At 45.2% G+C, this 52643-nt stretch carries 65 protein-coding genes, 1 tRNA gene and 1 pseudogene; 14 read left to right on the plus strand and 53 right to left on the minus strand.

Annotated features, from left to right (window positions below; translation table 11 throughout):
* A pseudogene (locus BLV90_RS16320) lies at positions 1-224 on the plus strand (hypothetical protein); the annotation flags it as partial.
* 114 nt (positions 225-338) lie between these two features.
* Here the strand turns inward: BLV90_RS16320 and BLV90_RS16890 are convergent.
* Positions 339-758: a tyrosine-type recombinase/integrase gene (locus tag BLV90_RS16890; protein WP_091742553.1), complete on the minus strand. Its 420-nt coding sequence runs from the start codon at positions 756-758 to the stop codon at positions 339-341.
* A gap of 479 nt (positions 759-1237) precedes the next feature.
* On the opposite strand from BLV90_RS16890, the gene BLV90_RS16325 reads away from it, so the two are divergent.
* Complete coding sequence (locus BLV90_RS16325) at positions 1238-1414, plus strand: hypothetical protein (RefSeq protein WP_177168089.1); 177 nt, start codon at positions 1238-1240, stop codon at positions 1412-1414.
* 86 nt (positions 1415-1500) lie between these two features.
* Here the strand turns inward: BLV90_RS16325 and BLV90_RS14260 are convergent, their stop codons facing one another.
* The 5 genes from BLV90_RS14260 to BLV90_RS14280 form a co-directional block, all read right to left on the minus strand.
* Positions 1501-2085, minus strand: a complete 585-nt coding sequence (locus tag BLV90_RS14260; RefSeq protein WP_091742556.1) for a replication-relaxation family protein — start codon at positions 2083-2085, stop codon at positions 1501-1503.
* Positions 2012-3208 (minus strand): FtsK/SpoIIIE domain-containing protein, encoded by a 1197-nt coding sequence (locus BLV90_RS14265; RefSeq protein WP_177168090.1) that lies wholly within the window; start codon positions 3206-3208, stop codon positions 2012-2014. Before BLV90_RS14265 ends, BLV90_RS14260 begins: the two co-directional genes overlap by 74 nt.
* A gap of 475 nt (positions 3209-3683) precedes the next feature.
* Positions 3684-3884, minus strand: coding sequence for a hypothetical protein (locus BLV90_RS14270; RefSeq protein WP_091742562.1), 201 nt, complete (start codon positions 3882-3884; stop codon positions 3684-3686).
* Between the two features lie 27 nt (positions 3885-3911).
* Positions 3912-4142 (minus strand): hypothetical protein, encoded by a 231-nt coding sequence (locus tag BLV90_RS14275; RefSeq protein WP_091742565.1) that lies wholly within the window; start codon positions 4140-4142, stop codon positions 3912-3914.
* Positions 4126-4959, minus strand: coding sequence for a ParM/StbA family protein (locus BLV90_RS14280; RefSeq protein WP_091742567.1), 834 nt, complete (start codon positions 4957-4959; stop codon positions 4126-4128). Before BLV90_RS14280 ends, BLV90_RS14275 begins: the two co-directional genes overlap by 17 nt.
* Before the next feature lie 202 nt (positions 4960-5161).
* On the opposite strand from BLV90_RS14280, the gene BLV90_RS14285 reads away from it, so the two are divergent.
* Positions 5162-5401, plus strand: coding sequence for a helix-turn-helix transcriptional regulator (locus BLV90_RS14285; protein ID WP_091742669.1), 240 nt, complete (start codon positions 5162-5164; stop codon positions 5399-5401).
* 51 nt (positions 5402-5452) lie between these two features.
* On the opposite strand, the gene BLV90_RS14290 is transcribed toward BLV90_RS14285, so the two are convergent.
* Complete coding sequence (locus tag BLV90_RS14290; RefSeq protein ID WP_091742570.1) at positions 5453-5644, minus strand: hypothetical protein; 192 nt, start codon at positions 5642-5644, stop codon at positions 5453-5455.
* Between the two features lie 192 nt (positions 5645-5836).
* On the opposite strand from BLV90_RS14290, the gene BLV90_RS14295 reads away from it, so the two are divergent.
* Positions 5837-6223: a hypothetical protein gene (locus BLV90_RS14295; protein ID WP_143035069.1), complete on the plus strand. Its 387-nt coding sequence runs from the start codon at positions 5837-5839 to the stop codon at positions 6221-6223.
* Between the two features lie 279 nt (positions 6224-6502).
* Here the strand turns inward: BLV90_RS14295 and BLV90_RS14300 are convergent, their stop codons facing one another.
* The 21 genes from BLV90_RS14300 to BLV90_RS14395 form a co-directional block, all read right to left on the minus strand.
* Positions 6503-7309 carry a peptidoglycan recognition protein family protein gene (locus BLV90_RS14300; RefSeq protein WP_091742573.1) on the minus strand — a complete coding sequence of 269 codons (807 nt, stop codon included), beginning with the start codon at positions 7307-7309 and terminating at the stop codon, positions 6503-6505.
* 2 nt (positions 7310-7311) lie between these two features.
* Positions 7312-7560: a transposase gene (locus BLV90_RS14305; protein WP_245726374.1), complete on the minus strand. Its 249-nt coding sequence runs from the start codon at positions 7558-7560 to the stop codon at positions 7312-7314.
* A gap of 3 nt (positions 7561-7563) precedes the next feature.
* Positions 7564-7890, minus strand: coding sequence for an alanine-zipper protein (locus BLV90_RS14310; RefSeq protein WP_091742575.1), 327 nt, complete (start codon positions 7888-7890; stop codon positions 7564-7566).
* A gap of 34 nt (positions 7891-7924) precedes the next feature.
* The gene (locus BLV90_RS14315) at positions 7925-8119 is read right to left on the minus strand and encodes a hypothetical protein (protein WP_091742577.1); all 195 of its coding nucleotides are present in this window, start codon (positions 8117-8119) and stop codon (positions 7925-7927) included.
* A gap of 115 nt (positions 8120-8234) precedes the next feature.
* Positions 8235-10376 carry a phage tail spike protein gene (locus BLV90_RS14320; RefSeq protein WP_091742579.1) on the minus strand — a complete coding sequence of 714 codons (2142 nt, stop codon included), beginning with the start codon at positions 10374-10376 and terminating at the stop codon, positions 8235-8237.
* On the minus strand, positions 10367-12862 hold the full coding sequence (locus BLV90_RS14325) for a distal tail protein Dit (protein WP_091742581.1): 2496 nt from the start codon (positions 12860-12862) through the stop codon (positions 10367-10369). Before BLV90_RS14325 ends, BLV90_RS14320 begins: the two co-directional genes overlap by 10 nt.
* Before the next feature lie 4 nt (positions 12863-12866).
* The gene (locus BLV90_RS14330; RefSeq protein ID WP_091742583.1) at positions 12867-14999 is read right to left on the minus strand and encodes a phage tail tape measure protein; all 2133 of its coding nucleotides are present in this window, start codon (positions 14997-14999) and stop codon (positions 12867-12869) included.
* Entirely contained in the window at positions 14983-15303 is a 321-nt protein-coding gene (locus BLV90_RS14335; protein WP_091742585.1) for a hypothetical protein, read from the minus strand. Before BLV90_RS14335 ends, BLV90_RS14330 begins: the two co-directional genes overlap by 17 nt.
* A gap of 23 nt (positions 15304-15326) precedes the next feature.
* Positions 15327-15662 (minus strand): hypothetical protein, encoded by a 336-nt coding sequence (locus BLV90_RS14340; protein WP_091742587.1) that lies wholly within the window; start codon positions 15660-15662, stop codon positions 15327-15329.
* Between the two features lie 69 nt (positions 15663-15731).
* Entirely contained in the window at positions 15732-16172 is a 441-nt protein-coding gene (locus BLV90_RS14345; protein ID WP_091742589.1) for a phage tail tube protein, read from the minus strand.
* A 2-nt stretch (positions 16173-16174) separates the two neighbouring features.
* Positions 16175-16570, minus strand: coding sequence for a DUF3168 domain-containing protein (locus BLV90_RS14350; RefSeq protein ID WP_091742591.1), 396 nt, complete (start codon positions 16568-16570; stop codon positions 16175-16177).
* Positions 16567-16938 carry an HK97-gp10 family putative phage morphogenesis protein gene (locus BLV90_RS14355; RefSeq protein WP_091742593.1) on the minus strand — a complete coding sequence of 124 codons (372 nt, stop codon included), beginning with the start codon at positions 16936-16938 and terminating at the stop codon, positions 16567-16569. Before BLV90_RS14355 ends, BLV90_RS14350 begins: the two co-directional genes overlap by 4 nt.
* Positions 16910-17263 carry a phage head closure protein gene (locus BLV90_RS14360; protein ID WP_091742600.1) on the minus strand — a complete coding sequence of 118 codons (354 nt, stop codon included), beginning with the start codon at positions 17261-17263 and terminating at the stop codon, positions 16910-16912. The genes BLV90_RS14355 and BLV90_RS14360 overlap by 29 nt, the downstream gene beginning before the upstream one ends.
* Positions 17263-17832 (minus strand): head-tail connector protein, encoded by a 570-nt coding sequence (locus tag BLV90_RS14365; protein ID WP_091742602.1) that lies wholly within the window; start codon positions 17830-17832, stop codon positions 17263-17265. The genes BLV90_RS14360 and BLV90_RS14365 overlap by 1 nt, the downstream gene beginning before the upstream one ends.
* The gene (locus BLV90_RS16330) at positions 17833-18009 is read right to left on the minus strand and encodes a hypothetical protein (RefSeq protein WP_177168091.1); all 177 of its coding nucleotides are present in this window, start codon (positions 18007-18009) and stop codon (positions 17833-17835) included. It abuts the gene before it with no gap.
* 76 nt (positions 18010-18085) lie between these two features.
* The gene (locus BLV90_RS14375; protein WP_091742606.1) at positions 18086-19309 is read right to left on the minus strand and encodes a phage major capsid protein; all 1224 of its coding nucleotides are present in this window, start codon (positions 19307-19309) and stop codon (positions 18086-18088) included.
* A gap of 13 nt (positions 19310-19322) precedes the next feature.
* The gene (locus BLV90_RS14380; RefSeq protein WP_091742608.1) at positions 19323-20048 is read right to left on the minus strand and encodes an HK97 family phage prohead protease; all 726 of its coding nucleotides are present in this window, start codon (positions 20046-20048) and stop codon (positions 19323-19325) included.
* A gap of 13 nt (positions 20049-20061) precedes the next feature.
* Entirely contained in the window at positions 20062-22095 is a 2034-nt protein-coding gene (locus BLV90_RS14385; protein ID WP_091742610.1) for a phage portal protein, read from the minus strand.
* A gap of 2 nt (positions 22096-22097) precedes the next feature.
* Positions 22098-22253, minus strand: a complete 156-nt coding sequence (locus BLV90_RS16335; protein ID WP_177168092.1) for a hypothetical protein — start codon at positions 22251-22253, stop codon at positions 22098-22100.
* On the minus strand, positions 22250-23923 hold the full coding sequence (locus tag BLV90_RS14390) for a terminase large subunit (protein ID WP_091742612.1): 1674 nt from the start codon (positions 23921-23923) through the stop codon (positions 22250-22252). Before BLV90_RS14390 ends, BLV90_RS16335 begins: the two co-directional genes overlap by 4 nt.
* Complete coding sequence (locus BLV90_RS14395; RefSeq protein WP_091742614.1) at positions 23923-24411, minus strand: phage terminase small subunit P27 family; 489 nt, start codon at positions 24409-24411, stop codon at positions 23923-23925. The genes BLV90_RS14390 and BLV90_RS14395 overlap by 1 nt, the downstream gene beginning before the upstream one ends.
* Before the next feature lie 328 nt (positions 24412-24739).
* Between BLV90_RS14395 and BLV90_RS14400 the strand changes: the two genes are divergently transcribed.
* Both BLV90_RS14400 and BLV90_RS14410 read left to right on the plus strand, forming a co-directional pair.
* Complete coding sequence (locus BLV90_RS14400) at positions 24740-25237, plus strand: hypothetical protein (protein WP_091742616.1); 498 nt, start codon at positions 24740-24742, stop codon at positions 25235-25237.
* Positions 25238-25787: 550 nt separating this feature from the next.
* Positions 25788-26816, plus strand: a complete 1029-nt coding sequence (locus tag BLV90_RS14410) for a hypothetical protein (RefSeq protein WP_091742620.1) — start codon at positions 25788-25790, stop codon at positions 26814-26816.
* Positions 26817-27131: 315 nt separating this feature from the next.
* Here the strand turns inward: BLV90_RS14410 and BLV90_RS14415 are convergent, their stop codons facing one another.
* The 8 genes from BLV90_RS14415 to BLV90_RS14445 all read right to left on the minus strand — a co-directional run bounded on the left by BLV90_RS14415 (position 27132) and on the right by BLV90_RS14445 (position 32492).
* Positions 27132-27494, minus strand: a complete 363-nt coding sequence (locus BLV90_RS14415) for an HNH endonuclease signature motif containing protein (protein ID WP_091742622.1) — start codon at positions 27492-27494, stop codon at positions 27132-27134.
* Positions 27495-27923 carry a hypothetical protein gene (locus BLV90_RS14420; RefSeq protein WP_091742624.1) on the minus strand — a complete coding sequence of 143 codons (429 nt, stop codon included), beginning with the start codon at positions 27921-27923 and terminating at the stop codon, positions 27495-27497.
* On the minus strand, positions 27911-28090 hold the full coding sequence (locus BLV90_RS16340; RefSeq protein WP_177168093.1) for a hypothetical protein: 180 nt from the start codon (positions 28088-28090) through the stop codon (positions 27911-27913). The genes BLV90_RS14420 and BLV90_RS16340 overlap by 13 nt, the downstream gene beginning before the upstream one ends.
* A 56-nt stretch (positions 28091-28146) precedes the next feature.
* Complete coding sequence (locus tag BLV90_RS16345) at positions 28147-28374, minus strand: ParB N-terminal domain-containing protein (protein WP_177168098.1); 228 nt, start codon at positions 28372-28374, stop codon at positions 28147-28149.
* A 60-nt stretch (positions 28375-28434) separates the two neighbouring features.
* Entirely contained in the window at positions 28435-28878 is a 444-nt protein-coding gene (locus tag BLV90_RS14430; RefSeq protein WP_091742626.1) for a hypothetical protein, read from the minus strand.
* 1 nt (position 28879) lies between these two features.
* A complete protein-coding gene (locus BLV90_RS14435) occupies positions 28880-31105 on the minus strand; it encodes a PrsW family intramembrane metalloprotease (protein WP_091742628.1) in 2226 nt (741 codons plus the stop codon).
* 379 nt (positions 31106-31484) lie between these two features.
* Complete coding sequence (locus tag BLV90_RS14440; protein ID WP_091742630.1) at positions 31485-31940, minus strand: SMI1/KNR4 family protein; 456 nt, start codon at positions 31938-31940, stop codon at positions 31485-31487.
* Between the two features lie 57 nt (positions 31941-31997).
* Complete coding sequence (locus tag BLV90_RS14445) at positions 31998-32492, minus strand: HNH/ENDO VII family nuclease (protein WP_245726375.1); 495 nt, start codon at positions 32490-32492, stop codon at positions 31998-32000.
* Positions 32493-32819: 327 nt separating this feature from the next.
* Here BLV90_RS14445 and BLV90_RS14450 point away from each other — a divergent pair, with 327 nt between their 5' ends.
* Positions 32820-33473: a hypothetical protein gene (locus BLV90_RS14450; protein ID WP_091742632.1), complete on the plus strand. Its 654-nt coding sequence runs from the start codon at positions 32820-32822 to the stop codon at positions 33471-33473.
* A 593-nt stretch (positions 33474-34066) separates the two neighbouring features.
* On the opposite strand, the gene BLV90_RS14455 is transcribed toward BLV90_RS14450, so the two are convergent.
* The 9 genes from BLV90_RS14455 to BLV90_RS14490 form a co-directional block, all read right to left on the minus strand.
* Positions 34067-34633, minus strand: coding sequence for a sigma factor-like helix-turn-helix DNA-binding protein (locus BLV90_RS14455; RefSeq protein WP_091742634.1), 567 nt, complete (start codon positions 34631-34633; stop codon positions 34067-34069).
* 175 nt (positions 34634-34808) lie between these two features.
* A complete protein-coding gene (locus BLV90_RS14460) occupies positions 34809-35162 on the minus strand; it encodes a RusA family crossover junction endodeoxyribonuclease (RefSeq protein WP_091742636.1) in 354 nt (117 codons plus the stop codon).
* Between the two features lie 34 nt (positions 35163-35196).
* The gene (gene dnaB, locus BLV90_RS14465; RefSeq protein ID WP_091742638.1) at positions 35197-36519 is read right to left on the minus strand and encodes a replicative DNA helicase; all 1323 of its coding nucleotides are present in this window, start codon (positions 36517-36519) and stop codon (positions 35197-35199) included.
* Positions 36509-37399 carry a hypothetical protein gene (locus tag BLV90_RS14470; RefSeq protein WP_091742640.1) on the minus strand — a complete coding sequence of 297 codons (891 nt, stop codon included), beginning with the start codon at positions 37397-37399 and terminating at the stop codon, positions 36509-36511. The genes dnaB and BLV90_RS14470 overlap by 11 nt, the downstream gene beginning before the upstream one ends.
* Positions 37392-37742, minus strand: coding sequence for a hypothetical protein (locus BLV90_RS14475; RefSeq protein ID WP_091742642.1), 351 nt, complete (start codon positions 37740-37742; stop codon positions 37392-37394). The genes BLV90_RS14470 and BLV90_RS14475 overlap by 8 nt, the downstream gene beginning before the upstream one ends.
* Positions 37743-37860: 118 nt before the next feature.
* Positions 37861-38055: a hypothetical protein gene (locus BLV90_RS14480; protein WP_143035070.1), complete on the minus strand. Its 195-nt coding sequence runs from the start codon at positions 38053-38055 to the stop codon at positions 37861-37863.
* A gap of 92 nt (positions 38056-38147) precedes the next feature.
* Positions 38148-38282, minus strand: coding sequence for a hypothetical protein (locus tag BLV90_RS16725; RefSeq protein WP_281242046.1), 135 nt, complete (start codon positions 38280-38282; stop codon positions 38148-38150).
* Positions 38283-39182 (minus strand): ATP-binding protein, encoded by a 900-nt coding sequence (locus BLV90_RS14485; RefSeq protein ID WP_177168094.1) that lies wholly within the window; start codon positions 39180-39182, stop codon positions 38283-38285.
* A 203-nt stretch (positions 39183-39385) separates the two neighbouring features.
* Positions 39386-39649, minus strand: coding sequence for a helix-turn-helix transcriptional regulator (locus BLV90_RS14490; protein ID WP_425433901.1), 264 nt, complete (start codon positions 39647-39649; stop codon positions 39386-39388).
* Between the two features lie 166 nt (positions 39650-39815).
* Here BLV90_RS14490 and BLV90_RS14495 point away from each other — a divergent pair, with 166 nt between their 5' ends.
* Positions 39816-40169, plus strand: coding sequence for a helix-turn-helix domain-containing protein (locus BLV90_RS14495; RefSeq protein WP_091742649.1), 354 nt, complete (start codon positions 39816-39818; stop codon positions 40167-40169).
* A gap of 1 nt (position 40170) precedes the next feature.
* Here BLV90_RS14495 and BLV90_RS14500 read toward each other — a convergent pair whose 3' ends face one another.
* On the minus strand, positions 40171-40362 hold the full coding sequence (locus BLV90_RS14500; RefSeq protein WP_091742651.1) for a hypothetical protein: 192 nt from the start codon (positions 40360-40362) through the stop codon (positions 40171-40173).
* Positions 40363-40576: 214 nt separating this feature from the next.
* Between BLV90_RS14500 and BLV90_RS14505 the strand changes: the two genes are divergently transcribed.
* Positions 40577-41887: a helix-turn-helix domain-containing protein gene (locus BLV90_RS14505; protein ID WP_143035071.1), complete on the plus strand. Its 1311-nt coding sequence runs from the start codon at positions 40577-40579 to the stop codon at positions 41885-41887.
* A complete protein-coding gene (locus tag BLV90_RS16730; protein ID WP_281242047.1) occupies positions 41884-42015 on the plus strand; it encodes a hypothetical protein in 132 nt (43 codons plus the stop codon). Before BLV90_RS14505 ends, BLV90_RS16730 begins: the two co-directional genes overlap by 4 nt.
* Before the next feature lie 104 nt (positions 42016-42119).
* Here the strand turns inward: BLV90_RS16730 and BLV90_RS14510 are convergent, their stop codons facing one another.
* On the minus strand, positions 42120-42320 hold the full coding sequence (locus BLV90_RS14510) for a MerR family transcriptional regulator (RefSeq protein ID WP_091742654.1): 201 nt from the start codon (positions 42318-42320) through the stop codon (positions 42120-42122).
* A gap of 230 nt (positions 42321-42550) precedes the next feature.
* Here BLV90_RS14510 and BLV90_RS14515 point away from each other — a divergent pair, with 230 nt between their 5' ends.
* Complete coding sequence (locus BLV90_RS14515; RefSeq protein WP_091742655.1) at positions 42551-43693, plus strand: site-specific integrase; 1143 nt, start codon at positions 42551-42553, stop codon at positions 43691-43693.
* A gap of 95 nt (positions 43694-43788) precedes the next feature.
* On the opposite strand, the gene BLV90_RS14520 is transcribed toward BLV90_RS14515, so the two are convergent.
* The 3 genes from BLV90_RS14520 to BLV90_RS14525 form a co-directional block, all read right to left on the minus strand.
* Positions 43789-43864: transfer RNA gene (locus BLV90_RS14520), tRNA-Ala, on the minus strand.
* A 138-nt stretch (positions 43865-44002) separates the two neighbouring features.
* A complete protein-coding gene (locus BLV90_RS16350) occupies positions 44003-44152 on the minus strand; it encodes a hypothetical protein (RefSeq protein WP_177168095.1) in 150 nt (49 codons plus the stop codon).
* Between the two features lie 284 nt (positions 44153-44436).
* Positions 44437-45420, minus strand: a complete 984-nt coding sequence (locus BLV90_RS14525) for a polysaccharide biosynthesis protein (RefSeq protein ID WP_091742657.1) — start codon at positions 45418-45420, stop codon at positions 44437-44439.
* Between the two features lie 473 nt (positions 45421-45893).
* Here BLV90_RS14525 and BLV90_RS14530 point away from each other — a divergent pair, with 473 nt between their 5' ends.
* A complete protein-coding gene (locus tag BLV90_RS14530) occupies positions 45894-47141 on the plus strand; it encodes an MFS transporter (RefSeq protein WP_177168096.1) in 1248 nt (415 codons plus the stop codon).
* A gap of 13 nt (positions 47142-47154) precedes the next feature.
* Here the strand turns inward: BLV90_RS14530 and BLV90_RS14535 are convergent, their stop codons facing one another.
* Positions 47155-47724 (minus strand): GNAT family N-acetyltransferase, encoded by a 570-nt coding sequence (locus BLV90_RS14535; RefSeq protein WP_091742661.1) that lies wholly within the window; start codon positions 47722-47724, stop codon positions 47155-47157.
* A gap of 177 nt (positions 47725-47901) precedes the next feature.
* Positions 47902-48288 (minus strand): DUF4288 domain-containing protein, encoded by a 387-nt coding sequence (locus BLV90_RS14540; RefSeq protein ID WP_245726376.1) that lies wholly within the window; start codon positions 48286-48288, stop codon positions 47902-47904.
* 364 nt (positions 48289-48652) lie between these two features.
* Between BLV90_RS14540 and BLV90_RS14545 the strand changes: the two genes are divergently transcribed.
* Together BLV90_RS14545 and BLV90_RS14550 are read left to right on the plus strand one after the other, a co-directional pair.
* Positions 48653-50161, plus strand: coding sequence for an FG-GAP-like repeat-containing protein (locus tag BLV90_RS14545; RefSeq protein ID WP_091742665.1), 1509 nt, complete (start codon positions 48653-48655; stop codon positions 50159-50161).
* Positions 50162-50486: 325 nt separating this feature from the next.
* The gene (locus tag BLV90_RS14550; RefSeq protein ID WP_177168097.1) at positions 50487-51995 is read left to right on the plus strand and encodes an FG-GAP-like repeat-containing protein; all 1509 of its coding nucleotides are present in this window, start codon (positions 50487-50489) and stop codon (positions 51993-51995) included.
* 454 nt (positions 51996-52449) lie between these two features.
* Here the strand turns inward: BLV90_RS14550 and BLV90_RS14555 are convergent.
* The coding region (locus BLV90_RS14555) for a zinc ribbon domain-containing protein (RefSeq protein WP_143035072.1) at positions 52450-52643 on the minus strand (194 nt) is incomplete at its 5' end.

Here is a 52643-nt window from a genome sequence, read left to right on the forward strand (position 1 = left end):
ATCAGACTAAAGTGCCAGCAGCTACTAATCCAGATTATAAAACTAAATATCCGGTCTATCGAGGAGCATTGTATCAATTATCATCCACGTATACCATTGAACCTGGAGATGGTTTGAATCAACTCATCAAAGATAATCCTTCTTGGGAAGGATTGGCTAATCCTTCATTTAAATATAGTGACAAAGAACTGTATTATCCCGTAACACCCGGTTCCCATCTTTAATAACAATAAATTAAAAAATAGAGCAGCGGGATCAATCCCGTTGCTCTATTTTTTTGACCATGACAATGTGCATAGGAACGTTTCTAAAAGATAACGAACCCTCTATCTGATCTTTCATCTAAGTCTGAGACCTTCTATAGTCCCCTGATGTCTATCGATTGTCGTATAGGTTCCTTTCCGCCTCAATTTAAGAGATCCCCGAGTAGCTCCAATACCTCCCCTAATTCTTATAAAACTGAGTCTTTCATCTCGTTGACAAAACACCTGGTATTCACTCAGCTCTTTTTTGAGCTTGTCCGTCATGGGAATACTCTGTTGCATACGGGCTTTTCCAAAAACAGATAGCGTTCCATTATAAATATCAACGTCAATCCATTTGAGATTCGATACTTCTCCAACCCTCATTCCCGTTCCTAATAAAAAAACAATTAACGTATGATCTCGATACGCAAAATAAGTTTTGTCCCGCCGGATTATCCTTAATTTCTTCAAAGAGTGACATTTTATATGCCTCAATGGTATTCTTCGATACATTATTAAACAACTTCTCGTCTAAATAATCTTGTACTGCGAACTTCATCAACATAAAAACCACTCCTCGCTAAAATGGGCGAGAAGTGGCCTTGCGCATGAAAATCGTATCTTATTTGTGACCACTACATTTCTTAAACGGGAGAAACTACGAAAAGCCCTTTTATAACGCTATATGGTGGAGCATAGCGGGATCGAACCGCTGACCTCTACACTGCCAGTTTAGGGACCCGAATTTACAGTATTGATTCAGAGTGCCACCTTAGCTATTCTAGTGCGGTTTCCTTGTGCTATTAAAGCAGAAGGTACCCATTTGATAACTGTATTTCACAATAGTGCGTGGTCAAATTGTGGGCAAATGTGGGCAATGACGATAGCGCAAAGCTCGTCCTACAAATTGGACGGGCTTTCTTTTTGCCAGTTCTAATCATATATCCAAATATTACTTCAACTAGTATAATAGTGAAAAGGGGGCGGTATCCATGAATAATTACGCTGTGCCAGGTGGACCCAAAAGAACATACCAAGACAGACCTGGTGGAGAAATCATAATGCAGGATAAGCCTGGTAGTAGTTTCGCTGATAAGCCTGGAAGTGGATATCAGGATAGCCCTAGTGGGCGAAGGAGAATGTTCCAAGATTGTCCTGGGGGCCAGTAAGGTAGCAGGATGATCCAGGCGGCCGCTGACATCAGTCCACCAAAAGACCACCCGATTATGGGTGGCCTTCTTCCTATTCAGAGCTGCTACCGCAAATCATCCGCAGTCATAACCACACCCTTCATTTTCCCTAGCATCTTTTCCCACTCATTCCTCCTGAACTCCGATGTGGTGACAATCATTATCTCAGGAAATTTGTCACCCATCTTTTGCTTGAGGGCTATATAGCCCCTCATTTTATTCCGGTTCTCGGCCATCGACTGGGTAATATCGATCTCAATTAGAAACTCTCTCCCACCCTTTGAAAAAGCGGCATCTGGGCGAATCATCTCCCCATCTGCTACAAGCTCAGGTTCGTTGCGCCATTTGTCGGGACAGTAACGAATGAAAATCTCATTTCGCAGTAGAAAGTGTCTAACGGCCAGCGTCTTTTTTCGGATGATAGTCACTCCAGTCTCTTCCCTTCCCTTCTTACCGAGGTATGTCACCTTTGACCTATCTGCGAAAAAAGTATTAATGTAACCCTCCGACTCCATCTGGCGGAGGGTTTTTTGAGCATTCCTTTTGCCTCCTATTGGATGGAGTCGACGGAGCTGATCAATCGTCAAATAGTCTAATGTCCCCAGACTCCGCAGAATCCCCGACCAGCGGATCGATGTCGCGGTATTCATTTGGCTGCCCTCTCCTCCCAACTTCGGCTAAGTATTCAGTCGCTTTTTCCTCTGACAAGTAAAAGGTCTGGATCTCTGTCAGCCCCGCCTTGCGGAAAAGTGCCCTCCCGGGGATGTCATCAGGGAGCCTAGCCAATTTAGGGCTATCCATAATGATCCCACTCTGAATCTCATCAGTGGTTCGAAACCCAATGCGACCAGCGACATTCGTCTTGATGATTCCGTCTATCACTTTAGCATCAGGGCGCTGAGTACAAAGGACGAAAAGAACCCCGGCTGCTCTCCCTTTGGCCGATATCTGGGCCAAAGCTGTTTTTGCGGCAATCCTGACCCCTTTCATCTCCTTGCTCTCGCCCGGGAACCCATGGAGATCGATCATCTCATCAAGAATGAAAATGATCCGTCGCCCTTTCCATTCCTGTTTCTTGTCATCTCTTAGTATCTCCAACCGGCGATTCATTTCCTTCTCTATTCGCATGAGCATCTTAACCATGCCGACCATCGATGAGGTAAACCCTGAACAGTTTTCCAAAGTCGAAAATGGCGCAAGCTCAACCCCGCCCTTTAGATCCGCGAGGTATAGTTCAGGTTTTAGGCCAAGGGAAAGGGAGGTAATGATGGAACGCAAAAGATATGACTTCCCCCCACCTGATGCACCGCCAATAAGCAAGTGAGGGAAGTTCCCTGCAAAATCATAATAAGCAGTAGCTCCTTGCCGATCTATGCCTACAGGTACTTTGTAATCCTTTCTTATATAGTTTGGGCTGTATTCCACCTTCTTCGGCAAACCAGTAGTGAAGACGTCAATATAGAACCCCTGATTGTGATCATACCTAACTTCGCAATCTTTTCTGATCGCCTGACTGATCGCATCCTGTAACTTTTCTGCATCTTTTGATGACTTCCCTGGTGGCAGGTTGACATGATACCTTCGTCCATAGTTGGTTCGGGAAGATCCGGTGCATTTCGGTGGGCGATCTTTATCCCCAATCTTCCGTTTAAACCCTGATGAAAAGAGGACTGACAAGAGTGCATGCCTATCTCGATCTTTTGTGAGACGGACCATTCCAATACCTGACATTACAGCCATTGTCGCACCCATCATCATTCCAGAGACCAGCATAGACATCTCCTTCTTAAGGATTTTATAGTTCTTAGGTACAATTCGTTCAGTGTTCGTTCAGTGTTCGTTCAGTGTTCGTTCAGTGTTCGTTCAGTGTTCGTTCAGTGTTCGTTTTGCATTCACTCGGCGAATTTTTTGTTGAGTGCTTGTTAGCTCTTGATTTTATTGCATTTTAACTAGTACTTATTTGTTCGTTTACAGTGCAAGCCTCCTTAGCGGAGGCTCCTCCTTTTGTCGTCGCCTGCGTCCGCTCAGTCGGGCCGCGCTTGACTTTCCCGCGTTCCTCGATTTTATGCATGCTTTTCCGATGTTCCGCTAGTGGATGTATTCCGACTAATATTGTCAATGTATTTGTTTACTCCCTGCCCTTCGTAGCTTCTCAACTGCCTCCATAAAACTCTAATAGTTACCCCGACAACTCCAATTGCGCCGACTGTACTCAGTATCATTCTTTTTCACCTCCACCAAAATGGCCCTAAAACATTCCACCGATCACTGTCACCTGACCCATATAGAACTTAAGAGTAATGTACCCCGCCGCCACCCAAGTGATGAGATTCACCATCGGGACTAAGTCTCCATAGCCAAATCGATTTAAACCTTTTTCAATGACAGCCGATGCAACTGCCATACCTACGACACTGACTACTGGAGTCATACTTAATGCTCCGATCATTCCAATCTCCCCCTATTATTTTAGAAATTATACGAACTGCTCAGCGATGCTTGTTGTTACTGTAGGAGCCTGCACTACATCTCTCAAACATGGATCCTCCTGATGCGTTTCATCACTCTCCATGTCTCTTTGGATCAATGATTTTAGGTAGCTTGAAGTGTTGGTATGTCTTCTAGCGTGATCGAAAAGCTTCTTTTGGAAAGGATCTTTAGAGTTAAGAGATGCCGCTAGAATCTTCATTTCAACTTGTTTGCCCATAGATAGCTCTCCCTATCTCATGGAGTGCGACTGCATTCGCAAATTCCGGCAATAGACCATACGGGCTCAGGATATATGCCTTTGGAAAATGCTCTCGAATTGCATCTGCCATTGGTACTGCCCCGCCTCCAACAAGACGAATTAGATCGTTCCGATACCAGCGTTTCCCGGAAGCTATTGCTTGGATGCGTCGAGCCACCATTTTCGGATCAACCGTCATCGCCGTAGCTAAACCCATGGGTTCAGTAAAGCTCTCTCTATCCCCGTATCTCATGTCTTTTATAGTGGCTCCATTGACTGTAGCCGACCCGATATCCAACACTCTGAGCAATCCTTGAACTGGCTGAAATAGTCCTACTGCTGCTCCTTCTGCTGCAACCCTCACCTCTTGGATTCGAAAGACTTTTCGAATACCATTAATCGTCAGATCATGAGAACCTATCAGCATATTGATTATCTTTTCTTTTTCAATGGAGGTATGTTGACATATAGGCTGACAAGTAACGATTCGAACTGTCAGGTTCCCGCCTTGGTACTCAGGAATGATCCGGTGAATGCCGAGCAGTACTCTCATCTTGCCATCATCATGAGCTTTGGTAGTGCCTTTCACTGTTCCGCCCCACTCAGACTCAGCCTGAGCAAGTGTTCCCGCAAATCCCCGCCTTCCCTCATACTCCCAAACCATGTCATTGGGAGTCAGTCTGTTTGTAAGTCTCAGTTCTCTCCACTCACCTAGATCTGACGGAAAGGACAAGTTCCCAAGTACTCCACCATAAACTTTTACCTTTTCGTTGCCTGGATCGATTCCGAGAATCATCTCTTTGCCCCCTTCACTTCACCTTCAAGGTGCATTTAAGGTAAACCCGAAGATAACCATTTACTTTTCAAGCACATTTAAGGTATACGAAAAAGGGCTTGGGTGTTTATCTAGTCCATTGAAAAATATCCAATTATTTTTGATCTTCCTCAAAAAGGTTCTGTCCATTTGGGCGCAGAAAGATAAACCAGAGGTGGTAAACGTGAAAAGGTCGAGGTACAAATGCAGAATTAAAATAATTCTTTTTGAACGAGATATACAACAAGGAGAATTTGCAGACTCAATTGGAATTAGTCAAGCAACCATAAGCGCACTTGCTAACAATAATTACGAACCCAGCTTCCATAACGCTCGACTGATAGCCAAAGCTTTAAACCTTTCTGTTGAGGAAATCTGGCCCGAAAGAAAAGATAATCCTCCCAATGATGATTCTGAATCTTAACACTATATAGAAGCAAAAAAAGCCCTTGGTTATATAACCCAAGGGCTTTCCTTATATCTTGCCAGTCTTTTTATATTCTTTCAATTTGTCACCCAAAGCAATCCGGAGGAAGCCTGAAAAGGAAAGATCAATGGCACCATAGCTATCCTTCTTCACTTCTTCCATTACCCTATGTACCTCATTCCATAGCTCTATGGGCATGGTGATTGTGGTGCGCTTCGTCTCTCCATCATCTTTAACCATACCTCCACCCCATCCATAAAAATCCCATACTCAATATGCAAATAATACTCCAATTGACCACTATCGGTCAAAGGACATGCCCAACACGAAAATAAATAAATATTACACACATACTTTATCCATATCGAATATGATATAGTGTGGATAGTTTCCACAGTTAACCACGGAAGAAGGTCGGGGAGTATGAAAAGGTTGGTTGCTCTAGTGGTTGTCATCGGGCTGTTCTTTGGAGTGTTTGGTTGTGTTAAGCAGATCGCCTCACCTGTAATGGAAAACCATAACAAGCTCATCTCCACAAAGCGCCAGCCATTTCAATTCTATGACGGGATGAAAATCACCCTAGAACACGTTGAAGTAAACCCCTCTAAAACTAAAGTGATCGTTAGATACCAAAATGATTCAGGTCAACCATTACAGTCTGATAGCTTCCTCAAAGTATGGTTTCGACACTACCCCCTCAACCCCCGCTTCCACCCACTTGATAACGCCAGGCGAATCACGGAAAGTAACCATGACTATAAAGACACCAACTACGATCCCTCTTTCAGAGATCCAACAAATAAAGGTACAGGTGGGTAATCGGGTTATGTACACCGTTAAATTTAACAATAAATGACACAATATTCAGATCGAATTGCGAATGATTAAGTAGGAGGAGTGACTACCCCTATGAATTGGAAAGAGCTAGGAAACAACTTAATCGGCTGTGGATGCGCTATTATGATGTTACCTTTCATAGCCATCATTTTGTTCCTTCTGTGGAGTCTGATAACGGACTAGCGAAAAATAAAATAGCTGGGCAGGAATATAAATCCTGCCCGGCTATTTTATCCTCTATCTATATAGAAGTCTTAGTCTCTATTTCAAGATACCGAATAATTTACCCCAAGTCCAATCCCCAACTTCCCCAGTGGGATTCTTTGCTCGGGCTTTCTTCTGGAAAGAGCGGACGGCTCTCTCTGTCTTCGGGCCATAAACGCCATAAGGTTTACCATGCTTAATAACCGGAGCTACCCCTAGCCTCCTCTGTACTGCCAGGACATCACTCCCGGTCATCTGGTTACCACGGACATATTGAAGTGTCCGGGTGAACTTTGCACCATTAGGGGCCTCTTTGAGCTGACCAGGTTGATATCTATCAAATGGGCCAGCACATCTACCATGCTTTAGCTGTTGTTCAAACCAACTTCGAGTGATCCCTGAACCAGGGCAAGATTTGCCGGCTTGCATCTCCCGGTGGAACCTAAAGCGGCCACCCGTGATGTGATTGACCAGATAAACTGCCGCGGCTAGCTGAGGGCCTTCCAATTTGTCGTGGCCCTTGTCAAAGTTGCCAATCATCTCAACCATAAAGGGATGCACTCCATCATTGTCTAGATCATTGTGATCATAGGCGGATGCTGGTGCGCGGTTGATATCGCGCCCAGTCATCACCTTCCCATCAGGAAAAATAGTCGCATGCTGGCCGATGTCCGACCAACCGCGACTATGGATGTGGAACCGCCTCATTCCATCTTGGAGAGAGCGATAGTTCTTGCCGTTGAAAGCTTTTTTGCTTGGCGACCAAGTCCCATGCACATGTGTTTCCGTGAGTCGGCTGCGACTATTCCCCTTAACATATTCCACGAACTCTTTCGCGGTCATTCGCTTCCCATATTGCCACATACTCACTTCTCTCCTTTAGGCTGGACCATATTTTTAGTACCACTATACAGTCCGGTGGCGCTTAAACCCATGATGATACCCTGTAAGATTCCTACACTTAACTCTCCCGGTGCCAAATAAAAAAACCCGGCGACGATGCCTAGGGTGAGGGATACAAGCGGGCTTAACCTTTTCGGTAATCCTACCTGCTTCAACATTTCAACCAATCCGATAATCACCGATACCAATACTGCCTCATCCATTCCAATCATTTCTCATCCTCCTAGTCCTATTTTCGCAAAGTAAAAAATAGCGACCACAATACCACCGATCACCCCGGTGACAATGGGTGCTACGATTAAAGTTTTCACTTGTGATTTGGTTTCTTCCGCGGCTTTAAGTGCTTCCTCTGCCATTTTCTGCGCTTTTTCCGCTTGCTTCTGCGCCTCGCGACTCCGATCCTCCGCCTCCTCTGCTAGGACGGCTTTGTCTTTTAAAGATCGGATATCCGATTTGATATCTTGCAAGTTTGTACTCACCTCTTGTAGAAGCTGGTACATCTCTTTGGGTGAGATGATCACCGCCCCTCCGCTTTCCCCCATCTAACCACCCCCCTTTCAGTGGGAACCACTGGTGTTAAGCTTCTTCAATTTGCTTCTTTGCGCTTTGTTCCTGCCAAGTAGCTACCCGCCGCCTCGCCTCCACTCGTAATGCTTGCACCACCTCCTCCATCATTAAAGCTAACGCACCCGCAGGTAGCCCACTTTCTTGCAAAATAGAAGAGACGGCGGCTACCGTCTCCTCGTGGATCACTTCAAATGGTTTTGTCATTTTCTATCTCCTCTTCTATGGGTGCACCCACAGAAACCGGACATTTGATTATTTCTGGTGGTTGGGGGGGAATCGCTGGTAATACTCCGTCCTCCGGCACTTACAACACCGTCCTCTATGCAGTTTGTACCTTTTTTAAACTCCCGCTATCGGGATCGCGGATATGCAGATTCGCCCCTTTTCCATAGGCCTCTAATTCAAATACCGTCTGGTATCCCGCTGTCGTGTACATGCGAACATGCATCCGGTTCCCTGTATCTTTTCCGCCTCCTCCTAGATAGAGATAACAACCATCGGAAACCTTTAAACGGACGGCACCATAAGGGTCCGAAGAATTGGGGGTTACATCAATACTGGGCCCCATATCACGAAAAAGACTCGGGTCGCCAAAGTACACAGTAGATAATCCCAACCGGGCATAGTCAAGCGCATATTGGAGCTTTAATCCTTGCTTTTTAACCTTGTTGGAGCTGTCAATTTTACAGAATAAGTGAAGATCTTTTACGGTCGAAATCCCCACTCCTCGATACCGATAAACTCCAAGATCATCGCTCGCATCACTATCGAATGAGTAGCCAATGGTACCGAGCCAATCATTGTTTGGATCTTCTAACCCCCACCCATTATCAAAAAATCGAATGCCGTATTTCCCTATTTTTAAGGTCTGGTAATCATTCTCATAGGTGCACAGGTATCCATCTTTTAAACGGACTAAACTGCTCCCAGCTTCGGAAACCGTCTCAATATTGACCCGTTCGGCATTTAAGGTACCCGCCGTTATCGCATCCGCGTTGATGCCGTCTCCCGATAGGCCGACTTGCCAATCGGGTTCCCCAGCCACCGGGTCCCACCGATTGGCAAAGGCAAGGATGCCGCTTTTCGCTTGCATATAGTGGGTTGTCTCCGGATCACCATAGGGTCCCGACGTCCAGATGTCGCCCAAGGTCGGTGAGAAGTCCTTGTAACCGACCCCTGAGCGAAGCCGGTCCGCCATTTGCTCGATGTTTTGGCGAAGCTGGGTAACTGGGGCTCCTTTGGTTACCTTGTTTCCAAGCTCTTCTCTGATGTCGCTAATGGAATCAAAGGGGGTCGGAACAAATGACCCCAGGGTCAATTGCAAGTTCCTCCGATTATTCAGATCGACTTCAGCGGCAACCACTCGAGCACGCACCTCGATTGGTGGATTGAAAGAGTCATCAACCACTAGGCCAGCGGTACCTAATTGGGTAGCCTCATGCTCCCTACCCACTTCCCTAGAGAGGTCGGTAATCTCCACCTCATAGCTGGCCCATTCTTGCGTTAGGGGTTTTAAGGCGTCCCATCCCTGTTGGATAAGAACCTTGGGGTCTTCCGTGTCATCAAAGGTTTGGGTCATGAATATATGTCGCCGACCTGAAGAACCTGGATATCCCCAAATAGATCGAGCAGCTTCATCACCTACCCACGTTTGACCCTTTGGTTTATCAGCGGGATCTCCCTTTGCTTTGGACCACTCGACATCTGCAATCGTCAGCTTTCTAGCCCCAGTCTCATCATCATCAGTCGTGCTGTTGTCTCCTCCCTTGCCATAGGGGTAAATGGCGGTAGCAACCTCTCGGGAAATGACAGTCTTTTTGAGGGACTTCAAGTTCATCCCCTTCATCCATCGAACCCCCGTGTAGTCCTCTAAGGTTGAAACCCAATCAATATAACGACCTGTGATCAATGAGCCAGAGACCGTGACTCGAAACCGGATAACTCCTCCCCATGTTTTCATTAACTCGCTAAGTCCCTCAGAGGCGCTGGTATGATAGACATTCGTTGAAGCGATTCCTGTATGGGAAACGCTCCCCACTTTCCACCGACTTTTCGCGGAACTGAGCAACCGGGTCAATGCATCATTTGGCGTGGTATCCCAAAGTCTAATATCATCTACCCAATCACCAGACAACTCTCTTAGAGCAGACTCTTCGCACTGGATTTCCTTCATCGGTCTACCCGAGCTATCGCTGACCTCATCGGTCTCCATAATCTCAAGAAGCCGCCACCCTCCAGGGTTCCATGGATCTTCAAGGAGGACATAGTTACGCTGGGTGAGGTACTTTCCTTCCTCGTCAACTGGCCGGACTCTAAAAGTCAATGTAGCCGATTCATTCTCTGCATCTCGGAAGATCGGCTCATAGACGGGAGATCCCTTATGACCGATAGTGGCGACCCGTTCTTCATTCCGATTCAATAGGATCAGCAAGGCACCCCGATCTTTCTCGCTCAAAGCCATCGCTCCCTCCAATCACAAAAAAAGACCCCCACGCCAGCAGGCTGGATCTCAAAGGAGTTATATCCGGGATGTAGCTCAATCATCCTTGAGTCAAAACTCATCGCCTTTTGACCTTCTCTCGCACTACCATTGATTTCGGGCCGGAACCTATCTCGGCAGTCGATAGCTACTTTATCCCCCGATTTGAAAGGGTAGTCGAGGTGGAGTTTTCTCCCTGATTGAATGTGGACGACTGCAAAGAATTTAGTGGACTGCCCGAATGTCCCATAAAAATAGGGCTGCGCATGGGCAGTCCCTTGGTTCATCAGATCGGTAGCGATTTCTTGAGAGAGTTTCCAAGCAATCCTATTTAGTCGAGGGGTGATTTTCGGATCCGCCGTTTTTAAAACTACCCGCACGTAGAGCGTTTTCCCCGTGATATCCGTCTTGGAGGTAGCCCCTGGTATTTCGTTGCCGTTCACACACGGTAACCAAGGTCCTGTTTCCGAAAATCCCACGAATACCTGGATGCTACACGCTGCTGAATCAGGGATTTCTTCCTCCCAGGATATTCTACTTTCCCCAACGACGCCAACAGCCCCAATAGGTACACCCGGGGCATCTCGTGAGCCCTCCGTGTTGGTCTTATAACCTGGCGTCGTCTCTACATAGAGGCGAGAGAGGATGGGGGATTTTGCGGGATCGGATGTAACTCCTTTTAGTTCGACGGTTAACGTAGCCGTAGACAGATCCATCTCCTTTGTAATATAAGGAAGCTTCTCACCGCTTGTCATCATCTGAGAGGGGCCATGGATCTCTCCATTGATTGTCCATGTGACCCAACATTCCACCGATGTGCCTGTAGGTGCTGAAACATCCCATTCTAAGGTGCTGTCAAGCACGTGGGATGGGAGTCCTGAAAAGGTTCGGCTCCAGGTACCACTAGCAACATAAGCAGATGAAACGGATAGAGACAGACTATTTAACGCGGGACTATATCCAAAGTCACTTGTCTGCAAGGTCACGAGTACGTCTAATTTGTCACCCGGTCCCCACGTGTTCTCGGCTATACCCGGGACCTGCGATCCAGAGGTCAGGGGATTAGACCACGCTCCTGGGCTCTGACCATTTTTCGTCACCCTCACTTGGAAGGTTACAGCGTGTCCGGCGAGTTCATTCACACCAGTTAAAGAGTCCCAATCAAATGAGATCGTTGAGATTCCAGGTACACCGACAGCATCCAATGGCAAGGTATAGATCGCGGTACCTACCATCGATGAAGTAGTGAGAGGGGGTATGTCCGTGGTGGCCCCATAATAAACCGCAGAAATATCGGCGGTCCCTGCATCGGAATCGCCAAATAAGAAACCGTATCGATCCGATGAGCTGGTTGGGGTCGATGTTTGTGTCGTATAGGGCGCTGCAGAACCTACAGGATAGCATTTGAGTGTCGTTGTATCCGCCCACTCGACCCGATACCACAACCAAGCGTTCGAGGTATTCGGCAGGTTGAAATCCCATTTACTCCCGTTAACGACCACCTGAAACCTTAATTTGGTGGTCGTTGTACGATAGCAGAGAAGGATGGTTCTACCCACCGTATAATCCGCGCTTCGGGTCACCATGACCGTCGAGTCCGTTCCTGTTCCAGTCTTGGCAATTCGCATATAACCGGACTGCTGAGAGACCGATCCTTTTCTGGTATCGGTAAAATAGGCGTCGCTCCACTTTTGACTCTTCCAAGCCGACAGGTCATCTCGATTCAGCCATTTAGGGATGGTAGATAGTTTCAAAGAGTTGCTGGATGCAACCACATTGGACAAGGTACCCGCACTAAACGTGGCATCCGAGTTTTTGGTCAGGGTGGCCCCTGCCCCCCTCTGTAGGGTTAGGAATCCCGATGCATCTTTCATCATTCCGGACATTGTCCCCGTCTCCCACTGGGTCTTGATCTGAGATGACCAGGAAGAATATTTTTGCAAAACGAGATCCGTCTGATCCCCCACTGTCTCGGTGACCAAGTTGGTCAGGGTTCCTGTTGCGAAGTCCGACGCTGTGGAAGCGACATTCCCCACTCCTAGCCCAGCAATTCGCTGGGTGGCGGTTTCTCCAATGGCATCCGGATCAGGAACATAAAAGGTAATCTCCCCTTGGCTCATTCCCCCAAGTTCCTCTAACCCCGTTGACCCTGCCCATCGAGCGAGGTAGGTTTTCCCGGGCTCATCCTCCAGTTCCAATTGCCCAAGTTGACCCGCATTCCGAAGCCACGCTCTCACCTGCCTCATCTTTGCTCTTAGATCGATGGCACCCAGTGCCGCCACATAAAAAGGAACCTTGATTTCCAAGGCTCCCTCTTCGATCCCTTGATCCGCCTCACCCCGCCGCCCTGGAATCTTCTCGGATACCACTGTGATCTCAGGCCCTAGAGATCGGACAATGTCCAGGGCGATCAGGCCAAAGTCATCCTCCATATGTTTTCCGGCAAACTTCAAAGAGTAGCCTTTCATTCAATCACCTCCCTATCTTCCTCGATTCCTTCCTTTGTTGCATGCGCCATAGGCTTTCAGCAATTTTGTTGATGTCGGCTTCCTCGCGAACCACCAATTGACCCACTTCAATATGGAACCTTCCACCGACTGCAGCTGTCCCCGCAGCACGCGATCCACCGACTCCTACTTGAACCGATCCGATTAATCTTCCCGTAGAACCCGTAGCCAGTTGAGCATTCGCCATTGCCATACCAGAAGCGATCCGCGCGGTCATGGGCCGGATCCCCTTCTCAGCTCCTTGCGCCCAAGTTGGGAAAAAGCTTTCCCCCGATTTATCAAGATCGCTTAGTGGCCCTTCTTTGGCGGGTGAAAAGGGGAGGTAGGATCGGATGGTGTTCATTCCTGACTTCACTGCCGATATAGCTGAAGAGATACCGGATCGAATCCCTCTTGTCAGGGCACTCAGTAATCCTCTCCCTGCTGAGAGAAACGAGCTCGCATAGTTCTTGACCGTACTCCAGGCCCCCCTAATACCGTTACTGATCACCGACTTAATGCCATTCCAGGCCCCCTTGGCGGCGGACTTTATGCTGTTCCATATGGAAGAGGCCGCGCTCTTCATCCCATTCCAAAGACCCTTTAGGATAGAGGAAGCCGTCTTGATAGCCGTCGTTACTGCTGACTTAACCCCGTTCCAGATGGGCACGGCTGCACTCTTGATCGCATTCCAGATGGCAACTCCTGCCGATTTAATCCCTTTCCAGATGCCTGACCAGATCGTTTTATAGGTGTTGAAAACAAATTTAAAATACGCCTTCATTCCGTCCCAAATAGCCACAAAAAAAGCTTTGATCCCCTTCCAAACAGCTACCGCCGCCGCTTTAATCGCATCCCAAGTGGCTACCAGGAATGTTTTGACCGTGTCCCAATTCTGGTACAAAAGGACTCCTATTGCGATCAAGGCGGCGATCCCCATGACCACCCATCCTATCGGTGAAGTGAGGAAAGCCATGGATAACAATCGGAACGCTTGGACTACCCGCAAGATAACGGGCCCGAGACGCCCTATAAAACCAATTACTTTTGTAAAACCAGAACGTAACACTTTCCCCACACTGGAGAACGCGTTACCTACTTTGGCACCAAAGGCTGAAAATCGAGCCCCTAATCCAGCTACCTTCGCCCCAACCCCATTCATCTTCCCAAAGAAGCTAACAACCTTGGATCCTGCACCAATGAGCGTGCCGCAAATATTGATCAGATTGCCAATCACCATGATCACCGGGCCCAAGGCAACCACAGCCAGGCCAACATAGACGATCATCTCTTGTTGACCTTTGGATAAATGGCTAAACCACTGAACCAGCTTTTCTATTTTGGCGACAACTCTTTGTAGAATCGGGATGAGGATCGTTCCTAACTTCTCAGAGAGATCCGTCCATTTTGCGGATAAATCCTTGAGCTTATTAGCGGCTGATCCCTGAGTCCTTGCCAAATCACCTTGCGCTTTTTTCGTCCCTTTCAACGTTAATCCATAGATGGCCTGGGCCTTCTGAGCCGAAGTGAGCTCCGCTCCTTTTTTCGCAATTCCATTCGCATAGGCGTATTCCTTGACGGTGGCATCAGAGACGGTTGGGACATACTTCTGGAGCATGTCGTATTCCCCGCGAAATGCCCCGGTCATCGCCTCAACCACTTCGGTGGTGGGGACATTGTTGAAGGACCCAAGATCCGCCGCCAATTGAACAAATCGCTTGGACATGCTGGCAGCTGTTTTGTCGGTAATACCCATGCCGTTGATCGTTCCATAGAGGTCCGCCGTATACCCTCGGATCTCCTGCCCGGACATATTGAGCGCATCGGATTGCTTATCGGCCCAACTATTCATGCTCTTGGACATGCTCCCAAAGATGTGGTCAAACTTCGACCGCATCTCCTCGCCATCGATGGCTGTCTTGGTCATCAACCCCATGACGATCCCGAGGGGTACTGAGACACTTTGCGTCATCGTTGACCCTGCGGCACTCATGGCCTGTCCAGTCGCTTGCCACTTGGCTCCGGCTGATCGGAGGCGAGATTCTACTTGGGCCATCGATCTTTCAAAACTAGCGATTCGAGCCCCAATATTGACGAAAATATTACTGATGGCAGCCATTTCCCCACCTCCCTTGGTAGATCATTTCTCGGCCCTCAAGGAAGGTAGGCTTCTGGGTAACCGTTGTAGCCTTTTCCTTTCCGATTAGCTTTTCGACGGTCAGCTTGGGTCTCTTCGTATCTTTGAAATTTACCACTATGCATGCATGAGTCAGCATCACATCTCTGAACGCTTCAAGCTCCTTTTGCTTCCACTCCATCACTGCATCCAATTGTTCCATGAGTTCAGCAGGAGTGACCCGCCAAAAGTGCTGGGGCATCTCCGATGGCCTTATCCCAAGTGGCCCCATGGCGATCTTCTTCATTTGAGACCACCACCCAGGGCCAGTCAGTTTTTTGCTTCTGCTACCTTAAGCTCATTAACTTCTTGAACTTGCTCTTCGCTAATTCCCAGCGCTTTTTGGAGTGAGCTCATTAACATACTAACCACTGGTTCCATTCCATCCCGTTCTACTGCGATGGATAGCCTCCGCCCTGCTTCCTGGATCGATAACTTTGGTTCAGCATGGATCATCCCCGCCCATGCGAGAGCAACCATGGTGCGAGCACCCGTTTTTGAGAAGGCCTCGAAGCAACTGTCCACCCCTAACTCCTTCTCTAATGCCGATAATGCATTAAAGTCGAACCGGATTTCGCGCTGTTTATCCATGTGAATGACCGTCATGATTGTCATCTCCTTCATTTAAATAAGGCCAGGTAGTTTATAACTTGGCTACCTGACCTTCAATTGCACTTATTTCTTGGGAATATCCTTGATGTCATAAGCTCCAGTCCCTTGAAGACTCATCGACATGGAATACCCATCATCCATCGGAGACTCTTCCGACAGCTCGGTAATGATTGCGGTCCCCTCTTTCATCTTTCCATCGGGTTGCCGCCACTGAATGATCACGGGCGTCCCGGTTCTCTTTGCCGTATTAAGCAAGGTGATCCCCTCATCGTCCTGGACCCAGAAGGCGTCATTATCCAGCTCCCACTCTTGCGCCCCAGGGAGAAATTCTTTCCAGACGGGGCCTCCTATTGGCTTTTTTCTTGTCACCTCGATGGTTTCCGTCGAGGTTTTAAACTTCGTCTCCGATTGTCCACCAACAAACACAGGCGATCCTGCCGGAGTGGCTGGATCGTTCACCCATAGGGTCACATCGTTCCCGCTAAATACATCACCCTTTGCCATCCCTATCCCTTCCTTTCATGAATCAAAAAGCGGAAACGCAACACCCCATGGCGATAGCCATCGGGATCTTTCAGCGTCTCCGCAAGTTCTAATCTGATTCCGGATACAAAGAAACCCTCTAGTTCCAATCGAGCACGCGAGGTTAACCCTTCACTAATCTGGCTCATCATCCCCTTGCACTGCTTATTTCCCCCTCGATCCGTCCAAACATGGATCGTGATCGTTTCCTGTGTTCCTGGAGATTGTTTCGTTCGCCAACTTGCTGAGGTGGTCTCCCCCAGCACCACATAGGGAAACTTCGTTAAACTTGGCGCTTCACCATCGAAAATCGGGACAGACAAAACCTCTTTCAGATGGTTAACCACCGCCTTCTGGATTTCCCAGCTTGCCAGCTTCATTGGAGTTTGGCCAACTCCTTCCGCATCTCATTAACATATCCAGTCCGCTCTTCTTCCGCAGCAGGGTGGAGAAAGGGGCTGGCCGCCATTTTCTTGGTGCCAAACTCAATGAAAGGGGCTTTCCACCCTCTTGGTTTGGTGGGCCCTACCTTTGCCGAAAGACCCCCTTGGGTGCTCTCTACCTGAATGCTGTCTCGGGTATCGCCCGTATCAACGAGAACCCGCTTCTTAGCCCCTTCCTTTACCGCTTCAGCCGTTTTTTTGACGACGCCCTTGACTCCTGCCTGCTTCGCCACTGCATAGGACCGGAATCGCGCCACCGCTTTCGCGGTATCGCAATCAATCTCCACTTTCATCCCCCGTGCCATCTAAATCACCTACCTTTTCCTCTGCCATCAGCTCTAGCTCCCTCCCCCGTTCCATGGGATCGATGACACGAGTTACCTCGAATATGCGATCACCAAAAAGCACTCGCATCGTCGGCTGAACCCCAGCTCGATAGCGCATACGAATCCGATGGGTTACGGTCGAGGCCACCTGTTGTGCTTCCAGGAGTTCCTTCCCTGAGAGCGGCTCGATACTCGCCCAACCCTTCACCCAATCCTCCCACCCCTCACTCCATCCGCCCCCTTCGCCTGAGAAAATGGTCGGTTTCTGAATGGTGACTCGATGACGGAGCTTGCCCACCTCCATTAGATATACCTCCAGATTCGATAGGGATTGAGAAGCGCATCTACCGCCAATGGCAGAGTAGTCATAGAGGTTTCGCTGACTGCTTCCCGATGCTCATACCAGTGACCGATCATGAGGAGCATCGCCTGTTTAATCGGTTGGGGAACATCGTTGGATTCGCCATATCCTGATACAAAGTCGATGACGACAGCGCCAGGACGACTAGCGGTAGCCGGCCAGCCAGCGATAGGGACGATTCGGCTCGGTTCCGTGGTAGAGTCGGTCCAAAAATCAGCTCCTTCTTTGAGAATCTGCGCCTTCCCCAAGGGATCTATATATTGAAGCTTTTGAACGAGTTGAATCGGAGGCTTAGGAAGTAAAAGAGCCTCGTCTGGGCATCCATTCAAGGATAGTTGGTGGGTTTGCGTGAGGAAAGCCCGCTGAGTAATCGACTCGGCATGTTCTCTGGCTGCTCCGATCAAGCCGGATATATGGCTATCTTCGTCATTCCCATCTATTCGAAGGTGAGCCTTGGCCTCCTCTAAAGTCAGGGGCTCCTCTTTCGGAGGGGTCAGCCTTCTCAGCCCCATCTATTTAGCCCCCTTTCGCCGCGGGGCCGGCTTTCTGGCGGCCGTTTCTGCCGGAGATAGCGAAGCTGTCTCACCCTCTGCCCAGTCAGCGAGCCGACTTCCCACCCAAGCCGATGCTTGTGATTCACTCAGTTCGACAATTTGACCGGGTGCATAACTCCACGACTCCGACGCCACGCCGACGATCATCTTTACCTTCATGGATCCGCTCATCGAATCCACCTCCTTTAAATCGAGCTATATCGCCCCCTCATTAGGTCGCGGAGTTCTGGAAGTAAACAACGGCATCGGGCAAGATCAATTTTCCATCGGTCCGCTGGTACATTCGAAAACCGACTTGACCATTGGCCGCGTAAAGCTCCGTCAGCCTTTGCATCACTCGACCTTGTCTATCGGCGATCCAGTAATAGGAGAAATCACCGAATAGCATGGATTTTGCATTGGCTGCCATCGCGGGCACAAAGTCCGAAATTGCCACGGGCCGGGCTAGGATGCGATCCGGCTGCCCTGCTTGCAGCCCGGGTGTCCATAGATATTGCCCCGTGTTATCCTTCAGCTTGCGAATGGCTTTGGCCGTCCCGTCCGAGAACAACCAAGTAGCGTTTGTTCTATAAGGGCGCCCTAAGGCGTGGAACGTATCGAATAAATCATCGGTCGTAATGGACGTCGTATTCCCTATAGCGGCTACTTTACCTGGGGTGGCGCCATTGATGATCCCCGTCGGTTTCCCCGTACCATCTCCATTCACAAAAGCTGCCTCCTCAGCCACCCCAAAACGACGGGCAAACGCATCGGCGACATATTCATCGATACTGAAAACCGAATCATTCAATAGTTCCTCCGAGACTTTGATGATCGTCCCTAATTTATAGGCACTCAGCGTGGTCTGTCCGAATTTCGCATCACTTTCAGTGAAGACCGCATTCTCCGCCAGCCAGGTCGCCGCACCGAAATCGGTCTCGACGGGGATCTGATTCGGTGCATTGGTAGTAATGACTTTACAAAGCGAGCGCATGACATTGAACGGGAGGAGCTTTTGGATCAATGTCTTTTCAAATTCCGTCGGAACGAGATAGCCCCCTGCCGTATTGGTTGCCGTTGCCAGCGCTCTTACTTCAGGGTCCTGCAATAGAGCCAACTGCTCCGCAGATAAAGCATTACGATCCTGACGTATAGCTTCCCAGAATGCTTTTCGATACGCCTCTCTCTCCTGCATTCGCTTTCTCTCTTCGGGAGGCTGTGGATCAGGGCGATTGGCTGGAGTCAACGTCTCCTTTAAATCCGCTTCAATTCCCGACATCCTCTCCTCGCGCTCGATTTCCTTGGCTCTTTTGTCTACCTCCGCCATGATCGTTTCATAGTGTTGCTCTTCTTCCGCCGTCATTTCGCGTTTCTCTTGTTCTACTTTGTCTAACACTTCTCGCGCCTGCTTGACTAAAGCCGCACGCTTTTGTCTCATTTCCAGCACATTTTTCATGGATACATTCCTCCTATAGTTTCGATACCAACTCAAGACGTTTCCGAAGCATCGCCACACTGCGCACCTGCGCGGGGGCATCTTCGGATTGTGCCAAGGAAGTCCCCTGACTCGCCTCGGCAGGGATGAGGTCTTTCAATGAAGCAATACCTTGTTCCAGAAAGGAGCGATCCTCCTTACTGAAAGGAAGACCGCTTCTGGCCCGCACCATGATTTGCGTCAAGTGGTCAAAATCAAGACCCGCCTCCTGGATGAGAGAGCGGGCCTTGATGGTGGTTTGTGGGTATGCCGGATAGGTAACGGGGCTGACATCGAATAGATCCACCTCCTCCAAGGTTCGAACATTTTCCTTCCCTCTTACCTCCCAATTGTCGGAAACTGTGCGGAACCCAAAGGACATCTGATTGATGTCGCCTCGCTTCATACTCGTGATTAAATCCCTTGCCCAGCTAGTATCGGGGGGATCTATTTCGATGGCCAGTCCTCGCTCATCCTCTTGCATGGTCAAAGTCCCAGATTTATTACGGCCCAGCACATAATCAGGGTTGTGATTCCAAAGGGCTCTGACATCTGCTGACTTCAATGTCTTATCGAAAGCTCCTGGTGCGATCTTCTCTCTAAATCCTCCTAGATTCTCGGAGAGCTTACCAAAGACCGCTGCGTACCCTCTGATCTTTGGCGACTCATCCCCTTCTGTCCGGAACTCCAGCAATGGGAACGCTCTTCGCTCTATTTTCATCTCATCATCCCTTTTAAAATGTTGAAGCTACGATCATGCAATCGCACCCTCTATGCAAGGGAGGGTGTCCAACATTAGTGGACGGAATCAGCGGCTTTTCTCCCTCTGGTTGCAGTTCTTCACCCTTCCCGACGAATGTGCTATTAATCCCAACCGTTTTCCCATCCATCTGAGCGCAGTATCTACAACTCCCTCCCGATGATCGCCACTGAACTCTCATAAAGCCCGCGCTTATATAAGTTGCCTTAGCGAAGGCGTTACCCCCTTGATTCGTTTCCCGATCCGCTACCTTTGCTGGCCTATTCTCCTCCCACTCGTTGAATCGTTCATTTAGAGATATTAAAGGATCAGCTCCTTGCTCCAAAGCCTCTCGTAAATTTTTTCTCAGTTGTCCGAGTGAGGAACCAATATAGCGAGCAACAAAAGTAGACAAGTAGGCTCCTGCAAACTCCCTTATTTCTGGTGTCATGCCGACTTGATGTCCTACCTCTTCTGCCGCCTCAGCCTGAATGGCCTCGGCAAAAGCGAACACTACCGGGGAGAAGTTACGCTCAACGAACCCCTGATGATCCCGATAGAATCTTTCCAACCAATCGGTAAATAGTCCCGCATCCCGTTTGCCTAGCATCTTCTCCGCCTGTCGCATGACATCTGCCTTTTCCCTGCGGATCACCCTGGAAGCGGCCTCGGAAAACATTCGCTTATAGGCATTACCTAATCGTCTCCTAGCGGTAGCTGAACGGATAGATCGCTGTTCAAGGTCTCTCTTTTCTCGAGATCGGCTATCAGACTCCATCTCTTTTTCATTTGAATCATCTTCTATAGGCTTTTTCTCTCCTTCTGGCACCTGTCCGACCTGATCCGCAGGCACCATATTGAGCGGAACCAGATACATATCCCCTTGATCCTCAGGGAGTGGGTTCATATTCTCCAGATCGCGAACATCATTCGCACTCAGCCAGCCATTCTGCCGTCCGATGGAATACGCTTCATACCGACTCTTGATATCCCCTCTCAGTAACCCATCCACCTTATGCTCGGTGAAGAGGGACTTTCTTTCCACCGGAGAAAGTAGTTTCATACTGATGGCTTGTTCCCATCTGACCAACCACGGTCGGATCGTGTGCGTAACGAACTCGATGGATTGATGCTCGATATTAGAAAAGGTCGCTTGGCTTAAATCCGCCAGCATATGAGGCGGCACCCGGAAAATCCGGGCAATTTCGGTTAACTGAAACTTTCTCGTCTCTAAAAACTGAGCATCCTCAGGCGGAATGCCGATGCGGGAATACTTCATCCCCTCTTCGAGGATCATCAGGCGGTGTGATCTCGATAAACCGGAGTGAGCTTCCTCGAATGAACCTCGGATATTCCTCTGTGCTTCTTCACCCAGCCTCCCTGGGTGTTCCAAAACCCCGGATACTTGCGCCCCATTCCCAAAGAATCGTGCACCAAATTCTTCAGTAGCAAGCGATAAACCAACCGCTTCCCTCGCCAATGCAATTGGAGAGTAGCCGATAAGCCCGTCATAAGAGAGACCGGGAATATGGAGGACCCGTTCGGCCGGTAGAATAACCCCCTGCCCATCCGGAAGAAGAAGACGATATTGAAGTTTTCCGCTAGGGAGCCTCTCCGGTGTTACTCGATCTGGGCGGAGCGGCCAGAGAGCCCGTATTCCCCCTGCTTTGTCGTACTCGATTTCGGCGTACCCGTTTCCCCTTAATGCAAGATGACCCTGGAGGGTTTCTCGCAGGGTCATCGCGGTCATCTCCTCGTTAGCGATGTCATGAAGGATCGTGTATAGAGGGTGATTGACGGCCTTATCTTTGCCCCCTCCTGGCATTCGCTGATAAACGGCTAAGGGAAGCGAGGCAATCGTTTCTGATAGCACTCGAACCGCCGCATAGACAGCCGTCGATCTTAATGCAGTATCCTCATTCACCCTAGCACCGGATGAAGTGGGTCGTCCTCCCATAGCCTCAGTTAACCATCGGTCGGGTCGACTCAACCCGGATCGTTTCTCCCATATCCCCGATACAAACCCCATCGTTATCGGCTCCTTAAGAGGCTGATCGTCCCCAGAGCCAGCCCCAGGAGGATCCATGCCGAGGGAGGATAGATCATCCATAAACCCACACCAAGAAACCCTAACCCAACCACCATCAGGCAATCATTGGCATCGATCTTGATTGGCTTTCCGTTCATAGGGTAAGTAGCCCCCTTCCTTCGTAAATGGATGGCCCTTCTGTTCGCAAACGCGCCCTGACGTGGGCATTCAAAAGTGCCGCTATCGGATCGATGCGGTTCGTCGATTTGTCTTTGTCCAGCATGATGTTTTCGTTATGGTCCTGCCTTGTCACTGCATTGGATATCGCCCAGGTTAGTACCGGATTATTATCGTGGATGATCTTCTTTGACAGCACCAGCTCTCGAAAGTCCTTTGTCGGTTCAGAAAGCGTTTGGTAACCTTGTCTAATTTCTAAGACAGTGTATCCCTCCGCTTCCATCTCTTGAGCAAAGTGTGTGGCATTATAAGGATCAAAACAAACTTCGAGCACCTTCCAACCGTGTGTAATCACCTGATCCTGGATGTATTTCATGATGTATCGGTAGTCAACCACGGATCCATCTGTCGCTGCAATCCACTGATCCCTCACCCACAAATCATAGGGTACTTTATCCGTGTGTCTTTTTTGCCGTAAGGTGTCTTCTGGGAGAAACGAGTGACTCCGAACAACAAACCTTCCATTTTCCAAGGGGAACACAAAGCCGATAGAGGTCAGGTCAATTTTTCGGGAAAGGTCAATCCCGATATAGCACTCCCTCCCCGTAAGATCGATAGGTTCCTCTTCGCTACAATCCTTCCATTTCGATAGGGACAGGTAGCCGTTTTCCTTCATATCGACCCATTTATTGATGTTTTTCGTGAGGAAGTTCCTCATTTTTTCGGGAACGTCCAAGGCCACCTGATATTCTGCTTTGAGATAAGCGATCCCTTCCTCTGATTGGGCGAGAAGCGGGTTCGCTTTTACCCAGGTTCTTTCATCACCGATGTCGTCATCTTCATCCATCTCAGCGATGTAGACGAAATACTGATCATTATCCAAGGTCGACTCCATAATCTTGGTGCAATACTCATATTCGGTATAGCAAGGACTGTGGATGTTAAAACCCGCCGTCGTAATGATGAAAAGGAGTGGCTGCGCTCGTTGACCCATGCCGGATACTAAGACATCGTACATTTCCGAAGTGGGATGAGCGTGATACTCATCAATGATCCCTAGGTAGGGATTCAGACCGTCTAAGGTCTTGGTGTCTTTGGATAAGGGGCGGAAAACACTATTGCTTCTCGGGTCTCTGATGACGCTTTCCTGGGCATTCAATCGCTTCGATAGATCCCTTGAACGGTTGACCATTACCTTTGAATCGCCATAAATGATCCTCGCCTGGTCACTTTTCGTTGCCGTGGCATAAATCTCCGCCCCAGCCTCCCCATCGGCCATCAGCATATACAAACCGACCCCGGAGAGAATCGTCGACTTGGCGTTTTTCCGTGCGAGCTGAATATAGGCTTTTCGGTAGCGACGAAGGCCCGATTCATGATGAACCCAGCCAAAAATGCTCCCTAGAATGAACTTTTGGAAGGGGTCAAGATCAATCGGTGAACCCGCCAACTTCCCTTTCGTGTGTTTACAGAAACGAAAGAATGAAAAAACCCGCTCCGCGCGGGACTCGTCGAATAGATAAGGGAAATCATCCTCCGTATCTTGCCGATCCAGATCCCTCAGGTGCCGCTCGCAGGCCAGTTGAACCCATTTCCCTGCTACCATCTCCTTCGCTACCACCTGGTTGGCATATTGCGTCACCGCATCCATTAGTCAAACAGCTCCCCAAACGGATCCACCTCTTTTTTCTTTTGCGGCATGGCAAGACGCGCTCGTGAGCTGGGAGTTAAGCCGAACTCCACCGCGAGCGACTTCATTTGCTCATGCAGTTGCTTTTTTTTGGTGAGGAGAGGGTGAGGGACTCGATTCGTTTCGGCTGAGTTGTTGGTGTACTCCACCATAAGCCCCTCTTCTTCAATCAATTTGGTGCAACCCATGTAATCGGCGTAAGCGTCACAATAAGCTGCGAGTGCATTGACGTCCACATTCGTCATAAGGTTGAGCTTTTTAAGCGCCTCAGCCAGTCGCTTAAACTCTTTCTTCGCCACCTTCCCAAGCCAAGGGGGTGGACGGGTATTGTCAGTGCCTGGCATCAAAGATGCTTCCGCATCCTGTCGGGCTTCGATCTCCTTTTTCGTCAGCCTAGACGAGTTCCCTTCAACGATATGGAGCCCGATAGGCTTAGCTTTCCTCCCCATGTTTGTCACCCCCCATACTGTATAAATGACAGGAGAGGATATGATGATAAACTCATTGGGTTCTTAGTCACGAAACCGCAATGAGCTATTCCTGATCATGGCTTTGATTGTATTGTGACATTCTTTATTCTCTCCGCCCGATTTTTAGGCTAACACTCAGTCAGCAGCCATCATTGATGGGAAAACTAGCTACCAAGGAGGGAGGTTGACTCCCTTCTGAGATCGACTGGCACTCAGAAACCTGGACAATTCGCTTTCTTCTGTCACTGTTTCTCAACCATTCGTTCTCTTACAATGAAGGCATAAAACAACTAAGGAGTGAATGTTCATGCAAAAATTACGCCGTGTTCTACCCTTTGCAGCTGCCTTTGCGCTCGTTGCCACTGTCTCCACCTCAGCAGCCTTTGCAAGTGATGGAAATGATGCTGTTAAAGCAGACAAAAGTCTCCCTACTAAACACGCTGTTAAAGCACCAAGCAACAGTACCCCTGCTAAACCCATTAGCAAAGCTGTAGCCATTGCTAAAGATAAAAATGGAAATGTAACCATTAAAAAAAGTGATAAAAACCCCACAGGAACCACTCTTAAACCTGCTAAACCCGGTAGCAAATGGACCGCTACTAAGAATTTTCAACTAGATGGTAAGAAATGGACCGCTACTAAGGATTTTCAACTAGATGGTAAGAAATGGACCGCTACTAAGGATTTTCAACTAGATGGCAAGAAATGGACCGCTACTAAGGATTTTCAACTAGATGGCAAGAAATGGACCGCTACTAAGGATTTTCAACTAGATGGCAAGAAATGGACCGCTGTCAAGAAATAAATTCATAGTAACGGTTTAGTAGCATCATCCACTCAGGCTGTCGAGTTTTCTCGACAGCCTGTTTTTTAACCCTTTCCATATTTAAAACGCCTGTCTTTAAAAGGTGGAAAGATCGAGCGCCCTTATTTAACGATTCAGCCTGTATAGATACTAAAAATTTCTTTCCCCATCTTATACTACTATCCTTATCTTGATGACTATGTTGTCACCCCCTTTTATGAAATAAAACGAATTTTATGAGCAGAAGATTGCCCACCGGTCTATGGGCCGTCCCTCCCAGAGATTCGATCCCCCCTCCCCCTTGACCAAGCTCATCCCCATCGTCCATCCTCTGTTGCAGTCTTTTTGTCGTAACATCTCTTACAGAGCGGTTGCCAATTACATCCGACTTCTTACCATTTATCAACTAATCTCCAATACAGTTTTTACTGATTTGTCCTTACAAGGATTATTAATAATTAATATGAAAAATAGTAGTAAATAATTGAAAAAATATTTTATAACCTATATCATAAAGAAAAGGAATTAATATCTAATGGAGGAAGATACTATGTCAGTACACGTAAACCTAGATTCTACAGGCGTATTTTACACAGTAGGAATTTCAGAGGAGTTTGACTATAAACATTATTCTTTAATTCTTGAAACAAATGTAGTTATTATGTTAAGGGATTTTTATTATAAGCCTCATAAAATGCCATCCAAAAAACGATCTGCCGTTATTGAACTTTTATTACGTAATATGGGTTCTGATTATGTTCCTGGCTTTGGTATATTCGAAGCAAGTTATCATCCTTTGCCTTATATTAGAACAGCAAGAGAAGAAGTCTATACTCAGGCACTTAAAAATTTGTTTGCGTGGGAGCCAGAAAAAATAATCAGACATGCCACTACAACTGGAGAAAAGCTTAAAAATCAACCTCCAAAGACTCCCTTGAATACAAAGAATACTTTTTTACCAATGATTAAACTTAATCCAATGATGGCTAGCAGCTATGTCTCTCTTCTTAAAATCCACTCTTTAAACAAAGGAAGCTCAAAAACAAAAAGGAAAGATAGAAGTAAACTTCATTTATATGAAGAGTTTATGAATTTCCAGAACGAAGAAATACATATTATAAATGGAATGGAATCCCAGCTCGCATTTTATTACTTCTTAGGGTCAGACTCGGAAAAAAATACAGTAAGTAAATTTCTTAAATTGGGTTCACCTAATATTAATAACATTAGTTCAGCATGCTGGGATCTTTTTTTTCTAAGGCTCATTCAACATAATATCCATAATGGTATGGAAGGAATTAAAGATCCTAAACTGGTGACATCAGATAAGCCTCTTGCTGAATTTTTTGCTTCAAACAGTAGTTTAAAAGCCATCATTGATTTTGGATCTTCAAAAGTACCCTTTGTTATCTACTCTCATGAGAAGAAGTTAGATCAAGAAACAAAAAACAAATTACAAGAAATACAAAATAAAATACTCCTTGATATTCCCAAGAGGTTTATTAAACATAAGGATGACGATACATATGACAATATTATTAATAAAATCAGCGAACTCGAGCACGAATTGACAAAATGATATTTTTATTTATTTGATATACATCAATATATATTAATATTTCATGCTATCAATATCAACATCATTAAAATTTTCAGCCAATAAAAAGCACCTTAAGGTGGCCCATCGATAATAATAAGGACCCAGGGAGAGATCGTACCCTAGGGTTGAGGGTAGTAGATTCACTCATTATTAGTTGGCATTCTGGAGACATAAAATGTTGGTTTGAGAGCGATGGGCTACTTTTGCATCGGCTCGGGTCAACATTTTATTGACCGTTCCTTTCTATATCCCAAAAAAGATGTCATTTATTCTCAAGTTGGACTTGTTCTTCCCTCAAGCTAAACCCCATCGTCCGTCCTCAGTCGCTGTTTTCCTATCGTGACACCTCTTACACAAACTCTGCCAGTTGCCTTTATCCCAAAACAGGCCAGTATCACCCTTGTGCGGTACCACATGATCCACCACAGTAGCTGGTGTCAATCGCCCAGCCTTCTCGCACCCCACACACAAAGGACTACGCTTGAGATACGTAGCCCTAGCCTTTCTCCAGCTCGATCCATAACCTCGTTGCGAAGCCGAGCCTCGACTCTGCTCATACCGTTGTGATTCCTGCTTAGTATGCTCCTCACAATAACGCCCCTGCGCTAACCCCGGACATCCAGGGTAATTGCAGGGGCGGAGTGGTTTGCTAGGCATTTACTCATCACTATCCTCAGTAATCTTGGTATCCAGCTCATTTACTACTATTCCTGATCTGAGATCCACATAGGTTCTCTTCGGCTTGAACTTATATCGTTTATGTGCTTCCGTCCATCCTTCTGTATGCAACAAAATAAGAGCCCTATCGGAATCAGTGGGCTCTGGTATCACTCTCGCACTTCCAACGATTGCTTGCTCTCTTTGACCAATCGGATATATCTCGACTGTCAATGGAACTCCCTCTGGGTTTTTCTTAGCTTCCTCTTCGTCGATCTTTATAAAAAAGTCATGCCAAATCGTTTGACCATCATAATTATATTTCTTTGCTTCCCTACGCCTATTCCACCAACTCACTATTATCTTGATTGCACCAGTAACCATACCAACGATCCATATGGTCAGAATAACATCGGCTAATCTCTCCATCTTTTAACTCCTCCAAAGGGTATTTTTAGATCGCCACATAGAAGTCGATGCTGACCGAGTAACCAAAGATCGTCTGGCTGGGTAATAGGCTCGTCGATCTCATCCAGGGCCTTGTCGATATCGAAGTTGTCATCATCTGGATTGCTGTTTAAGTATTCATCTGTCAAGCTATCGATCTCCAGTGGAATCGAAGCCCGTAAGATCCATATCTAAATCACCTAGATTAATCTCCATTTACCTTGATTAGCCCCTGTTCCAGAAAAATCTTAAGCCGCTGATGACCGCCTACCAGATTTCCGGTTCGGCTATTCCAAACCAATGGCTCAATATAGCCAAAGTGATTAATAGATCGCTTTAACTTCTCATACTCGTCATCGCCAGGCTTTAGGTTTTTTCGAGGATTGTATGATGCTGGATTTATCTTGCTTTTACTAATCTCTCTGATGTCGATATCTCATCACTCCGTATTTTAATCATAGAAAAAGCACTCCCTTTATGGAGTGCTAAGAACTTACTCTTCCATCATAAGTTTTGTATTTACAAAAAGTTCAAAAATGAAGTCTCCTCTTCTTCTATCAGTAGCCGCGATCACATCCGAGTGAGGAGAAACAGGGTCTGTTTTTTTAAAGAAATGCACCATTGGCCGACCATAGTAACCATAATCCTTATCGTCAAGGAAAATTGTCCACTTACCATTCAAATTTTTACGATATACCTCTCCTACATAACGAGCTGCCCCATCTAACCAAAACCGTTCACTTTCCTGCATCAAATCTTCAGGCTTAGAATACTTCATCAATAACCATTTTTCAAATTGTAGTAATGATTCCGGTGTATAATCAAGATTTATGCTCTTAGGAGCTTTTTTTTCAAGGAACTCTTCCAATACATCATCCATATAAAACAACCAATCATCAAATCTTTCTAGTTCATCTTGTTTCTCTTGGTCGGTCAAGTTAAACCCCTCCTTTTTCTACGATCTTATATTTTAACCCATTTTTCTTCAACTCCTGTAGCAACGGTTCACTAGCATCTGCATTTTCAAATACCCAAGTAATATCCCACTTTTTTCTCTTAACTAAGTACGCATCTCGCTCAATTTCTGACCTTATATTATCTCGAAGAGAAAAATAACCCCTTCCATTTTCTAACGTTGTAGTTTTGTGCTCAATACCTTTTTTTAGATCTAGATCTGCAATATCAAGCCTTCTAGATACTCCTCCAGCATCCACAGTTACTTCCCGTTTACCCCAACCAATTCGCTTCCAATATTCATTCATAATTTTATGAGCTTCTACAGGAGTCCTCATATTAGCTTCATACTTATTACTCCAAGATTCGTAACTCGAGTTTCCTCCTCTTTCCTGATATTCCTCCCATCTCTTAGCTTTGTGCTCTGGAGTACCTGCTTGAAAATGTTGATTCGTTTCGCTTTGAGCAGCTCGACTTTCCCTATAATCAGACTGATTCCAATCATGCCGATCCCAATCCGCCCTCATTCGCATTCCTGTGCCCGCATCTACTACGGATCTTCCTGGCATCCAGTTCCTCGCAGAACGTTGAACGCGGGATTTCATTAAATCCATCAGTTCATTGCCTGCACGGAGTGCGGGTACGCGGCGGAGCAGTTGATCAGCGGCTAAGGTAAAGACTGTGTTAACCGCCTCTTGGGGAGGCTTTTTCAGCAGTTCCCGTGTCCACTGCTTGGTTGCACCCATCGGATCGTTCATAAACGATTTTATTGGTATTGGGCTTTGCAGAACATCGTTTGCGGTCAATGCTGCACCGAGAGCCGTCATCCCTCCGGCAAGAAAACCTCCACCCGTTGCAACAGTAAGAACCCCACCAATCACTGCCATCCCTGCGATGATCCCGCCTTTTTCCCAACCATTCAACCCCTGCCACCAATCCGATAGCTGGTCAAAAAGCCCTGCAAAATAGGCATCGGTTATCGTGAAATGGCTCAGCAAACCACTAGAAAGCCCTAACACCAAAAGTGTGGCAAACACTCCACCTAAGAATAGGAATCGTTGTTGAAGGGACACACGTAAGTCACCTAGATCAGGGAATAGTTCGTCTTTTTCTTGTAGGAGCGTAAATCCGTAATGCCTTCGTTCCCGGGTGAACAGCATCATCTGTCCCCATGCCTGACGCCCTCGGAACAAAGATTGAATGATTGTTAAAAATTCAAATATGGGTTCAATCACTTGTTCCTTTGGCAATAGGGGCAACTGATGACGCACTAGATTTAAACGACGGAAATCCATCCACACGGCTACAAGTAATACAATTACAAATGACCATAGGTAAAAGTGACCTTGCCCCAAAAGGGTATGGAGTAAGTCCTTCCATGGCCCTGGATTTTGATCATTCCAAGAACTATGATCAAAAGTCGCCCACAAGTAAACGAAAAGAGGAAAGAGAAACCCTTTTTTCCCCCAGCGATTTTTCATGCGGATACTGATCCCGATGGCTAACGTGACAAACGCTGTCCAAACTCCATGATCGACAGAGATGGCTCCCCCACTTTCATTGGTACCGGGGAAAAGGGTAAACACTTGCCAACTGTCATCCGATTCAGAAAACAATCGAAAAAAGTAGCCAATTAATCCTCCAGAGTCGGTAGCGACCCACCGACGTACCATCTCTTCCATAAAATCAAAGCCAACACCAGTGGCTCCACCCACCAGCATGTAATCGGTCAGACTAAATGTCTGCGATCTTCGTGTAAAACAGAAGATCAACAAAAAGGGCAAGAGTTTGATCGTCTCCTCCATTATGGGCCCTACAACCACACTGCTCCAGTCTGCTTGGATCGTAGCAGACCCTTCGGCAAATAGCGTGTGCACTCCATATAAAAAAAGAGCGGATAATGGAGCAATGATCCATGCCCCAACAGCAAAAAATCGCGCCATTCCTGTCCATGTTAGTGTCTTACTTCGGGAGAGAAACCAAAACTGCCATAGTAAGTAATAACTCCATAAAAACTGCGTAAAGGCTTCTCTTACCTGGGGAAAGAAAATAGCTGCAAGGATAGCTAAGGGGATAAAAATCCACGCCAAAGTAATATAAACCTTCCGAATGCGTCGGAGTAGATCAGTGTGACGAGTTACCCACCGTTCTCTTCGATCTTTCCAGTACATCAGGAAAGCCATACCCAACTGCCGCATGCTTTCTAACAAACACACACCCCCTTTTCTGATCCAAGCGTATCAAACAAAAAGGGGTAGAACTATACAACTTTTGACCTATACTATCCACCTAAACCTATTTACAACTTACCTATCACCTTTTACTCTATAAAATTAGTCTCTATACCCAAAACTACACAATAACACCTCTACGCTAACCCAAGGCATCCAAGGTATCTCACCTTAAATTATGATAATTATTCTTCGCTTTTTTCCTTTTTCCACCACCTCATTATCTCTTTGATTACATCTGTAACCATTCCGACGATCCATATGGCCAAGAGTACATAAGCTAACGTTTCCATTACTCTACCTCCCATCGATTTCTTTGCATACAAAAAAGCACCCCGTAGGATGCTCTTCACAACAATCAAATTCCATCATCATCATCTAGATTATCAATGGATTCCTGAAAACAATCAATTAAATAAGAATAGAAGCTCTCATAATTAAGTTTACCTAAACCACCAACTTGAGACCAATTGACTACAGGACATTCTCCGTTTTTTATTTTTCCTGTGTCTAAACACCACATGTATTCCCCTAAGTTTTGTATAACTACATACGACTTTGGCAATCCGTATTTCCTATAGTCCTCTGTAGCCTCCACAGTAGTAGGAACTTCTGTTTTAGCAACTCCTTCAATCACTACCCCTTCAATCCCGCCATATCCATAATTCCTAACGAACCATTTATAACTCTCAGGTAGCTCAACAATCAAGCTCTTTTCTATTTGCTCAATTCTATTTTCTGAAACAGGGCCTGTATGGAACCCGGTATGCCCATATTCCTGCATCATCTGAATAATTATTTCCTGTTGGCTCATTGCTCAACCCTCCAAGAAAGTATCTCTATTCTAAATTCAATCCTTTATACCTTTTTTTCAATACTGTTTTCTAAAATTATCGTACTGTTTTTCCAACACTGGGTTATTTCTAAAGCTATTTCCATCATCAACTAAGCCATGTAGGACTTTCGTGTACTTTTGATGTACTGTTCCCTCTATTTCAACCATAGCCCCCGGTTCTTTTTGGGTCAAGTGATGTAGATTAATCAACTTTCCATCATTTCCATAAGGGGCATTTCCTTTCTGAACTAACTGTGTGTTAGTAAGGCCAGATTTGGGGTCAACTCGATTCCAATCAATATCATTTCTTTGGTACACACGTCTACTTACATCACGAGGTTGCCCACCCACTCTTACTTTCCCGCTGTATTCAATTGGCTTATATTTGCTCGCTTCTTTTCGGCCTACAATTTCAGCGATTTCACTTCTAGTTGCCTGTTTGGCTGCCGCTTCAACACCAGCTTTTGGAGTGATTCCCATCACTGGGGCAGGTGAACTCGGCACAACGTGCATGCCCACGGTAAACGCCACGCCAAGCACTGCGCCCCCAGCTGCTCGACGCCAACAGGGGATGGCAGCATGGTGGCGTATAGGAGCGATACGTAGATATACTCTTTAAAGGTATAGACGAACACAGTGATAGCAACGGTACGTAAGGCAATTCAACAATCTGTAATCAACCCCCTTTGTACATATATTTTAAAAGTTTACTATGAAATGACACTGGGGCCCCTTTTTGAGGGTCGAAAAATGTCGTTTATTGTATCTTTTTTAAAAATAATTAACTAGTTATATTCTGGTCTATTTTATGTTAGAATCAAAAATGCATTTCAAAATAGAGGAGATGAAACAAAAGAAATGAAGAAATTTATTGCATTTTTCCTGTCGTTCTCACTCGCTTTCCTTAGTCTATCGTCTAATTATGCTTCCGCTTCAAGTTTTGAATCATCAATAACTGCTTCCTCTTCCGAAAACCTAATTAAAAACGCAACTCCTTACGTAAAACTGGATACAAAATCAAAAAAATTCTCAGTGGATGAAAACAAAGCTAAAAAGTATTTTTCAAAAAGCGATATTGTAAAAATAAAGAAAATTATAGAAGAAAACAATAAAGTGGTTTCTGAACAAAAAAATAATCTCGTTCCAGTTAAAGATTCATTAGAATTGCAATCTAAAAAGCATGATGAAATAAGTATGAGTAAAAAGAAAAAGAAAACGTATATTAAGATTTCTTATAAGTGGTGGGGAATGCAAGTATATTTTTCTCACAAAGCAGTTAACGACCTAAACGATTATTTTGCAATAGAAGGTTTTACAGCAGGACTTGGTGCTCAAGAAGGAGTTAGGAAATTCTTACTTAAAAAGGGCTTCCACGTAACATCTAAAGCATTAGGTCCAGTAGCTCTATTCGGATCAGGTCTAACATGGGCTATGGGTAAAGTAGACAAAGGGAAAGGCGTCTATCTTAACTGCGTTCTTTATGTCCCTGCAACACTTACTGCAAAAAAATAATAAATAAAAACAAACGATTCACTATATAGTGAATCGTTTGTTTTTATTTATCTTTATATTTATCAAAGAATGACCCAAAGAAATAACCTGACGAGATAAATAAAATAAGTGCAATACTAGAATCGATGAATTTAAGCTTATAATATATTACAATAGCTAATATACACAGAATGACTCCGATACTACCTTTTATTTTACTTTTTTTGCTCAAGAATATGTCACACTCCTAAATAATTGTTAAATCAAATTATTTATATCTTATCATATATATCCGAAAATTTAAAGGAAATCTTTTTCTTTTCGACATATCTGTAGTGTTTGGCTAGGTTCGACAATTAGTCAAAAACTAACATCTATCTTTTCAGAATCGTAACCGAAGAGATTTCAAGAAGCAATTGGTACTCTTTTTAATCTGATCAACAATACATTTAACAACTAACATGTTTGGTGTTATTAATTACTGAAAACCTCTGGCTCTTTAACTTCTACCTATCTATTAACTGAGATAAAAGCCACCCGAGGGCGGCACATTAACAATAAAAAATCGGGATACGGGAAATATCGCAGTTATAGTTGAGGTGGATCCCTCACTATTAGTTGGCATTCGGGAGACAAAATAAGCTGGTCTGAGAGCGATGCGCTACTTTCTCATCTGCTCGAATCAACATTTTATTAATGGTTCCCTTCGTGACTCCTAGAAGCGAGGCAATTTGTTCACGAGAAAGGCATCTCCCCCGTGCCATCAGATACACATCCCTCTCTAGATCGGTCAATCCGGATAGCCCCTCCTCGATCCGCTCCTTATCTGACTGCGTTATCTTATTGTGCCGGGGTTGGTCCATCATAAAGAAGGGGTCATACTGACGGCTACTACTTAGTCGATCCCCTTCATCCAAACTATAGAGATAATCATCCAGAAGCATCGGATCAAATCCTCTTTCACGCTGATAGGCTGCTAGTCTTTCGATACCCCTCCTTGAACCAGGTTCCCGCCCTGTTTGTAACCAATCCAGCGCATACCGCAAATTGCTTTCGCACCGATTCAAAGTGGAGAGCCACATCCTTTCCTCCTCAGAGCGATCCTCCCTCTTTGGGACAGCTCTCTTAGCCTCTCTTACGCGTTTCATCGAATCTTTGTACTGCTGGATGAGATCCTCCATTATGCCCGTCCTCCTTGTTTTCCCATCGAAGAATTATCCAACGCATCATCCCAACATGGAGTACAGATCCCTATCGCTGAGTCCTCTCCTTCAACCTCCGCCCATTTAATCAGCTTCCCGCACATCGAACATCTTGGCAAAACCCTCCCCCTCCCACGTCGCTTCTGTTCAATCATCATCCTGCCTCTTCTATGCAAATCACTACCCTCGGATTCTTCGAATCGACTTTGCCCTGTCGATGCCTAAGCTCGATATGATCAAAGGAATCGTCCACCAGGAAACCGAGTTCCACCAACGGATCCAGAATGAACTTCCCTGAGTAATTATCCGGATCGCGTCGCCGCCGATCCCTAAAATGATAAGTTAAGGTGACTATTGCTTGATCCAGCGGTGTAGCGGGCTTGTTCCGGGCTGCTACCAAGAAGATCGTCTGAGCCCATTCCTTCTTGAGGCGGTTCCATTGAAAGTGATGAGTATTGCGCATTTGATTCAGACTGGGAGGGACACCGGGAACTTCAATTCGAATCACCTTATCATCACCTCAATGTTTATCTACTGAACTATCACCTTTTTGTCATCGACAAGAAACTCCCATACTCTTTCATGAATAGCATCTCCACGGTTCCCACCGGGCCATTTCGCTGTTTGGCGATGATGAGTTCGGCGATACGTTTCTTCTCACTGTGTGGGTTGTAATACTCATCCCGGTACAAAAACAAAACCAGATCGGCCGTCTGTTCGATTTCCCCGCTTTCTCTTAGATCAGATAGGAAGGGTCGCTTATTTTGACGCTCTTCTACCTTTCGAGAAAGCTGGGCCAGGACAATCACGGGGATTTGAAACTCTTTAGCTAGGTTCTTTATCTGACGAATGTTTTCTGAAACAAGTTCATAACGATCCATCCGCCTATCACCACCAATGAGTCCTAAGTAGTCGATGATGATGCAGGAAAGCCCTCGTTCTCGCTTAACCCTTCGTGCCTTCGCCTTGATTTCCGAAACGGTTACCCCCGCTTGATCATCGATCACTAGGTTGGCATCGCCTAATATAGATAAGGCCATGGTGTACTTTTCGTACTCTTCATCATTGATCAACCCCGTGCTCATATTTTGGAGATCGATCTGGCCTACATTGCCGATTAAACGACGGGCCAGATCCTTCTTGGACATCTCCAGAGAGCAAAATAAGGTAGGGTTTCGCTCCCCTTCGTTTGAAATGTGTTGGGCAAGGTGTAAGGCGAAGGCCGTTTTTCCCATCGATGGACGACCTGCTAACACCACCAAGTTCTGCTTTTGAAAGCCTGCGGTCATACAGTCCAGGTCGCCAATTCCTGTAGAAAGTCCAGTGATGCCGGATTGATTATGCATCGTCACCTCAAACTCACTGTGGAAGTCATACAGAATATCCTCGATGGTTGCTGTGGCACTGACTGACATCTGCTCTTCCGTCGTTTGAGCCAACTGAGCCTCCGCCCGACTAATAGCAGCATGGATCTCCTCTTTCTCGCGCAATCCGCCTGCCAAACTCAGTTCCTGTCCGACTTGGATAGCGGATCGCAGCATGGCCAAGTCCTTTACTCGATCCGCATGATAAGCAACCTTGGCTGAGGTTGCCAACCCTTGGACCATGTCCGTAATCTGGCTCACGGAGATGTTTTCTTGCTGGAGAAACGGGACCATTTGCACCAAATCCACTTTCTTCTCGTCCTCTTGCCATAGCGCATAGATCTTCTTGCACAGCTTTTGATGGACCGCATGATAAAAGTGACGGGGTTGGATCTTTTCGACGACTTCGGCAATACACTGCGGGTCGCTGATCATCGCCCCAATCACTTCTTCCTCCAGCCGGGTATCAAAGGGGGCACGGATTCTTGTGTCATCTCGCACCAGCCACCCTCTCTTTCTGTAGCTGGCTTCTCCGGCTCAGTAGCTCATCAATCTGTGCCCGGGTCTCCTCGGAATTAGGGACATTCACTGCTGGTTGAATGGGCTTACCCCGCGGCATCGGCACGGGCAAGTTCTTCAGGTCGTATTGCTCTAAAATGATCGGGATGCAGTAGTTGAACGATTTAATCCCCCCACCACGGGTAGCTGGTTTGTAGTGGTCAAAGGCGTAATCAATCCCTGTGATGACATCGGCTAAAGGAATGGTATGCTGATCGAAGAACGTTTCGATGAGGGTAAAGTCTTTACTTCCTACCACCAAGGTCTCCCTCCGCTTGGCGTAGTGATCCGCCACCTGCTTGGCGTCTGGATGCATGTCCGATTCCAAATCATGGAGCCAGTCCGCAGTTGTAGAAGGGTGTTCCTTTCTACTTCCTTTCTCTTCTTTTCTATTCTCTTCTACTTCTATTGGGCGTGAGGGCTCCATGATCGGTTCATGATCCCTCACGGAGGACTCAGTGAGTTGTTTTTTATCTTCTGTTTCTGTTTGTTCTGGGCCAGGCAACTTGGATGGTGTTGGGCGATTAATTTTTTGATGTTTCAGGAAATTGGGGAGGGATATGTACAATTGCCCGGCCACAGTATACTGCTGAATAAGTTCCTTTTCTTCCAGGTATCCTAGCCACTCCCTAACCTGATCCGGAGTAATTTGAGCGTCATAGGGAAAGACCTGGGACTTAATTAATGCCGGATGCCCTCCCATTCTCCCCTCATCATCCGCCTGGCTAATCAGCCCCATGAAGGTTAGGCGAGCCATGGGATCAACCATCCCTACCTTTTCATCCATCCAGAAGTTCGGGTCCATCATCCGTTTCCTAGCCATGGTCTGCCTCCTTTGGCTCCAATGCTAACTCTCCCTGCATCGCCTTCAAGTGGGTTTCCTTGGTGACCCGTTCATATATCGCTACCGTCTTGCCGCTGATCGGGCAAGGTTTTTTGTCGATGACAGAGACGAGTTCCACCTGCTCCAGCTCAGTCAATCGAGGATGGACAAAGTTTCTCTCAGGACTGGGAATGCTCCCCTTTTGCCACAGTCTCATTGCCAATTCTCTAGCTGAGGCTGGCCCATATGAGAGCTCGTCTAACACTTGACGATACCTCGCCCCGAGGCTCTCCAGGATTTCATCATAGGCCGCTCTTCGGGTTTCCAAGGTGATCTTGGCCATGGTCTTGTCCCCTCTCAGCACCCATATAGAATCAGTAGAACTGTCCAAACGACGACCAACCCGATAAATGCCGCTCCCGATACAATGATGTCCAGCCAATCCTCCAGATCCATTTTCATCAGGCGATCCTCTCTAACTCTCTATCGAGAACGATCCCCATGCCTCGCAATTGATAGGCGATTTCCTCTCCATCGGTCGGGAATACCCAGATAACTTGGTAGGTGGTCCCGTCTATTTCAAGCTGATCCCCTCGCTTCAAACCAGCGATCCCTTTAAGGGTACCGTCATATTGATAGCGGGCCTGAATCATCATGAACCACTCCCTTAGATTTATTGTCCGGGCATTGCGGCTGCCCGGTTGCCATGGTATGATTTCGGTAGTTGATTTTTCTCGGGCCCTTCCGTCTATGCGGAGGGCTCCTTTTGTTTTTGTGCGTATTCTTGATCGAGCTTTGGATAAACAACGTATTCGAGATACATCAAATTTTCATAGAGCTCGTCCACCTCTTCAAGCGGCTTATATTCACACTCCCAGTCCATTTACTCTACCTCCTTCGTGACGATGAGCTTGTCCAAAAACTCTTGCCCTTGTGACTGGGTCATGTCGGCAAAACCACACTGATAGATCCTACGAACCTGAGCATTTAAGGCTAGGGGCTTTAATCCTTTCTCTAGCCATATTTTCTTAATCTCCTCCGCTGTCTCAGCGGTTATCTCCGCCTCAGCTTCGGCCACCTCACTATCGATCTGGAGTGGGCTCGCTTCGCCTTCCTGCGATGAAGCGGCGATAAAGTCGCTGAAGTTGATATCCTTCACTCGCTCTTTAATTTTGTGAGTCATGGTGCGGTCTTTTTCGATCACTCCATATCGGTTGCCTTGGCGATCTACTTCTAAATGGATGATGACATCCGGTTGGTATTCAACTTTCTTGTCAGCGTCGATCCGAGCTCCAACCTTTTTCATGCTGTCGCCCGATCCTTCATAGATGTCCTTTATCCACCCCGTCATAATGACATGGCAGGGAAGATTACAGAGCCTACTTATTAGGGAGTTAAACTTATTCTTGATGATTCCCCAGTCCCTAAAAGTGAGGGCTGCATCCTCTCCGCTTTTCCCTTTGTTCTGCGCTCGACGCTCGGCGGAAAGCTGTCCTGCGTCCTTCAGCACTTGGTAGATGTTTGTGATTGGATCGATGATGAGCACATCGTATTTATCTGCGTTGGCCTCTATGTAGTCGAGTGCTTTCATGACCTCGGTATAACGGCGGGTCTTGATGACCTCAAAATCGAATTTCCCACCATAAAAGTCGGTTCCGTTCTCGGTATCAATGACCGCTTTGCACCCAGGAGCCTGAAGCGCAAACCATGTCTTACCGACTCCGCTTTCACCGAAAACTGCTACTTTCAGAGATTTCTTAACCTTTCTGGCTGGCTGAAACATCATTGATTACCTCCTTGGTACAACTCCAAATCGATAAGACATCCAAGGGAGCAAACCTGTTCGAAATCTGGCCCTTCAGTAATATCGTAAATTTCTCCACAGATTACGCAGACTTGTAACTCTAGCAGATACATCGGCTCACTTCCTCTCAGGTTAGAGACTTATCCATCATGCTATTTATTGGAGGCCCCCCTTCCAAAGATTCAAGATATGTCCGACTTGTATTCAGACTTTCTATGTAAATCGGCTTCACTTAGCAACATATTGTTACCTTTAGAGTCAAAAAAAATGACCCAATTAAAATTCAGTATATTTGCTATTCTCTTCGCAAGAGAAACACTAGGTGTTCTTGTTCCTTTTTCAATCATCCCATAGTACTGTCTTTTTACGTTAACTTTAGTAGCTATTTCTTCTTGTGTAAATGATACTTCCCCTTCTGTTCTTGCTATTATTAGCCAATGCCTCAACATCCTCCCCCCTTACGTAACATTCTGTTACCATAAACACTATAGCAACAAAACGTTTCTGTCAACGTTTTTTGCAACATTTTGTTACTATAGCAAATTCCCATATTTACGCAACATTCAGTTGCGTTATACTAAGCATACAAAATAATTTCACAGGTGGTTAATCATGTTCCCACATAAACTAAAATCCATTAGAAAAGCAAAAAAATTAACCCAACAAGAAGTTGCCGATAGACTAGGAATCTCCAGACAAGCGTATGGTTATTATGAAAAAGGCACACGTCAACCAGATATTGATTCATTAAATCAAATAGCTGATATTTTTGATGTAAGTATCGATGATCTTTTAAATAGATCTGCACCATCAGAAGCTAATATAGACCTTAAGGAAATACTAAACCAATCACAAAAAGCACATTTTGGTGGTATAGAATTGAATGATGAAGACAAAGCATTTTTATATGAACTTTTTGAGCTAGCTATTCAACGAAAGAAGAAAAAAGAAGCCGCCCAGGAGTAATCTAATTATCTCCTTTAAGCCGCTTCTTTTTTTTCATAAACAACTCAATTGCCTTTAATTCCTCCCAAGTAAATATATTTTCACTAATAAGATGTTTTATTACTTCCTCAGCATCAAATATATCATCAAGTGGGATATCTTTTGATACTTCTGTCATCTTTAATTCAATGTCTAATCTCACATCAGTTTTCAAAATAACCCCCCTTTATTGTGTGTAATAAAGAGCCACCAAAGGAAAAAATATAAACATTATTGTTTAATTTACCCTAATTTAATATTACGGTTAGTTTTCTGTCTAATCAAGAAATATATATTTACCGATTTCCATGAACAGGTAAAATCCCTGGACAAACAGTAGTTCGAGTGATAAATTAATTGAGTGAATTTTATGGACAGAGGTGAATATTTTGGAATCTGAATTTGAGAAGATTGGATGCCTTATTCGCTCTGAAAGAAATAAACAAGGGCTAACTCTAGACAATCTAGCAGACAACAATATTTCAAAAGCAACAATTAGCAATATAGAGCGAGGATTTTCTAATGTAAGCAAAGAGTTAGTCAATTACCTTGCCGATAAACTAGGAATTAATTTAGAATATGTTTCTGAACTATTTATAAAAGAAAAAAATGAGTTGATAAATACAGAAATAACTTTAATGAATATTGATTGTCTGAGGGAATCTAACCTAATTCAAGAGGCCTTATTAGAGTTAGAGGAATTAGACATATCAAACTCACACCCACAGGCAAGTTACTATAACTACATAGCTGGGAAATGTCACCTGAAGAATGGGAATTGGGTAAAAGCTGAGAAACACCTACAAAATTGTATTCGTCTAGATGACCAATCAAATAATATTGCCGCAGCTTCTTATGCAGAACTAGGATTAGTTTACTACAATCAAAATGTATTAGATAAAGCACTTCAGGTTACTAACTATGGACTGACGAACTTTATAGACAATAACACAAGAACGTACGTTAAGTATGTTCTCATTAGAAATAAAGCTTTTTACCTAACTCAATTAGGATGTATTGGGGAAGCTTTCGAGACGGTTTATGAACAATGGAAAAATATAAATAATATTGATCATGCTGAAACAAAAGTCAGTTTCTATTGGCTTAGAGCGGATCTTTCACGAAGATTAGGGATGGAAGAACAAGCTATAAATTATTGTATACAAGGCTTGGAAATTGCGCGAGCAAATAAATTATTTTATTCTATTTTTGATTTCTGGTCTTTGTTAGGCGCTGTATACTTGAGTACAAAAGAATGGGATCAAGCAGAAGTCTATCTAAACAAAGCAATGTCACTCAAAGATAAGATTTCAAAAGAAGATGAAGATAAGATAATTACGGCTTATGCAAGGCTTGGTAATCTCTATTTAGCAAAGGGACAACTCAATATGGCCGAGGAATTTATTGAGAAATCGGTTAAAATGGCCGAGAATAGTAATAACACTACACGTCTTACCTTTTCATTGCTCACCTTATCAGATTATTTGATTTCACAACAAAAATTCAGTAACGCCATTAGTATATTGGATAGGGTACGGAACATATCAATATCCCACGGGTTGAAACAAATAGAGCATCAATCACTTTTAAAATTAGCTGAGTGTTACGAACAGGAAAACAATGAAAAGGAATTTCAAAAGACAATGAAGCAACTATTCAAAGTACAACGAGGAAATATTTTAGAGGAGGTATGTATATGACTAAAGTAGTAAAAAGTGTTGTAGTATTATTATTGCTTGTAGCCACAACTGTTTCATATATGGAAATCTCATATAATAATACTCAAAACAGTGTTGAAAATCGCCAAGATAAGCCTGGAGGAACTTAATAAACCCATTATTACAACTTCTGGGTTTATTAATGACCAAGATTCTCGAATTAAATAAGGCACCGTTCATTTTATGATAATGAACGGTGCCTTATTTATTAGCTTTAACTAACAACTGAACGAATCTCTAATTGTCCTTCAACCCAACGAAAAAATGCATCCCGCCCAACACGTTTGGATCGGCCCACTCGTACTAAAGGAAAATGTGAATAGTTCATTACTTCATAGGCTCTTCGCTTTGAGATCCCAAGAATCTCCGCTACATGACCCGCCTTCAATATCAATGGATAATCTTCAGGACTCATTATTTGCATAACCTCCTTATTGATAAAACATAAAAATCAGTCTATTATCCCCATACACCTCTCTTCTTCAAGTAACTATTTGTTGCTTTAAGATTATGGTAACAAAAAGTTTCCAATAACACAATACGCAACATTATGTTACTATATAACCAATAGTTACATCTGTTCACCTTCAGCACTACCAGTTAAAATACAAAATGACAAATAATTTGCATTCGGGAGGAAAACAGATGAAGGGTTACTTCAGGAAAAGAGGAAAAACATGGTCTTTTACCCTCGACATAGGAAAAGACTCTAATGGACGTCGCAAACAGAAGACTAAAGGGGGATACAAAACTAAGAAGATAGCCGAAGAAGCCTGCGCCGAATTGATTTCTCAACTACGAAGAGGAGAATACGTAGAGCCAAGTAAAAACACGCTTGCACAGTACCTCAACGAATGGATCAATTCATCCGTTAAACAAACATTAAGGGCGACCACTTTAGACACATATCGGATCGTCCTCGAGAAGCACATCATCCCTGAGCTAGGACAAATCAGGCTAAGTGAATTAACACCTATCATAATTCAAAACTTCTATACCAAAAAGTTAGGAGAGGGTTTTTCAAACGATTACGTCCGATACATGCATTCGATCCTACGTAAATCTCTCAACCAAGCTTTCCAATGGCAGATAATTTCAAAAAACCCCTGTGAACACGTAAGTCCGCCAAAACCCAGTGGAAAGGAAAAACCAACTTGGGATATTGAAGAAGCAAATCGATTTCTCATACATGTAGAGAACGAGAAATATTATATACCCTACCTCTTAGCAATCCACACAGGTATGAGACAGGGCGAAATTTTAGGTCTAAGGTGGAAAGATTGCGACCTCATTAGAGGAGTGATCCGCATCCAACAAACACTTGGTCGAACAAGTGCAGGATTAATGTTCCAAGAGCCAAAAACAAAGGGATCTAAAAGAAATATCACATGTACTAACGAAGTAGTAACAGCACTTAAAAAGCACAGAGCAAAACAAAATCAACAAAAATTGTTACTCGGAATCACATATAAAGATCAGGACCTTGTAAATTGTACTGTGGAAGGCAAGCCAATTAATCCAAGGAACCTGATTCGACATTTCCATCGAATGATTGATACTAGCGGCGGGATACCGAAAGTAAGATTTCATGATTTGCGACATACACACGCTAGCATCATGTTGCAGCTAGGAGAACACCCGAAAATTGTCAGTGAGCGATTAGGTCATAGTCGGACTAGCATTACATTGGATATTTACAGCCATGTCATTCCTAATTTGCAAATTGACGCAGCGAAAAAATTTGGTGATGCGATGAAAAGAAATGGTACTGAAAATTCCAAGTCGTAAACCTTATGTGGTCAAAGTGTGGTCAAATGCCAAAACTGTAAACCTTCCCCGCAAAATAAAAAAACAAAAACCCCTGATAAATCAAAGGTTTGCTTTGGTGGAGCATAGCGGGATCGAACCGCTGACCTCTACACTGCCAGTGTAGCGCTCTCCCAGCTGAGCTAATGCCCCGTATTGTTGCCAACGAAAATTATATTATAGCAGAAGAGCAAAAATGTCAAGGTTCATTGTCCAATTGACCTCAACCTTACATACAAATCACACTAAGAAGACGACTCCTATTTGTTAATGACTATAGTTACTCTAAAATTAATCATCCAATGTGGTCTCCTCCTGTATTTTACGTACTAACTCTTGATCCACTTTATATTTCACTTGCACATTGGCATTGATTTTTAGAATTTCTGGGTTTGCCATTAATGAACGAATTCGTGCAAAGGGTAAGGCTTCATAACCCATAGGGGTTCATCCAAAGTTAACCGCCAGTTTGGATATTGGAAAGCGGGAGGAAGTTCCACGATATTGTCTATGAAGAGCTGGGGGTTATTGCGAAAATATGCGGATAGATATTCGGTATGGGTAAGCTGCAGAAAGTGTACGATCTTTTGCAAGGGTAATACGGGATACGACAGGATACCGCATCCGCATTACTTTTTGCCACTGCTTGAATCAGTCTTTTTAACATCTGGGGACTACCCAGATGGCATTCGGTATTTCTGCAATCACTTTAATCGGGATCAACTTTACGAGAGAAGACCCCCGTCCTCTAGCATTTCTTTAATTTCATTATGGGTCATCAATGATGTGTAGGAATAGTAACTGGGCAAATCCACCTTTTGTAGAGATCCATAGACTTTCTTCTGCTCGAGAGTGGGTTCATACGGAAGCAAAACATAATAACGATCATCGTATTTGTAGGTACGTTCGGCTTCATAAGAAGAAATCAAAATCTCATGCAGTTTTTCACCGGGACGGATTCCTATCTCGCGGATTTTGGTTCCAGGACGTCCCATGTGTTGACTGATCACCTTAGCCATGTCCATGATCCGACAAGTCTTCATCCTCATCACAAAGGTTTCTCCACCGATGGATATCGTTGCTGCTTTAATCAATAGCTCTACTGCATCTGAAATGGATAAAAAGAAGCGCGTCATTTTCTTTGATGTAACGCGAAGTTCTCCCTCCTCAATCTGCTTTTTAAAGAGAGGTACGACGCTTCCACTGGTCCCCAATACATTGCCTCCGCGAACATTAACAAAGCGTGTACTATTGGTATCGTTGGCGCGAATCACCATCTTCTCACCAAGTGCCTTTGTCATCCCATAAAAATTGACGGGATCCACTGCCTTATCGGTAGAAACGTTGATTACTTTTTTCACACCTTGGCGAACACTAGCCAAAATGAGATTATACGTTCCGTATACATTCGTCTTTAATGCTTCTTCCTGTTGTGACTCACAAATAGGGACATGTTTTAATGCGGCTAGATGAAAAACATAGTCCACCCCTTGACACGCTTTCTCCAATGGTTGCATATCGCGCACATCACCGATAACAAATTGAATAGGTACTGATTGCCCCAGATCCCAACGGAGACTTACTTGAGATAATTCATTTCTGGCATAGATACGAATCTCTTTTGGTTTATACTTCATTAATTGGACGATCAGTTCTTTCCCCCAGGAGCCTGTACCACCTGTGATCAGTATGGTTCGGTTTTGAAACATATCGTTCTTCCTCCTTAACTCTGAAAGCATTATCTACCTACCTTAGATGTAACAGTATATTTATGGAATCCATATTCCGGCATAGCCAGCAACCTAATCACACAAAAAATAGTGCACTAACACATTTCAAAGAGGGATGGTACCTGACGTTATAAGGCAGAATAGAATCCATATCTTAATAGAAGCGATTGTTTTGGCTTCACCCTAAAAAACATTTTCGCTAGTTCATCTACCTATAAAGACTTAATTCTCAGATATATTCAAGTAAAATATCTCCCCGCAGGGTAGGATACGTCCTGATTAAATCCTAACACGATCAGGCACTTCGTCCTACTTACCCTACATACCAAATAACGCCTGGACAAACTTCCGCCCATCTATTAAGGGTTTTTGTGTTGAAAAATCATTCGAATTTTATCGAACAAATGTTATAATATATTTCGTACAAATATGAGATGTCTAGGAGTGATTTTTTGGATCGCAGATTATCCCTGCCTATGAACTTTTATTGGTTATTGATTGGTGAAACTCTATCCAGTCTAGGTGGAACGTTTGGTACGATGACAAACAGCTTCGTACTGTTTCAAATGACTGGTTCTAAAACCGCCATGGGAACATTGTGGCTTATCTATTTACTACCATCACTACTTGTCTTATTGTTAGTGGGACCCTACCTGGATCGGTGGAATCGAACTCATACGTTGATCCTATCTCACGGTATACGTGGATTCATCTTTCTTCTTCCAGTGGTGTTATGGTCACTGGATCAATTACTTCCTTGGCATCTTTATATCGTTTCAGCCATCTCTGGCATCGTACAAGCTGTCTACGCCCCAACTAGCTTAGCGATGACTCCCTCTCTCGTTGCAAAGGAACAACTATCAAAGGCCAATGCTCTCTTAGACGGTTCCTTACGCCTTACCTCTATGCTCGGACCTATACTTGCCGGTTTGATGTTTGCTAAGTGGGGGCCGTTTCTCACATGGCCCTGTGTCATTTTCGCCTTTTTCTGTGGAGCGCTTTTTCTCACAACCATCACCCCACCAAAGAAACAACGCCCCCCTGGAAATAAACAAACATGGGTTGAAGGGATTCAAAGCGGATTTACATACTTTTATCAACAAAAAATACTCTGGTGGCTCGCTCTTTTTCTAGCCGTGGTTCAGTTTGGTGTAGGTGTGCTGATGGTCCTCAACTTGCCCTATATTTTGCAAGAGCTACGAGGAAACTCCATCATCTATGGATGGTTTATCGCTACATTTCCCCTGGGATATGTCCTTGGTAGCTATCTTCTCTCTCACTTAAAATCAGGGAACCTCCGGCGAAGGATGCTTGGTGCCAATGTGATAGGCGGTCTCACTTTTGTCGCACTCGCCATCGCTAATCATATCGGTGTGGCCATATGTATTGAACTGATCGCGGGAATAGCTGCTCCTTTTTTTCATGTCCACTCCACGACTCTATTTCAACGATTGATACCTCAAGAACGGCTTGCCCAAGTATTCTCCTTGCGACTACTCATCATCCGATGCATCATGCCCTTGGGCACGTTCATCGGTGGCATACTGGGAGATAGCTGGGGCACACGCACTACCCTGTGCTTTGTAGGACTGATCATCGTCTTTGTTTCACTACTTGGTATACTCTTGCCCTACTTTCGTTTTCTAGAAGTCGCCGATGACCATTCTATCGAACCAGCTACCATGCAAAAAAAGGCATGATCCGCTCATGCCCTTATTCCTTCACCACAATAGAGTAAACCGCCACATCCCGTAACTCCTCTCCATCCGGCGAGCGGTCAAACTGACGCAAGATCCCTTCTAAGATAAAGTCCGTTCGCTCGGCAACCCTGCGACTTGCATGATTTTCTGAATCACAGCGGATCTCCACCCGCTTTACTCCTAGCTGTTGAATCGCAAAATTAGTCAACCCTTGCACAGCTTCACTAATCAACCCTTGTCCCATGTATCGTTTCCGACACCAATACCCGATTTCAACACGCGGGACTTCCCAGTTGATACAATGAAGGCCGCCAATTCCGACAAATTCGCCGCTTTCTTTTAAGAATAAGTGAAACCGTAGATCGGAACGTTCAATAAATCGGATATGGGCTTTACGTACGTTGACCTCGATATCCTCTACATTTTGATCGACCTGTGCCCATGGCATCCAGGGGCGTAGCTCTTCTTGCGTCTCTCTAATACCTTCATGCACCGCAACCCCATCTCCAGGGAGAGGCAAACGTATTAATAAACGCTCTGTTTTAAAGGAATTTGGAAACTCTTTCAATAGTATGTTGGCCATCTCATCACCCATAAATGTAGTTTATTTATGCAAAATGTTGTCGCAAAAAATTAGGATTTGGCTATAAAGACAAGCGTAGATTATACTGCATAAATTGATGACAAATTCTCATTTATATAATTTTCACGAATATTATCAACAGGAAGGGGCCTTGAAAAAGGTCCCTTCCTGTTTTTTTTATTCCATTAAAGCCTCCGGAAAATATCTCTGAATCACGCTTTGAGAGGTGTCCTGTTCACAGGCATGTATGAATCTTGAATACACTTCAACCCCTGTCGTTATTTCATCATCATCGAGTTCTACTGCATGAAGCGTAGATACGAATTTATTCTTCACCTTTTCACCAAGGCTATTTTCGTATTCAAATTCCTCGTTTTTAGCATAATTATCAGCTTTATTGTAGGACTCTTCAATGTTATTTGCTTTAGTAACTATAATCTTATGTTCAAAAAGCTTAAGATCTTCCTTATCTTTATCAATTTCACTGTCCACAGTTTCCCCTAAGCGAACAGATTCAAATAAAACACTCACAGAATACCAATTAGCATGAATATCACTCTTCATCAACATTTCCTCCCTAAAAGAGATATATTAATTCAGACTACGACTAGCCACGGATTAGGAACAAAGAAGCTCCATCGTGTAAAGTAGAGTAATTTACATTTCGATGTTTCACAACCTTATAGCCAAGAAAAGCATAACAAACCTATTTCAGTTCACTGGCTTTCCAGTAGTGACCAAATCAATTTGACTGTATTTGATGACCACTTTAAACGGTTTACGGTAATAGAGGTAAAAAGTGTCGCAGAATAACACGCTCCGGTTTGACGTCACCTCTATGAGTACACCGACCTCTAAATGGTTAACCGTTTACTCTACTGAAGCATAGGCATATTACTGAAATTTGTTCAATAGGAGGTAATACTTTATGGTTTGTCCCGCTTTTGTTACTACAGGCCCCTTTGCAACAGATACTAATCCACAATTCATCACCAGCGCTGATTATAATAATGACGGGAATATCGACATCGCTGTCACCAATTTTTCAGATGAAACTGTCTCTGTGCTCTTAGGCATTGGAGATGGCACCTTTACTCCCCAAGCCACCTTTGCCTCTGGAAATAATCCAGCAGGGATCACTAGCGCTGATTTTAATGAGGATGGGAATATTGATCTCGCTTTAACCAACACAACAGATGACACCGTCTCCGTGTTCTTAGGTAATGGAGATGGGACCTTTATGGCTCGAACTACCTTTTCTACCGGAGATAATCCACTTGAAGTCATTAGCGCGGATTTTAATAAGGACGGGAATCTCGATCTCGCTGTCACCAATACGGGAAGTAACAATGTCTCCGTCTTGCTCGGAAACGGTTCTGGATCTTTTGGTCCCCAAACCACCTTTGCCACAGGAATTTCTCCACAAGGAATCATTAGTGCTGATTTTAATAAGGATGGCAATCTCGATCTCGCAGTCGTTAATACAGTCGATAACACCGTCTCCATCTTGCTCGGAAACGGTTCTGGATCCTTTGGTCCTCAAACCACCTTTGCTACCGGAACGGTTCCATTGGAGATCACTAGCGCGGATTTTAATAAGGACGGCAATCTCGATCTCGCTGTCACTAATCTATTAGATGACACCGTCTCCGTGCTCTTAGGAAATGGAAATGGTACCTTTGCTCCCCAATCCACCTTTGCCACCGGAACTTTTCCATCGGGAGTGACAAATACAGACTTTAACTGTGATGGTAGTCCAGATCTCGCTGTCACCAATCTATTAGATGACACCGTCTCCATCTTGCTAGGAGACGGTACGGGGTCCTTTGCTCCCCAAACCACTTTTGCCACTGGAAGTATTCCTACCGAAATCATTAGCGCCGATTTTAACAACGATGGGGCCCCCGACTTAGCTACCACAAATGCAAATGATAACAATGTCTCCGTCTTGCTCGACGACTGTGTCCGCCCTTTAACCTGCTCGGATCAAGTGCTACCCAATGATCCTGGAATCTGTGCAGCAACTGTAACTGTCACATCGGAACAATGCGCCAATGTAACCATTACCTGCGATCCAGACACCGTCGCGGTGGGTAGTCCAACCGTAGTCACTTGTACTGCAGCCAGTGCCCTGAACCCAGCGAATACGGAGGCGTGTACCTTTACGGTCACGGTGAATGATACCGAACCTCCCGTCTTTACGAACCTTAGCGATATTGACGTTCAGGTGGATAATTCCGTTGGAACGATCGTAACTTATCCCGATCCTGTCGTTACCGATAATTGTCCGGGTGTGATCACGACGACCTGCACTCCTCCCTCAGGCTCCTTTTTCCCAGTGGGATCCACGATTGTCACCTGTGTGGCTACGGATACGAACGGCAACTCCGCCACCGGAACCTTTACGGTGAACGTCTTCCCTTTTGAGGAGGAGTAAGGTGACAAAAAGCGTTGCTATATAAGAAGTTGTTGAAAAGCTTAATACAGGACTAAAGTAATATAGTGATGGACTAAACCAGGAACAGAATCAAATTAAGAAAAACGGTAATCTCCTTGATTTATAGGATTATCCGTTTTTCAGTTTATTCATATGGAGAATCGGCTATTGAGAATAGATCTCTCCGCTTCCTGTATATTCCCAGTACGAAAATAATGGTTTTACTGTCGATTCTATAGAGTACACCGACCTCTATATGGTTAACCATTTACCCTACCGAAGCATAGGCATATTATTGGAAATTTGTTCAAGAGGAGGAGTAGTTATGGTTTGTCCCGCTTTTGTAGCTAGGGGACCCTTTGCGACAGGTGGTGGTTCAGTCTTCATCACCAGTGCGGATTTTAACAATGACGGAATTATCGATCTCGCTGTCACCAATTTTTCAGATGACACTGTCTCTGTGCTCTTAGGCATTGGAGATGGCAACTTTAGTACTCAAACCACCTTTGTAGTCGGAGATCAACCATTTGAGATCATTAGCGCTGATTTTAATAATGACGGCAATATCGATCTCGCTGCTACCAATGTAGCAGATGACACCGTCTCCATCTTGTTAGGCAATGGTGATGGTACCTTTGATCCTCAAACCACCTTCGCCACCGGAGATCTACCAAATGGGATCGTGAGCGCTGATTTTAACAATGATGGTAATCTTGATCTCGCCATCGCCAATTCTGGGGGTAACACCGTCTCCGTCTTGCTAGGAAACGGCACTGGATCCTTTGGGCCTCAAACCACCTTTGCCACCGGAGCTGCTCCACTAGGAATCACTAGCGCTGATTTTAATAATGACGGCAATACCGACCTCGCTGTCACCAATAATTCAGGAGACACCGTCTCTGTCTTTCTAGGAGACGGTACTGGATCCTTTGGGCCTCAAACCACCTTTGCCACCGGAATTGCTCCACAAGAGTTAACTAGCGCCGATTTTAATAATGATGGATTTATCGATCTCACTGTCGCCAATGGAGCAGATAACACCATCTCCGTCTTCCTAGGAAACGGTACTGGATCCTTCGGGCCTCAAACCACCTTTGCCACTGGAGATCTTCCATTTGATGTGGAAAGTACAGACTTTAACTGTGATGGCATTCTAGATCTAGCCGTTACCAATAGTTCAGATACCACAGTCTCCATTTTCATAGGCAATGGTGATGGTACCTTCACGGCTCAAACTACCTTTACCACCGGAGCTGATCCACTAGGAATCACTATCGCGGATTTTAACAATGACGGGGCTCCCGACTTAGCTACCGCAAATTCAAGTGATGACAATACCTCCGTCTTGCTCGATGACTGCGTCCGCGCTTTTACCTGTTCAGATCAAGTGCTACCAAATGATCCTGGAATCTGTGCAGCAACCGTTCCTTTTCCATCCGATCAATGCGTCAATGTGGCCACTTTCTGCGATCCAGCAACCGTCCCGGTGGGTAGCCCAACCTCAGTCACTTGTACCGCAGCCAGTAATCTAAACCCAGCGAATATAGAAGCTTGTACCTTTACGGTCACGGTGAATGATACCGAACCGCCCGTCTTTACGAATCTTAGCGATATTGACGTTCAGGTGGATAATTCCGTTGGTACGATCGTAACATATCCCGATCCTGTCGTTACCGATAATTGCCCGGGTGTGATCACGACGACCTGCACTCCTCCCTCAGGCTCCTTTTTCCCAGTGGGATCCACGATTGTCACCTGTGTGGCTACGGATACGAACGGCAACTCCGCCACCGGAACCTTTACGGTGAACGTCTTCCCTTTTGAGGAGGAGTAAGGTGACAAAAAAGCGTTGTTGAAAAGCTTAACACAACGCTAAAGTGTATTATAGAGATGTAACTAACCAACGAACATAATCAAACTAAAGTAAAACGGTAATCCCCTTGATTTGAGGGAATTAACCGTTTTTCAGTTTACTCATATAAAAAATCTATTGAGAATAGATTTCTCCGCTTCCTGTATATTCCCAATTATTAGGATCTTGGTCGACAATTTTAATGTAGTAATTACCTAATTCAATATCACCTATTTCTTCATCAAATCCTATCGTCTCGTTATGTTCAGGAGTTAATTTGACACTCCCATGGCTGAAGTCGAATGGGATTCTTGAGTCGTTAGCGTCCGCAATCCGTTTCCGTTTTGGACAACGCTCAAGTTCAGGGGTGTGTCATCACCCCGTCCCATGCAGTTAGAAATGTACCCGCATGGGCGGAAGGCCTGTTATCAGCGTTCTAGGCGGCGAGCCCAGATATCGCCTTACCTATATTGATCGCTCCATTTAAGTCTGCATGACAGATAAAGCCACACTGCTTACATTGGAAACGAAGCCTATTTCGATTAGATTTCTCTCGATGCCCACATTTGCAGGTTTGACTGGTATATTCCGCTTTGACTTCTTCAAAGCGAATACCTACCATCTCTGCTT

This window comes from Marininema mesophilum, assembly GCF_900106775.1.
GTDB classification, from domain to species: domain Bacteria; phylum Bacillota; class Bacilli; order Thermoactinomycetales; family DSM-45169; genus Marininema; species Marininema mesophilum.

What these genes read in the sequence shown, in the direction of transcription:
- BLV90_RS14470 (WP_091742640.1), bottom strand. Translation starts at nt 37,399, where the DNA reads ATGGCTAGGAAACGGATGATGGACCCGAACTTCTGGATGGATGAAAAG.
- BLV90_RS14400 (WP_091742616.1), top strand. Translation starts at nt 24,740, where the DNA reads ATGCAAAAATTACGCCGTGTTCTACCCTTTGCAGCTGCCTTTGCGCTC.
- BLV90_RS14300 (WP_091742573.1), bottom strand. Translation starts at nt 7,309, where the DNA reads ATGTGGCAATATGGGAAGCGAATGACCGCGAAAGAGTTCGTGGAATAT.
- BLV90_RS14340 (WP_091742587.1), bottom strand. Translation starts at nt 15,662, where the DNA reads ATGACGGTCATTCACATGGATAAACAGCGCGAAATCCGGTTCGACTTT.
- BLV90_RS14335 (WP_091742585.1), bottom strand. Translation starts at nt 15,303, where the DNA reads ATGAAGAAGATCGCCATGGGGCCACTTGGGATAAGGCCATCGGAGATG.
- BLV90_RS14525 (WP_091742657.1), bottom strand. Translation starts at nt 45,420, where the DNA reads ATGTTTCAAAACCGAACCATACTGATCACAGGTGGTACAGGCTCCTGG.
- BLV90_RS14385 (WP_091742610.1), bottom strand. Translation starts at nt 22,095, where the DNA reads ATGGGGTTTGTATCGGGGATATGGGAGAAACGATCCGGGTTGAGTCGA.
- BLV90_RS14495 (WP_091742649.1), top strand. Translation starts at nt 39,816, where the DNA reads ATGTTCCCACATAAACTAAAATCCATTAGAAAAGCAAAAAAATTAACC.
- BLV90_RS14315 (WP_091742577.1), bottom strand. Translation starts at nt 8,119, where the DNA reads ATGACAAAACCATTTGAAGTGATCCACGAGGAGACGGTAGCCGCCGTC.
- BLV90_RS14410 (WP_091742620.1), top strand. Translation starts at nt 25,788, where the DNA reads ATGTCAGTACACGTAAACCTAGATTCTACAGGCGTATTTTACACAGTA.
- BLV90_RS14440 (WP_091742630.1), bottom strand. Translation starts at nt 31,940, where the DNA reads ATGAGCCAACAGGAAATAATTATTCAGATGATGCAGGAATATGGGCAT.
- BLV90_RS14305 (WP_245726374.1), bottom strand. Translation starts at nt 7,560, where the DNA reads ATGATTGGAATGGATGAGGCAGTATTGGTATCGGTGATTATCGGATTG.
- BLV90_RS14345 (WP_091742589.1), bottom strand. Translation starts at nt 16,172, where the DNA reads ATGGCAAAGGGTGATGTATTTAGCGGGAACGATGTGACCCTATGGGTG.
- BLV90_RS14290 (WP_091742570.1), bottom strand. Translation starts at nt 5,644, where the DNA reads ATGGTTAAAGATGATGGAGAGACGAAGCGCACCACAATCACCATGCCC.
- BLV90_RS14455 (WP_091742634.1), bottom strand. Translation starts at nt 34,633, where the DNA reads ATGGAGGATCTCATCCAGCAGTACAAAGATTCGATGAAACGCGTAAGA.
- BLV90_RS14450 (WP_091742632.1), top strand. Translation starts at nt 32,820, where the DNA reads ATGAAGAAATTTATTGCATTTTTCCTGTCGTTCTCACTCGCTTTCCTT.
- BLV90_RS14535 (WP_091742661.1), bottom strand. Translation starts at nt 47,724, where the DNA reads ATGGCCAACATACTATTGAAAGAGTTTCCAAATTCCTTTAAAACAGAG.
- BLV90_RS14380 (WP_091742608.1), bottom strand. Translation starts at nt 20,048, where the DNA reads ATGAAAATAGAGCGAAGAGCGTTCCCATTGCTGGAGTTCCGGACAGAA.
- BLV90_RS14350 (WP_091742591.1), bottom strand. Translation starts at nt 16,570, where the DNA reads ATGAAGCTGGCAAGCTGGGAAATCCAGAAGGCGGTGGTTAACCATCTG.
- BLV90_RS14390 (WP_091742612.1), bottom strand. Translation starts at nt 23,923, where the DNA reads ATGGATGCGGTGACGCAATATGCCAACCAGGTGGTAGCGAAGGAGATG.
- BLV90_RS14265 (WP_177168090.1), bottom strand. Translation starts at nt 3,208, where the DNA reads ATGCTGGTCTCTGGAATGATGATGGGTGCGACAATGGCTGTAATGTCA.
- BLV90_RS14280 (WP_091742567.1), bottom strand. Translation starts at nt 4,959, where the DNA reads ATGATTCTCGGAATCGATCCAGGCAACGAAAAGGTAAAAGTTTATGGT.
- BLV90_RS14550 (WP_177168097.1), top strand. Translation starts at nt 50,487, where the DNA reads ATGGTTTGTCCCGCTTTTGTAGCTAGGGGACCCTTTGCGACAGGTGGT.
- BLV90_RS14310 (WP_091742575.1), bottom strand. Translation starts at nt 7,890, where the DNA reads ATGGGGGAAAGCGGAGGGGCGGTGATCATCTCACCCAAAGAGATGTAC.
- BLV90_RS16730 (WP_281242047.1), top strand. Translation starts at nt 41,884, where the DNA reads ATGACTAAAGTAGTAAAAAGTGTTGTAGTATTATTATTGCTTGTAGCC.
- BLV90_RS14260 (WP_091742556.1), bottom strand. Translation starts at nt 2,085, where the DNA reads ATGAATACCGCGACATCGATCCGCTGGTCGGGGATTCTGCGGAGTCTG.
- BLV90_RS14270 (WP_091742562.1), bottom strand. Translation starts at nt 3,884, where the DNA reads ATGATCGGAGCATTAAGTATGACTCCAGTAGTCAGTGTCGTAGGTATG.
- BLV90_RS16725 (WP_281242046.1), bottom strand. Translation starts at nt 38,282, where the DNA reads ATGGACTGGGAGTGTGAATATAAGCCGCTTGAAGAGGTGGACGAGCTC.
- BLV90_RS14360 (WP_091742600.1), bottom strand. Translation starts at nt 17,263, where the DNA reads ATGGAGGTGGGCAAGCTCCGTCATCGAGTCACCATTCAGAAACCGACC.
- BLV90_RS14355 (WP_091742593.1), bottom strand. Translation starts at nt 16,938, where the DNA reads ATGGCACGGGGGATGAAAGTGGAGATTGATTGCGATACCGCGAAAGCG.
- BLV90_RS14320 (WP_091742579.1), bottom strand. Translation starts at nt 10,376, where the DNA reads ATGGCTTTGAGCGAGAAAGATCGGGGTGCCTTGCTGATCCTATTGAAT.
- BLV90_RS14510 (WP_091742654.1), bottom strand. Translation starts at nt 42,320, where the DNA reads ATGAGTCCTGAAGATTATCCATTGATATTGAAGGCGGGTCATGTAGCG.
- BLV90_RS16350 (WP_177168095.1), bottom strand. Translation starts at nt 44,152, where the DNA reads ATGGGTTATGAAGCCTTACCCTTTGCACGAATTCGTTCATTAATGGCA.
- BLV90_RS16325 (WP_177168089.1), top strand. Translation starts at nt 1,238, where the DNA reads ATGAATAATTACGCTGTGCCAGGTGGACCCAAAAGAACATACCAAGAC.
- BLV90_RS16335 (WP_177168092.1), bottom strand. Translation starts at nt 22,253, where the DNA reads ATGAACGGAAAGCCAATCAAGATCGATGCCAATGATTGCCTGATGGTG.
- BLV90_RS14545 (WP_091742665.1), top strand. Translation starts at nt 48,653, where the DNA reads ATGGTTTGTCCCGCTTTTGTTACTACAGGCCCCTTTGCAACAGATACT.
- BLV90_RS14275 (WP_091742565.1), bottom strand. Translation starts at nt 4,142, where the DNA reads ATGGGCAAACAAGTTGAAATGAAGATTCTAGCGGCATCTCTTAACTCT.
- BLV90_RS14415 (WP_091742622.1), bottom strand. Translation starts at nt 27,494, where the DNA reads ATGCCTAGCAAACCACTCCGCCCCTGCAATTACCCTGGATGTCCGGGG.
- BLV90_RS14540 (WP_245726376.1), bottom strand. Translation starts at nt 48,288, where the DNA reads ATGAAGAGTGATATTCATGCTAATTGGTATTCTGTGAGTGTTTTATTT.
- BLV90_RS14420 (WP_091742624.1), bottom strand. Translation starts at nt 27,923, where the DNA reads ATGGAGAGATTAGCCGATGTTATTCTGACCATATGGATCGTTGGTATG.
- BLV90_RS14330 (WP_091742583.1), bottom strand. Translation starts at nt 14,999, where the DNA reads ATGGCTGCCATCAGTAATATTTTCGTCAATATTGGGGCTCGAATCGCT.
- BLV90_RS14325 (WP_091742581.1), bottom strand. Translation starts at nt 12,862, where the DNA reads ATGAAAGGCTACTCTTTGAAGTTTGCCGGAAAACATATGGAGGATGAC.
- BLV90_RS14480 (WP_143035070.1), bottom strand. Translation starts at nt 38,055, where the DNA reads ATGATGATTCAGGCCCGCTATCAATATGACGGTACCCTTAAAGGGATC.
- BLV90_RS14375 (WP_091742606.1), bottom strand. Translation starts at nt 19,309, where the DNA reads ATGAAAAATGTGCTGGAAATGAGACAAAAGCGTGCGGCTTTAGTCAAG.
- BLV90_RS14485 (WP_177168094.1), bottom strand. Translation starts at nt 39,182, where the DNA reads ATGTTTCAGCCAGCCAGAAAGGTTAAGAAATCTCTGAAAGTAGCAGTT.
- BLV90_RS14395 (WP_091742614.1), bottom strand. Translation starts at nt 24,411, where the DNA reads ATGGGGAGGAAAGCTAAGCCTATCGGGCTCCATATCGTTGAAGGGAAC.
- BLV90_RS14475 (WP_091742642.1), bottom strand. Translation starts at nt 37,742, where the DNA reads ATGGCCAAGATCACCTTGGAAACCCGAAGAGCGGCCTATGATGAAATC.
- BLV90_RS14365 (WP_091742602.1), bottom strand. Translation starts at nt 17,832, where the DNA reads ATGGGGCTGAGAAGGCTGACCCCTCCGAAAGAGGAGCCCCTGACTTTA.
- BLV90_RS14515 (WP_091742655.1), top strand. Translation starts at nt 42,551, where the DNA reads ATGAAGGGTTACTTCAGGAAAAGAGGAAAAACATGGTCTTTTACCCTC.
- BLV90_RS16890 (WP_091742553.1), bottom strand. Translation starts at nt 758, where the DNA reads ATGTATCGAAGAATACCATTGAGGCATATAAAATGTCACTCTTTGAAG.